This window comes from Chloroflexus sp., assembly GCF_034431535.1.
In the GTDB taxonomy this organism is placed as follows: domain Bacteria; phylum Chloroflexota; class Chloroflexia; order Chloroflexales; family Chloroflexaceae; genus Chloroflexus.
The window spans coordinates 1-57,671 of record NZ_DAOUDC010000070.1 but is presented as its reverse complement, the minus strand read 5'-3'; the positions used below and the strand labels follow the sequence as shown (position 1 = coordinate 57,671).

Annotated in this window: 52 protein-coding genes and 1 tRNA gene (1 of these 53 running past the window's edge); 31 read left to right on the top strand and 22 right to left on the bottom strand. The window is 59.2% G+C overall.

Going from position 1 to position 57,671, the window contains the following annotated elements; translation table 11 throughout:
• Positions 1–642, bottom strand: the 5' portion of a protein-coding gene (locus U9R61_RS17180; protein ID WP_322490039.1) for a hypothetical protein. 567 nt of this gene lie to the left of the window's left edge; the window shows 642 of its 1,209 coding nt (coding positions 1–642); the start codon lies at positions 640–642; its stop codon lies beyond the left edge, outside the window.
• Between the two features lie 192 nt (positions 643–834).
• Here U9R61_RS17180 and U9R61_RS17175 point away from each other — a divergent pair, with 192 nt between their 5' ends.
• Both U9R61_RS17175 and U9R61_RS17170 read left to right on the top strand, forming a co-directional pair.
• Entirely contained in the window at positions 835–1,776 is a 942-nt protein-coding gene (locus U9R61_RS17175) for a hypothetical protein (protein WP_322490038.1), read from the top strand.
• 322 nt (positions 1,777–2,098) lie between these two features.
• Positions 2,099–2,431 (top strand): hypothetical protein, encoded by a 333-nt coding sequence (locus U9R61_RS17170; protein ID WP_322490037.1) that lies wholly within the window; start codon positions 2,099–2,101, stop codon positions 2,429–2,431.
• Between the two features lie 71 nt (positions 2,432–2,502).
• On the opposite strand, the gene U9R61_RS17165 is transcribed toward U9R61_RS17170, so the two are convergent.
• Positions 2,503–3,570, bottom strand: coding sequence for a glucose-1-phosphate thymidylyltransferase (locus U9R61_RS17165; protein ID WP_322490036.1), 1,068 nt, complete (start codon positions 3,568–3,570; stop codon positions 2,503–2,505).
• Positions 3,571–3,855: 285 nt separating this feature from the next.
• Here U9R61_RS17165 and U9R61_RS17160 point away from each other — a divergent pair, with 285 nt between their 5' ends.
• Complete coding sequence (locus U9R61_RS17160; RefSeq protein WP_322490035.1) at positions 3,856–4,749, top strand: dihydrodipicolinate synthase family protein; 894 nt, start codon at positions 3,856–3,858, stop codon at positions 4,747–4,749.
• Positions 4,750–4,900: 151 nt separating this feature from the next.
• Positions 4,901–5,956 (top strand): 3-deoxy-7-phosphoheptulonate synthase, encoded by a 1,056-nt coding sequence (locus U9R61_RS17155; RefSeq protein ID WP_322490034.1) that lies wholly within the window; start codon positions 4,901–4,903, stop codon positions 5,954–5,956.
• Positions 5,957–6,015: 59 nt separating this feature from the next.
• On the opposite strand, the gene U9R61_RS17150 is transcribed toward U9R61_RS17155, so the two are convergent.
• Positions 6,016–7,485 (bottom strand): aspartate kinase, encoded by a 1,470-nt coding sequence (locus U9R61_RS17150; RefSeq protein ID WP_322490033.1) that lies wholly within the window; start codon positions 7,483–7,485, stop codon positions 6,016–6,018.
• A gap of 236 nt (positions 7,486–7,721) precedes the next feature.
• On the bottom strand, positions 7,722–8,690 hold the full coding sequence (locus U9R61_RS17145) for a quinone oxidoreductase family protein (RefSeq protein WP_416208867.1): 969 nt from the start codon (positions 8,688–8,690) through the stop codon (positions 7,722–7,724).
• Positions 8,691–9,066: 376 nt separating this feature from the next.
• Between U9R61_RS17145 and U9R61_RS17140 the strand changes: the two genes are divergently transcribed.
• From U9R61_RS17140 to U9R61_RS17125, 4 genes are all read left to right on the top strand, one after another.
• Positions 9,067–9,708, top strand: coding sequence for a class I SAM-dependent methyltransferase (locus tag U9R61_RS17140; protein WP_322490031.1), 642 nt, complete (start codon positions 9,067–9,069; stop codon positions 9,706–9,708).
• Between the two features lie 38 nt (positions 9,709–9,746).
• On the top strand, positions 9,747–11,054 hold the full coding sequence (locus U9R61_RS17135; protein WP_322490030.1) for a CpXC domain-containing protein: 1,308 nt from the start codon (positions 9,747–9,749) through the stop codon (positions 11,052–11,054).
• Positions 11,038–12,201: a glycosyltransferase family 9 protein gene (locus U9R61_RS17130; RefSeq protein WP_322490029.1), complete on the top strand. Its 1,164-nt coding sequence runs from the start codon at positions 11,038–11,040 to the stop codon at positions 12,199–12,201. Before U9R61_RS17135 ends, U9R61_RS17130 begins: the two co-directional genes overlap by 17 nt.
• A gap of 92 nt (positions 12,202–12,293) precedes the next feature.
• Positions 12,294–12,713 (top strand): LysM peptidoglycan-binding domain-containing protein, encoded by a 420-nt coding sequence (locus tag U9R61_RS17125; protein WP_322490028.1) that lies wholly within the window; start codon positions 12,294–12,296, stop codon positions 12,711–12,713.
• 605 nt (positions 12,714–13,318) lie between these two features.
• Here U9R61_RS17125 and U9R61_RS17120 read toward each other — a convergent pair.
• The 6 genes from U9R61_RS17120 to U9R61_RS17095 all read right to left on the bottom strand — a co-directional run bounded on the left by U9R61_RS17120 (position 13,319) and on the right by U9R61_RS17095 (position 22,085).
• Complete coding sequence (locus tag U9R61_RS17120; protein WP_322490027.1) at positions 13,319–13,732, bottom strand: ATP-binding protein; 414 nt, start codon at positions 13,730–13,732, stop codon at positions 13,319–13,321.
• Positions 13,733–13,746: 14 nt separating this feature from the next.
• Positions 13,747–14,115 carry an STAS domain-containing protein gene (locus tag U9R61_RS17115; protein WP_322490026.1) on the bottom strand — a complete coding sequence of 123 codons (369 nt, stop codon included), beginning with the start codon at positions 14,113–14,115 and terminating at the stop codon, positions 13,747–13,749.
• Between the two features lie 6 nt (positions 14,116–14,121).
• Positions 14,122–16,098, bottom strand: coding sequence for a glycosyltransferase (locus tag U9R61_RS17110; protein ID WP_322490025.1), 1,977 nt, complete (start codon positions 16,096–16,098; stop codon positions 14,122–14,124).
• A gap of 27 nt (positions 16,099–16,125) precedes the next feature.
• A complete protein-coding gene (locus tag U9R61_RS17105) occupies positions 16,126–18,180 on the bottom strand; it encodes a cellulose biosynthesis cyclic di-GMP-binding regulatory protein BcsB (RefSeq protein ID WP_322490024.1) in 2,055 nt (684 codons plus the stop codon).
• Positions 18,177–21,005, bottom strand: coding sequence for a response regulator (locus tag U9R61_RS17100; RefSeq protein ID WP_322490023.1), 2,829 nt, complete (start codon positions 21,003–21,005; stop codon positions 18,177–18,179). The genes U9R61_RS17105 and U9R61_RS17100 overlap by 4 nt, the downstream gene beginning before the upstream one ends.
• A 168-nt stretch (positions 21,006–21,173) precedes the next feature.
• Positions 21,174–22,085 (bottom strand): DMT family transporter, encoded by a 912-nt coding sequence (locus U9R61_RS17095; protein WP_322490022.1) that lies wholly within the window; start codon positions 22,083–22,085, stop codon positions 21,174–21,176.
• Between the two features lie 114 nt (positions 22,086–22,199).
• Here U9R61_RS17095 and U9R61_RS17090 point away from each other — a divergent pair, with 114 nt between their 5' ends.
• Positions 22,200–22,931 (top strand): plastocyanin/azurin family copper-binding protein, encoded by a 732-nt coding sequence (locus U9R61_RS17090; protein WP_322490021.1) that lies wholly within the window; start codon positions 22,200–22,202, stop codon positions 22,929–22,931.
• Between the two features lie 93 nt (positions 22,932–23,024).
• Here U9R61_RS17090 and rlmD read toward each other — a convergent pair whose 3' ends face one another.
• The 3 genes from rlmD to thrC all read right to left on the bottom strand — a co-directional run bounded on the left by rlmD (position 23,025) and on the right by thrC (position 26,644).
• Positions 23,025–24,215, bottom strand: a complete 1,191-nt coding sequence (gene rlmD / locus U9R61_RS17085; protein WP_322490020.1) for a 23S rRNA (uracil(1939)-C(5))-methyltransferase RlmD — start codon at positions 24,213–24,215, stop codon at positions 23,025–23,027.
• 84 nt (positions 24,216–24,299) lie between these two features.
• Positions 24,300–25,274: an STAS domain-containing protein gene (locus tag U9R61_RS17080; protein ID WP_322490019.1), complete on the bottom strand. Its 975-nt coding sequence runs from the start codon at positions 25,272–25,274 to the stop codon at positions 24,300–24,302.
• Positions 25,275–25,315: 41 nt separating this feature from the next.
• Positions 25,316–26,644, bottom strand: coding sequence for a threonine synthase (thrC, locus tag U9R61_RS17075; RefSeq protein ID WP_416208866.1), 1,329 nt, complete (start codon positions 26,642–26,644; stop codon positions 25,316–25,318).
• A 435-nt stretch (positions 26,645–27,079) separates the two neighbouring features.
• Here thrC and U9R61_RS17070 point away from each other — a divergent pair, with 435 nt between their 5' ends.
• The 7 genes from U9R61_RS17070 to U9R61_RS17040 all read left to right on the top strand — a co-directional run bounded on the left by U9R61_RS17070 (position 27,080) and on the right by U9R61_RS17040 (position 32,208).
• Positions 27,080–27,724, top strand: a complete 645-nt coding sequence (locus U9R61_RS17070) for an SAF domain-containing protein (RefSeq protein WP_322490017.1) — start codon at positions 27,080–27,082, stop codon at positions 27,722–27,724.
• Complete coding sequence (locus tag U9R61_RS17065) at positions 27,717–27,941, top strand: hypothetical protein (RefSeq protein ID WP_322490016.1); 225 nt, start codon at positions 27,717–27,719, stop codon at positions 27,939–27,941. The genes U9R61_RS17070 and U9R61_RS17065 overlap by 8 nt, the downstream gene beginning before the upstream one ends.
• A 79-nt stretch (positions 27,942–28,020) precedes the next feature.
• Entirely contained in the window at positions 28,021–28,557 is a 537-nt protein-coding gene (locus U9R61_RS17060; RefSeq protein ID WP_322490015.1) for a hypothetical protein, read from the top strand.
• Between the two features lie 153 nt (positions 28,558–28,710).
• On the top strand, positions 28,711–29,793 hold the full coding sequence (mltG, locus tag U9R61_RS17055; RefSeq protein WP_322490014.1) for an endolytic transglycosylase MltG: 1,083 nt from the start codon (positions 28,711–28,713) through the stop codon (positions 29,791–29,793).
• Positions 29,772–30,629, top strand: coding sequence for a shikimate dehydrogenase (gene aroE, locus U9R61_RS17050; RefSeq protein ID WP_322490013.1), 858 nt, complete (start codon positions 29,772–29,774; stop codon positions 30,627–30,629). The genes mltG and aroE overlap by 22 nt, the downstream gene beginning before the upstream one ends.
• Entirely contained in the window at positions 30,626–31,366 is a 741-nt protein-coding gene (locus tag U9R61_RS17045) for a prepilin peptidase (RefSeq protein ID WP_322490012.1), read from the top strand. Before aroE ends, U9R61_RS17045 begins: the two co-directional genes overlap by 4 nt.
• 56 nt (positions 31,367–31,422) lie before the next feature.
• Positions 31,423–32,208 (top strand): nucleotidyltransferase family protein, encoded by a 786-nt coding sequence (locus tag U9R61_RS17040; protein WP_322490011.1) that lies wholly within the window; start codon positions 31,423–31,425, stop codon positions 32,206–32,208.
• 41 nt (positions 32,209–32,249) lie between these two features.
• Here U9R61_RS17040 and U9R61_RS17035 read toward each other — a convergent pair whose 3' ends face one another.
• Both U9R61_RS17035 and U9R61_RS17030 read right to left on the bottom strand, forming a co-directional pair.
• Positions 32,250–33,542 carry an adenylosuccinate synthase gene (locus U9R61_RS17035; protein WP_322490010.1) on the bottom strand — a complete coding sequence of 431 codons (1,293 nt, stop codon included), beginning with the start codon at positions 33,540–33,542 and terminating at the stop codon, positions 32,250–32,252.
• Positions 33,543–33,638: 96 nt separating this feature from the next.
• Positions 33,639–34,841 carry an aspartate aminotransferase family protein gene (locus U9R61_RS17030; RefSeq protein ID WP_322490009.1) on the bottom strand — a complete coding sequence of 401 codons (1,203 nt, stop codon included), beginning with the start codon at positions 34,839–34,841 and terminating at the stop codon, positions 33,639–33,641.
• Positions 34,842–35,271: 430 nt separating this feature from the next.
• Between U9R61_RS17030 and U9R61_RS17025 the strand changes: the two genes are divergently transcribed.
• From U9R61_RS17025 to U9R61_RS17005, 5 genes are all read left to right on the top strand, one after another.
• The gene (locus U9R61_RS17025) at positions 35,272–35,892 is read left to right on the top strand and encodes a class I SAM-dependent methyltransferase (protein ID WP_322490008.1); all 621 of its coding nucleotides are present in this window, start codon (positions 35,272–35,274) and stop codon (positions 35,890–35,892) included.
• The gene (locus U9R61_RS17020) at positions 35,870–36,508 is read left to right on the top strand and encodes a ribonuclease HII (protein WP_322490007.1); all 639 of its coding nucleotides are present in this window, start codon (positions 35,870–35,872) and stop codon (positions 36,506–36,508) included. The genes U9R61_RS17025 and U9R61_RS17020 overlap by 23 nt, the downstream gene beginning before the upstream one ends.
• Positions 36,505–37,071 carry a hypothetical protein gene (locus tag U9R61_RS17015; RefSeq protein ID WP_322490006.1) on the top strand — a complete coding sequence of 189 codons (567 nt, stop codon included), beginning with the start codon at positions 36,505–36,507 and terminating at the stop codon, positions 37,069–37,071. Before U9R61_RS17020 ends, U9R61_RS17015 begins: the two co-directional genes overlap by 4 nt.
• 22 nt (positions 37,072–37,093) lie before the next feature.
• The gene (locus U9R61_RS17010; protein ID WP_322490005.1) at positions 37,094–37,582 is read left to right on the top strand and encodes a hypothetical protein; all 489 of its coding nucleotides are present in this window, start codon (positions 37,094–37,096) and stop codon (positions 37,580–37,582) included.
• A gap of 275 nt (positions 37,583–37,857) precedes the next feature.
• Positions 37,858–38,967, top strand: a complete 1,110-nt coding sequence (locus U9R61_RS17005) for a hypothetical protein (protein ID WP_322490004.1) — start codon at positions 37,858–37,860, stop codon at positions 38,965–38,967.
• A gap of 199 nt (positions 38,968–39,166) precedes the next feature.
• Here the strand turns inward: U9R61_RS17005 and U9R61_RS17000 are convergent, their stop codons facing one another.
• Both U9R61_RS17000 and U9R61_RS16995 read right to left on the bottom strand, forming a co-directional pair.
• Positions 39,167–40,246 carry a GAF domain-containing protein gene (locus tag U9R61_RS17000; protein ID WP_322490003.1) on the bottom strand — a complete coding sequence of 360 codons (1,080 nt, stop codon included), beginning with the start codon at positions 40,244–40,246 and terminating at the stop codon, positions 39,167–39,169.
• Between the two features lie 105 nt (positions 40,247–40,351).
• Positions 40,352–42,832, bottom strand: a complete 2,481-nt coding sequence (locus tag U9R61_RS16995; protein ID WP_322490002.1) for an ATP-dependent Clp protease ATP-binding subunit — start codon at positions 42,830–42,832, stop codon at positions 40,352–40,354.
• A gap of 135 nt (positions 42,833–42,967) precedes the next feature.
• Between U9R61_RS16995 and U9R61_RS16990 the strand changes: the two genes are divergently transcribed.
• From U9R61_RS16990 to U9R61_RS16945, 10 genes are all read left to right on the top strand, one after another.
• A complete protein-coding gene (locus U9R61_RS16990; protein WP_322490001.1) occupies positions 42,968–44,899 on the top strand; it encodes a hypothetical protein in 1,932 nt (643 codons plus the stop codon).
• 284 nt (positions 44,900–45,183) lie between these two features.
• The gene (locus U9R61_RS16985; protein ID WP_322490000.1) at positions 45,184–46,143 is read left to right on the top strand and encodes a cytochrome c biogenesis protein; all 960 of its coding nucleotides are present in this window, start codon (positions 45,184–45,186) and stop codon (positions 46,141–46,143) included.
• A 2-nt stretch (positions 46,144–46,145) separates the two neighbouring features.
• Positions 46,146–46,349 (top strand): CcmD family protein, encoded by a 204-nt coding sequence (locus U9R61_RS16980; protein ID WP_322489999.1) that lies wholly within the window; start codon positions 46,146–46,148, stop codon positions 46,347–46,349.
• Between the two features lie 63 nt (positions 46,350–46,412).
• On the top strand, positions 46,413–46,832 hold the full coding sequence (locus U9R61_RS16975; RefSeq protein ID WP_322489998.1) for a cytochrome c maturation protein CcmE: 420 nt from the start codon (positions 46,413–46,415) through the stop codon (positions 46,830–46,832).
• Between the two features lie 63 nt (positions 46,833–46,895).
• Entirely contained in the window at positions 46,896–49,289 is a 2,394-nt protein-coding gene (locus U9R61_RS16970; protein ID WP_322489997.1) for a heme lyase CcmF/NrfE family subunit, read from the top strand.
• A 148-nt stretch (positions 49,290–49,437) separates the two neighbouring features.
• A complete protein-coding gene (locus tag U9R61_RS16965) occupies positions 49,438–50,538 on the top strand; it encodes a J domain-containing protein (RefSeq protein WP_322489996.1) in 1,101 nt (366 codons plus the stop codon).
• Between the two features lie 32 nt (positions 50,539–50,570).
• Positions 50,571–51,410: a redoxin domain-containing protein gene (locus U9R61_RS16960; RefSeq protein ID WP_322489995.1), complete on the top strand. Its 840-nt coding sequence runs from the start codon at positions 50,571–50,573 to the stop codon at positions 51,408–51,410.
• Between the two features lie 32 nt (positions 51,411–51,442).
• Positions 51,443–52,126, top strand: a complete 684-nt coding sequence (locus tag U9R61_RS16955) for a response regulator transcription factor (RefSeq protein WP_322489994.1) — start codon at positions 51,443–51,445, stop codon at positions 52,124–52,126.
• A 44-nt stretch (positions 52,127–52,170) separates the two neighbouring features.
• A tRNA-Gly gene (locus tag U9R61_RS16950) sits at positions 52,171–52,246 on the top strand.
• A gap of 224 nt (positions 52,247–52,470) precedes the next feature.
• Entirely contained in the window at positions 52,471–52,899 is a 429-nt protein-coding gene (locus U9R61_RS16945; protein ID WP_322489993.1) for a GxxExxY protein, read from the top strand.
• Between the two features lie 103 nt (positions 52,900–53,002).
• Here the strand turns inward: U9R61_RS16945 and U9R61_RS16940 are convergent, their stop codons facing one another.
• From U9R61_RS16940 to U9R61_RS16920, 5 genes are all read right to left on the bottom strand, one after another.
• The gene (locus U9R61_RS16940; protein ID WP_416208865.1) at positions 53,003–53,719 is read right to left on the bottom strand and encodes an ABC transporter ATP-binding protein; all 717 of its coding nucleotides are present in this window, start codon (positions 53,717–53,719) and stop codon (positions 53,003–53,005) included.
• Between the two features lie 98 nt (positions 53,720–53,817).
• Positions 53,818–54,597 (bottom strand): ABC transporter ATP-binding protein, encoded by a 780-nt coding sequence (locus U9R61_RS16935; protein ID WP_322489992.1) that lies wholly within the window; start codon positions 54,595–54,597, stop codon positions 53,818–53,820.
• Between the two features lie 12 nt (positions 54,598–54,609).
• Positions 54,610–55,950, bottom strand: a complete 1,341-nt coding sequence (locus U9R61_RS16930) for a branched-chain amino acid ABC transporter permease (protein WP_322489991.1) — start codon at positions 55,948–55,950, stop codon at positions 54,610–54,612.
• A gap of 3 nt (positions 55,951–55,953) precedes the next feature.
• Positions 55,954–57,120, bottom strand: a complete 1,167-nt coding sequence (locus tag U9R61_RS16925; protein WP_322489990.1) for a branched-chain amino acid ABC transporter permease — start codon at positions 57,118–57,120, stop codon at positions 55,954–55,956.
• A 78-nt stretch (positions 57,121–57,198) separates the two neighbouring features.
• The coding region (locus tag U9R61_RS16920) for an ABC transporter substrate-binding protein (protein WP_322489989.1) at positions 57,199–57,671 on the bottom strand (473 nt) is incomplete at its 5' end.

Below are 57,671 nucleotides of genomic sequence, written 5' to 3'. Positions count from 1 at the left end.
CGACACCGCCCGCATATAGACCTCCAGCGCTATCATGCGCAGTTGCGCGTATTCCTTGCGCTCGCGCATAAACGTGATCAGCGTGTCAGGAGTATGTTGCCCGGCGCCATACCCCACTCGTGCAACGAGATCGGCAATCTGTTGCGTACTCAAATCGTCACGGAGCCGATCGATCTTTGATTGCGAATAAGGATAGATCTCGTAGCCGCGAATGAGTTCGATTTCTTGGTATTCAGCCGGGGTAAAATCCGCAACTCCCATCTCATCCAAGATGTGACGAGCAAGCATGCGACTATTTAAACATTCCCAGATCAACAGTTGGCGTACAATTCGCTTCACATCCGCCGGCAGCAGTGGCTCTTTGCCGTGGAGTTTGCGGCTGAGGGTCGCATTGGACAGACCTATCGCCTCGGCCAGTTCAGCGAGCGTGTGATAGCGACGGCCATGCTGACGCTCGTTCGAGAGCGTTGTTTTCAACTGCGTTTTCACCAACTCAGTAAACGCTGCCAGCCGATCGGCTGGCAACTGGCCCGGCTGTCGATCAGCACAACATTGCTCAAAGCAACGGCGCAACGCATTGACCTCGGCGCGCAATTGCTCGATCTCGCGGCGTAAGGCATGGAGTTCAGCGTCGAGATTCATGCAATGGGCAACAGAGCTGAAGACCGCAAAACACTCGCAAAAAAGATCAAAGATTTTGAGCATTCCATGTGCTATAGTATAGACATGAAGAATGAACCGAACAAGTTATCCGATTGAATGGCGCTTAGAGTGCTGTTTTGAGATGTTCTTTGCTCGTCGCAAGGAAACTGGTGATAGCCGTCTAGAGAAACTATGAACCGCCAACGCCGCCCTCACCCCGACTGCCAAGCGTTTGTCAAGACGGTCGAAGAATTACGCCAACGCCGGCGCGAAGAACTAACCCGCCATCAACGACCGCAGAGCGACTGGCGCTATGAACCCAAGACCTTCACCTACAGCCAGTTCCGCGAAGTCTATTCGTCGTTCCCAGCTCTCCGGTCGGGGAAATTAAAGAAACCGCCATCACGCGCTATTGTGATGGAGATTGCCGATTACTTAGAATGCGATCTCACTGAACGCAACCGGCTGCTGATCAGCGCCCATCATTACCCCATCCAACCATACCGGTCAGGCGAGACATTAGCAACCTTCGTGCGGTTGGCCCGCGAGATTATGCAGTTCGTTCCGCTGCCGGCCTACATTATCAACCGCGATTGGGATGTGCTCGATGTGAACGAGTATTTGCTCGCTGTAGTGAGTATCACACGTGGCGAGTATGAAGCGATCCCGGTTGAAATGCGCAACATAATTCAGATAATCTTCGATCCGCATTCACCAATCTATCACCTAATGCACTTTGATCATGAGCACTGGCGCCGTTTCGCCCAGCGAAATATTTACGGCTTTAAGGTGCAAAACGCCTATTGTGAACGCGAGCCATGGTATATCGAGCGCGTGACGCGCTGGTGCAAATTACCCCATTTCAGCGAGTTGTGGGAGAACACTCTGATCGATGCGGACACGTCCCCCACGAGCGACGCTGCACCGCCATTCTATCTCTCGACCATACGCACGGCAACCGGCCAGATCATCCACTTTCGCTCGTTGTTTATCACCCTCAGTGATGAGCCCTATCCGCAGGTCGTGGCGTGGATGCCGGTCGATCACGACAGCCACGCTGCGATGAACGACCTCGGCATCCCCATCCCGCCGGGATGGATGCTGGGAGGGAATGGAGCGGAAGCTAGCGGCTAGTCACCCTGCAATTCGATCCAAGGTAATCACATCCTGCGCTCACCAGCGATAGTCGCGCCGCATAGCGAGTGCGGTCGCTGCCTTACTGCGTCGCGAAATCCGCCCGCGTCTTAACTTTTATCAACGTTGCGAGGCAAGCCAACCGGCTACACTGCCCAAACCCCTCTTCCGGCTATACCGCTACCAAATTCGGCCATTGGTTGCATTTCATAGAGTGAGCTAACCAAAACCGGCCTCAGCGCTATGGTCCGGCTGTTCATCGAAAGAGCGAACGCCGGACAAGTGCGCAGACGACAACGGAGCATCGTCTAAGGAGACAAGAATGAATCGAGCCGACTACTTCCTTGCCTCGATTGGCGATCCGCACCTGCGTGCCACCGTGCAACGGATCGCATCTCGCTTCGACCGTCTATCGCGCCACTTGCGCGAAATAGCCATGCAGCTCCACTTCACGCCGAACCATCTTGCGCGCCACTGCTATCTGAGTGAGAGCACCATGCGCAAATATATCGATAATCTCTACAAGGCGCTCGATCTGCGCAACGACATCGACGCGAATGTGTTTGATCACACGACCGTCATCTGTTTCGCCGCCCAGTATTGGCGCATGCGATGCCAAGAAGAACAGCATAATGCGGATGCATCGTGCTGGTAGGGGCACCGCGTGTTGTGCCCCAAGGGGTACCGCGTGCTGTACCCCCGTAAGCAACACCGCACGCGGTGTTCCTACAACACTCCCACCGAACTATTATCGCCCAACATCAACCGGTACGCCTTGGGCCGCAGCGGGCTGCGTCCGATCTCCACATTCCGCCCGATCAGGCTATCTTCCAAGCGGTGGGGCAAACCGCGGATGGTGCAATATTCCAGCACTATGCTATGCTCGATCTCGCACTCTTCGATGTGGCAGTGATGGTAGATCGAGGTAAACGGCCCCACATACGCATTCACAATCCGCGTATGCTCGCCGATAATCGCCGGCCCACGAATCGTGCTGTTGATAATTTCGGCCCCCGGCTCGACAATCACTTTGCCGATCAACTGCGAATCGCGATCGACGTATCCCTGCACCGACGGCTCCATCTCTTCGAGCACCAGCCGGTTGGCTTCGAGCATATCGTCTTTCTTGCCGGTATCGATCCACCACCCTTCATGGACGTAGGGGTAGACATTGTAGCCATTGCTCACCAGCCACTGGATCGCATCGGTAATCTCCAGCTCGCCGCGCGCCGAGGGCCGGATCGCCTCGACCGCCTCGAAGACGTGGTGATCGAACATATAAATCCCGACCAGCGCCAGATCCGACTTCGGTTCGCGCGGTTTTTCAACCAGCCGGATCACCCGCCCATCGTCATCGAGTTCGGCGACGCCGAACGAACGCGGATCGGCCACTTTCTTCAAGACAATCTGGGCATTGTAGTTACTGCGACCAAATTGCTCGATCAGCGGGCTGATCCCGCCTTGAATGCAGTTATCGCCTAAAAACATCACAAACCGGTCATCACCGAGAAAATCGCGGCTAATCTTGACCGCATGCGCCAACCCCAGCGGCGCTTCTTGCGGGATATAGGTAATTTTCACTCCCCACCACCGGCCATTGCCGACCGCTGCTCGAATCTCGTCGCCGGTATCGCCGATCACAATGCCGATGTCGGTGATACCAGCATCGCGGATCGCCTCGATGACGCGGAAGAGAACCGGCTTATTCGCTACCGGTACCAGTTGCTTGGCGCTGGTATACGTAATCGGACGCAGCCGGGTTCCTTTGCCGCCGCTCAGCACAAGACCTTTCATAACCGCCTTCTTCACTGGTATAAGCTTGCTTGCCGCCGATTGATTCTACACCATGTGGCGCGTCGTAGGGATACAGCGCTGCATCCCTCCATCTCTCGCTCTGTGTCATTGCTTCGGGTCGGTCTAGACAATGCAAAGCATTGCCTAGACTGACCCGAAGCAATCTCCCACGAACACGGACGTCATCATCGTTTTGGGTGTCATCCCCAATTCATATCGTGTTTACGCAAAATGATATTAGTGGTAGATTCTACCAAATGCAATGATTACGGAGGAGGAACTGCTATGGCCGAGATTCGTGGCATTATTAGCGCGATGCTCACCCCCTTTACCAGCGATGTCGGCCCGGTCGATTATGAATGGCTGCCGGGATATTTGCAATTTCTGGCCGATGGCGGCCTGCACGGCGTGCTCGCGCTTGGCACCACCGGTGAGGGGCCTTCGATGAGCATCGCTGAACGCATCCGCACCTTGGAAATCATCCTCCGGCATCGCGGCGAGCTGAGTGTGATTGCCGGCACCGGCTGTGCGGCGCTTACCGATACGATTACGCTGAGCCGGGCAGCGATTGAGCTAGGAGTAGATGCTATTTTGGTCATGCCGCCGTTCTACATCAAACAACCGAGCGAGACCGGTATCTTGGCCTATTTTCGCGCCCTCTGTGACGCATTGCCGGCTGAGGCGAGGGTGATGCTCTACCACATCCCACAAGTGACCGGCGTGCCGATTACGACCACGATTATCGATGGCCTGCTCGATAGCCATCCCGGCCAGTTCTTCGGCCTCAAAGACAGCAGCGGCGATTGGGAGCATTCCAAGATGCTGATCGACCGTTACTCGCAATTGCGCATCTTTACCGGCAGCGACCGCCTCATCGCTCGCGCACTGGCCGGTGGCGCCGCTGGCGCAATTACCGCCCTTTCCAGCGCCTTCCCCCGCCTTGCCCGCGCCGTGTTCGACGCTCACCACAACGGCGGTGATGTCTCGGCGGCCCAAGCCCGCCTCAGCGCCGTGCGTGACTTGATCGACCCCATCAATACCCCGCCAGCCCTCAAATCCGCGCTGGCATGGACGAGCAATCTGCCTGAAACGGCCCTACGATTGCCACTTATGCCGCTCAGTGATGCGGAAGCGGCGGCGCTGCGCGCCGCTTACGAGCGCATTATGGCCGGAGCATAAATGACTATCGCAGAGATCGCAACGCCATCCTCCACCCTTCGCGCTCTCTGCGATTCACGGTATACTAGGAGCGGCAAGCTGAATACCGGACGCGAAGACGCAAAGGCACGTATCCATGTCTTTGCGTTTTTGTCTTACCACCATACGCCCTATGAACCAAACGCCGTTAGCCAACCTGCACGTCCGCGAATTGACGCCGTTGCAACCGCCGCGCGCGCTCAAGACCGAATTACCGATTACCCCTGCCGCAGCCCAGACCGTCGCCGAGGCCCGCGCCGCGATTCGCCGCATCCTGCGCGGTGTCGATCAGCGCCGGATTATGGTCGTCGGCCCATGCTCGATCCACGATCCCGAAGCCGCGCTCGACTACGCCCGCCGCTTGCACGCCCTGCAACAGCCGCTCGGCGATCAGTTGCTGATCGTGATGCGCACCTACCTCGAAAAACCGCGCACCACCGTCGGCTGGCGCGGACTGATCAACGACCCCCACCTCGACGGTTCGTTCGATATGGGAGCCGGCCTGCGCATCGCCCGCCAACTGTTGCTGGCGATTAATGAACTGGGGATGCCGGTCGCCACCGAGATGCTCGACCCAATTAGCCCGCAGTACCTCGACGATCAGATCAGCCTCGCCACTATCGGCGCCCGTACCAGCGAAGCCCAAACCCACCGCGCGCTCGCCAGCGGCGTCTCGATGCCGGTCGGCTTCAAGAACGGCACCGACGGCGGGATCCAAGTCGCTGTCAACGCCTGCGTTTCGGCAGCGGTGCCGCACAGCTTCCTCGGCATTGACGAAGACGGGCGCAGCAGCGTGGTACGCACCACCGGCAACCCCGACAGCTTCGTGATCTTGCGCGGTGGCCGCCACGGCCCCAACTACCACCTTGAATACATCGTGCAAGCCACCCGCCTGATGCGCGAGGCCGAACGGACCCCAGCCGTGATGATCGATTGCAGCCACGCCAACTCCGGCGGCGATTTCCGCCGCCAAGAAGCCGTCTGGCAGACTGTGCTCGGCTATATGGTCGAAGAGAACTTGCCGATCATCGGCATGATGCTTGAGAGCAATCTATTCGAGGGCAAGCAACCGCTCGTCGCCGACCGCAGCACCCTCAAATACGGCGTCTCGCTGACCGATGGCTGCGTCGGTTGGGACACCACCGAACGCCTGCTCCACGAAGCGCATCTGGCGTTGAGCAGGCGGTAATGCGGGACAGACATCAACAACCGAATGGGGCAACGATCCGTGCATGGCAGATGCTGCCTTCATCCGTTCCGGCCACATGGGGGAACCGCACAGCCGTGCAGCTCTACAAACCGATTCGTTCCCCCATTCGTTGTCACGAAAGCCCCATGCACCGCCCGCACCGCCTTATCGGCGTCTGCCTCTGAGACGACCAACGAGATATTATTCTCGGTGCTGCCCTGCGCAATTGCGATCACGTTGACCCCCGCCGCACCGAGCGCGCCAAACACCCGCCCGGCAATCCCCGGCGTACCTCGCATGCCCGACCCGACCACGGCCACGATCACGACCGGCGTAATTGTGCCGATATGCTCGACATCGTGGGCGGCAAATTCACGATCCAGCTCGCAGCGCAGCTCATTCACCACCTTCGCCGCTTCGTCACCCGGAACAGCAAAACAGACGCTCTGTTCGCTACTAGCCTGCGAGATCAGCAACACATTCGCCCCGACCCGCGCCACCGCACCAAAGATGCGCGCTGCCACGCCGGTCAAACCAAGCATGCCCGGCCCGCCAACGGTGATCAGACTCAACCCTTTGATTGCCGTAATCGCCCGCACGCTTTCGCCATCACCTTCGGCATCAATTAACGTCCCCGGATGGCTGGGGTTGAAGGTGTTGCGGATGCGGATCGGGATGCGACGATGCACCAGCGGCTGCACCGTCTTGGGATGCAGCACATTCGCCCCGTAGTAGGCCATCTCTCCCATCTCGGCATACGACAGCCGGGGCAGGGTACGCGCTTCCGGCACGACTTTCGGATTCGCCGACAACACCCCATCCACTTCCTTCCAGAACCACACCTCGTCGGCATCGAGATCGGCGCCGAGGATAGCGCAGGTGTAATCGGAACCACCCCGGCCCAGCGTTGTCGGCACCCCGGCCCGCGTCGCACCGATAAAGCCGGTCACCACCGGCACCCGCTTCGCTGCTAGCAATGGCAACAACCGCGCCCGGCTGCGCTCGCGCGTATCCGGCTCGATCGGCGAAGCATTGCCGTAGCGATCGTCGGTCACTATCAGCTCGGTAGCATCGATTGCTTCAGCGTCAATTCCGGCGCTGCGCAGCGCCGCCGCAATCAAGCGCGCATTGAGCCGCTCCCCCAACCCGCTGAACAGGTCGAGCGCCCGCGGCGTCAGTTCGCCAAGTACCGCAATGCTGCGCGACAGATCACTCATGTAGTCGAGCATAGCCCGAATTTCCGGTTCGAGCGCCGCGCGCTCTTCCGGCGTCACCAATTCATTCGCCACCCGCATGTGCAGATCGAGCAGGCGCGGCGCGACCTGCGCCGTGGCATTGCCATCACCTGACGCCGCCGCCTTCGCCGCTGCAATTAAGGTGTCGGTGGTGCGCAGATCAGGCGCGTTCATCGCCGATACCACCACCACCACCTCGTGATCGCGGGCATACGCGCCGACAATCTCTGTCACCTGCCGGATCGCATCGGCGCTGCCGACCGAGGTGCCGCCAAACTTCATTACTAGCCGCATAGATGTTATCTCCTTCTCGCGCTAACTAAAAAACGTCGCGGTGCGCAATTTGCGCTTCACCGCGACGTGAATACCGTTATGAATTCTAACGCAAAGACGCTAAGGTTTTTAACGCAAAGACACTAAGATACAACATGCAGAGATCAGCGCATATCCACATCAAACCCTCTGCGCCCTTCACGCCTTTGCGTTTAATACCCTTTGCCCCCCTTTGCCCCCTCTGCGCCCCGGCCTCGTCACGGGATGAGCAACAGCTTCCCGCTCGTCGCCCGGCTCGCCAAGGCGATCTGCGCCTCGGCTGCCTCGGCCAGCGGATAGCGCCGGTCGATCCGCACCTGCAATTCACCCGCGCCGATCCACGCAAACAGATCGCTGGCCCGCCAGCGCAATTCGTCGGGGGTCGCGATGTAGTGAAAGAGGGTAGGCCGGGTCATAAACAACGAACCCTTGCTGCTGAGGGTCAGCGGCGAAATCGGCGACACCGGCCCGCTGGCGTTGCCAAAAGTGACGAACATCCCGCGCGGGCGCAAGCTGTCGAAGCTGCCTTCCACTGTGCTCGCCCCCACCGAGTCGTATACCACATCAACCCCGCGCCCGCCGGTAAAAGCCCGCGCCCGCTCGACAAACGACTCGCGGGTGTAGATGACTACCTCGTCGGCGCCGGCAACGCGGGCCAGCGCCGCCTTTTCCTCGGTCGAGACAGTACCGATCACCCGCGCCCCCAGCCGTTTGGCGATCTGGATCAGCAACAACCCCACCCCGCCGGCAGCGGCATGCACCAGACACGTATCGCCCGCTTTCAAGGGGAAGGTGCTCAAGGTGAGATAGTGCGCCGTCATGCCCTGCAACAGCACCGCCGCTGCGGTTTCCAGATCGACAGCATCAGGCACCCGCACCAGCTTATCGGCTGGCGCCAGCGCATATTCGGCATAGCCACCAATGGCAGTCACGCAACCCACCCGGTCGCCAACCACCCACTCGCTCACCCCCTCACCGACCGCATCAACGGTGCCGGCCACCTCCAGACCCAGCGTGAACGGCAACGGCTGCGGGTAAAGACCACTCCGATGGTAGATGTCGATAAAATTCACCCCCGCCGCCACCACCTTCACCCGTACCTGCCCCGGCCCCGGCTCCGGCATCGGAATCTCGACCAGTTGCAACAGCTCTGGCCCACCGGTCTGATGGATCTGGATCGCCCGCATCATTGCACCTCGCTGAAAGCTCGCCCTTGCGCTTACATTAGAAACCGACCTATACTATAACATAGGGTTGCTGCTCCAGTGTTGGCGAGTGCAGATAGCGATGGATGGATTGCGACCGTGTACCTGCCGTGTCCATCTCTGTTGCCCAAGCCAGCAGACGTGCGCAACATTGTGCCGGTTTATCTAGAGAGGCTGTGGCAGTTAGGCTGCCGCACACCGCCAAGGTGCTAACTTGAGCAGCTAAGCTGCTGCATCCTTCAGCAATCATCATCGATCAATCCGTTCTGTTCACAGGCTGTAACCAGAGAGATGTTCGCAACCGCGGGTGATGAACAACAGCGCTGGATCACCCAATATTCTCGCAATGACTAACCAGATGGGGGCAATAGTGCGTCAAAGTGGTCTTCCACCTGAATATTTCGAGCGATACGATGAGAGCGATGATCGCCTCTTCTATCTCTACCCCCGTCTCACTGCCCATATCGATGAACTGGCTTGCTGCGCCGTGACCCAGTTGATCCGCGAGGAACTGCCCAACGGTAGCTGCCTGCTCGACTTGATGAGCAGTTATGTCAGCCATCTGCCAACTGATATTCCGCTGACCCGCGTGGTCGGGCTCGGTCTCAACGAAGAAGAGCTGCGGCTTAACCCGCAGCTCCACGAGTATGTCATCCACGACCTCAACGAAAACCCGCAGTTGCCCTTCGCCGACGCCACGTTCGACGGCGTTATCTGCACCGTCTCCGTCCAATATATGACTCGCCCGGTCGAGGTCTTCGCTGACGTGGCCCGTATCCTCAAGCCGGGAGGCCCCTTCATCGTCACCTTTTCCAACCGCTGCTTCCCCAGTAAAGCCGTGCGGGTCTGGTTAGCTACCAACGACCGCCAACACATGGAGTTGGTGCGTTACTACTTCGAGCTGGCCGGTGGCTTTGAACAGCTCCGGTGTCTTGACCGTTCGCCCCACCATTGGCTGAGCGATCCTCTCTACGCCGTTGTTGGGCGACGAGTGGTATAATCAGCGGCGAACGAAATGGTAGATACTGGAGAAGATCAATGCCTTCGGCCCCTCCTCAACCGGTTCAAATCACCTGCCCATCCTGCGGCACCCGCTTCCGCTCGCTGGTCTATACGATTGTTGATGGCGGCGAGCAGCCCGAACTCAAAGCGGCGCTGCTCACCGGCCAACTGAATGTCGCCGTCTGCCCCGGCTGCGGACTGGCTAGTATGCTCAGCGCGCCGTTAATCTATCACGATGCCAGCAAGCAGCTCTTTCTGGTGTATGTGCCGCAAGAGCTGAATAGCCAGCCCAAAGAGATTGAGCAATTCGTCGGCGATGCCTCGGCGTTTATGCTCCGCGCCTTGCCGGCCGACGCGCCCCGCGGCTATCTGCTGGCGCCCCGCCGCTTCCTGACCCTGCAATCGCTGATCGAATCCATTTACGAAGCTGATGGCGTCTCTGCCGAAGACTTGCGCCGCCAGAATCGCTATGTTGAGATTTTGACCGAGCTGGTCAATCTGGTTGAAGACGACGCCCAGTTTACTGAGGCGGCCCAACGCTACACCGCCGAGCTTACGCCAGAGTTTTTTGCCACCCTCGACGCATTTATCAACGCTACCAATGACGCGCAAGCCCACATGCGCACAATGCTGATCAAGGTGCGCGAGAAGTTGCAAGCCCATGTCGCTCGCGCCGCCGCCTTGGCCGCCGCCGAAGAGGTTAAGGCCGCCATCGAGCGCCTCCGCACTGCCAGTGACGACGAGCTGACTGCCGCTGTTCACGAATTGCGCCCGCTGATCGATTACGGCTTCTTTGAATTGTGGACTGAACAGATCGAGGCGGCTGAAGCCGCTGGCGACACTGCTACGGCCCAGATGCTCACCGCGCGGCGCGCGCGCATCCTTGAGCTGGTCGAAGAGATTGACCGCGCCGCGCAAGAGCTGTTCGAGCGCGGCAGCGCCTTGATCGACGCGGTGTTATCCACGCCAGATCCCGTAGCGGCGCTGCGCGAACGGGCCGCTGAAGTGGATGAAGGCTTGCTGACGGTCATTTCGGCCAGCATTGCGGCCGCTTATCACGCCGACAGTTTAGAATTGGTTGAGCAGCTTGAAAAGCTGGCGACCGCTGCCCAAGACATTATCGAGTCACGGCTCTCGCCCGAAGACCGTTTTATCAATGAGCTGCTCGCCCAAGAGACAACGGCTGAGGCCACACGCTTGTTGCGCAAAAACGTGACCAAGATCACGCCAGACTTGGCTCGCCGCCTCAACGAACGGGCTGCCGAGGAAGAGAAGCGCGCCAATCAAGCGGTTGCCGAACGATTGCGCCAATTGGCCCGTGAAGCAAGTGCGTTACTCTTCTAAACACCGTGCCGTTGTCGCCGTCATCGCCGCCGTCGCTCGCCCATTGGTACGCCACGCGCCGGCTGATCCGCCGCACCGGGTGCTGATCATCAAACCCGATCACCTCGGTGATCTGTTGCTGGCAACGCCGGCGCTGGCCGCGCTGCGGGAAGCGTTGCCCACAGCGCACCTCACGGCGCTGGTCGGGCCGTGGGCTGCCATGATATGGCAGCGCTTGCCTGACCTCGACGCGATCGAGACATTGCCCTTCCCTGCCTTCGACCGCGCCGCCGCCAAACCGATGCCGCTCGCGCCATATACCCTCTTGCTGCGCGCGGCATGGCGGCTGCGCCGGCAACGCTACGATGCTGCCCTCATCATGCGCGATGACCATTGGTGGGGCGCGGCCCTCGCCCTGCTGGCCGGTATTCCCCGCCGGATCGGCTTTGCTCACCCGCTTTGCCAACCGCTGCTCAGCGAGGCATTGCCCTACGATCCGCGCCAGCACGTAACCCAACAGGCGCTCGACCTAGTGGCAGCGCTCACCGGCGCCAAGCCCGCGCCGGGGCCGCTGCGCTTCCCGCCCACCCCCGCCGCGCAGGAATGGGCAGCGGCATGGCTCCACCACCATAGCGCGCCGGATGCGCAAGTCATTATCCTCCATCCCGGCACCGGCGGCCCCACCAAACACTGGCTGCGTGAGCACTGGATCACCCTGATCCAAGGGTTGCGCCAACCGGGCCGGCGGATTGTCCTCACCGGCAGTCCCGCCGAGGGCGCTGAGCTAGCTGCGATTGCCGCCTCCCAACCTGATGTGCTAGCGCTGAGCGCTGACCTCACTATCGACCGGCTCGCCGCGTTGCTCAGCCATGCCGCCTTGGTGATTGGCGTTGATAGCGGCCCACTCCATATCGCCGTCAGCCAAGGCGCGCCCACGATCCACCTCTTCGGGCCGAGCGATCCGCTCCGCTTCGGGCCGTGGGGTGATCCGGCCCGCCAGCGCGTGATCAGCGCCAACCTGCCTTGTAGCCCCTGCGGCGTCTTTGCTGCCTGCCCGCGCGCCACAAACCCACCCGAATGCATGGCGGCCATCCAACCGGCCCACGTGCTGGCCGTCGTGGAAACGATGGTGCAGCACCGGCGTCACCACACACCGCCCCCCCACTGAAACGGCGATGTCCCTGCCACCACCCCAATCGCGGTTTCGCCGTGACGAAACCGCATTGACGCTGATTCGACCGCCTGCTACAATGATCCGTTGTGACCGCAAAGGTGCCAATAAAGGGGGTGATTGTGGTGCGCCAACTGTGGGTTGGGATAATGGGGGCGCTCATATTGTGCGCTAGTATAGGATTGACTGCCTGCCTGCCCGATCCGCCGCCGCGCAATCTGCCCACCCTGCCAGCTATTCTCGACATTACGCCCGCGCCAACCCTCGATATTGACGCGACAGCGACGGCCTACGCCAGCGCCCCGCGCCCAACGCCGACGGTAGCGGCATTGTACATCGTGCAAACCGGCGATACCCTCAGCGCTATCGCCGAACGTTTCAGCGTCACCGTTGATGAGCTGGTCGCAGCCAACAACCTCACCGATCCCAACTTCATCCAACCCGGCCAAACCTTGCTCATCCCGTCGCGGATCGACACCCCACGCCCAGCCCTGACCCCAACGCCATAAGCAGCTCTTATTATGGAGTGCGGCAGTCCCACTGCCGCATAGCTGCCCCTCTCTACTATGGAGTCCGGCTGTCAAACTGCCGCTTATGGCTTTGGGATGATGTCGTTTGACCCTCACCCCCTATCCTCGAGGGACAGACCGAACTTTTGATCGAGTACAACGGTTGATCGCTGTGCAATGCCTCAACGCGTAGCTCTACGCTCCCCTCTCCCGCGCCAGTAGGAGAGGGGCTAGGGGTGAGGGCGAACCAACGCATCGCGCAAAGCCATCAACCGCATCTACCCTCATACGTTCTGTCCGCCCTTGAACGAGCGTGGCAGGGAGCCAGTCAGGCATATCATCTGCTGAAGGAGGAGATGGCTTCGGGCACTGCGCGCCCGCACAATGACAGCATGCCTCCTCCACTCCATCCTCCGCACCAGCTGCGGTAACAATGATATGCCCCACTCCCACTGGCTCGAGAGCGGGGCGCTGCTGCCTTCCATTCCCGCGATGCCGTGCCCGCTCTCCAGCGGCTCCCCCTCTTCCGCCTAACGGCGGGAGAGGGGGCCGGGGGGGGGGTGAGGGCGGCTGGCGTCCGGCAGTCCCACTGCCGCATCTTTCTATCACCCATGCCGCACTACCAACACCAGCCGCCAACAATTGAGGTTACGGAACCGGCGGTACTGCAACGTATCAAGAATCGCGCCGGCAATCGCCAACCCACGCCCACTCTCGTGCCAATCCTCTGGAAGCGAGGTTGCTATTGCCGGCCTCTCCCACGCGCGCCCTCGATCAACCAACCGGGCCTCAATGCGCGCCGGGGTAGAACGTAACCGCAACTGAATTGACCCATCGCCCGGCCCCACTGCATACTGCAAGATATTCGCCACCACCTCGGCGATCGCTGTGTTAAACCGTATCTGCGCCTCAGGCGCCACCCCGGCTTCATCCCAAAATGAAGCCAGTGCGGTATGCAACTGCTCAATCCCTTCCGATGGCACGACGCTGAGTTCATACTGGCGCTCGATACGGTTCATAGCGCATCTCAGAACTATAAGTTCGCCTGCAAAGCCGCGGCCACATTCGGGTAGAGACGTAAGACTCGGTTGAGTGTGGTCAATTCCAAAATCGCCTGCGCTTGCGCACCCACACTGGCCAGCCGCAGATCACCGCCGGCCAACCGGGTCGCCTTCAACCCGCCAATGAGCGCGCCCAGCCCTGAACTATCAACAAAACTGACTTCGCTCATATCAACCACCAACAACCGAAACCCTTCATTGACGGCCTGCACCAGCCGTTGCTTCACCTCTGCGGCGACTAACAGATCGAGCCGGCCCCGCAACTGAACCACTGCCGTGCGTTCGTCCACTGGGTTGACCGTGATCTCCATCAACGCCCCCTTCACAAACTCTGGCGCCATACCCTGCTACTGCTCCTCGGTAGGTTGGTACATTGCTGCATCGATGACTACACTGAGCATAACCAGATCATACACGGCCCAAAAGACATTGACCACCACTGGCAGACCATCGCTCCGCCAGCCCAACGCTAATTGCCCTAGCCCCACCACAATCGCTATCGCGAGTAAGGCCATCATCACGAGCTGCCAGCGCACCAGTCCAAAATAACGCCCCGCTTGCCGGGTCTTCGGGGTCACGATAAAACCAAGTTTCTTACCAAACCACACATTGGCCGCCGCGGTCGTCACCGCCTTGATCCAGAGCGGAAAGAGCGCCAGACTGTATTGCTGCCCGCGCCACGTTGGCCTCCCCCAGCTAATCACGGCAAAAAGCAATTGGTTGATGACCAGATACGGCACTAACCGCCAGAAGAATTCATCGGATAACGCATTGACCGGCAACAAGCCAAAGACGAGGTACAGCACCGGTGAGATCAAATAAATAATCGTCGGCACCCCCGACAGATAGCTCCACATCGTATCAAAATAGGCGAGGCGCTGGCCCAAACTCAACCCCGGCAAGGTCAGTGGGTTTTCACGCAGCATGACTTGAATCGTACCTTGCGCCCACCGTAATCGCTGTTGCAGCGCGCTGCGCAGATCTTCCGGCGCCAACCCATGGGCCAATATTTCATCGTGATAGACCGAGCGCCAACCGGTCGCATGCATACGCATCGCCGTGGACATATCTTCGGTGACCGAGATCGTTGAGATCGGCAGATAATCCATCGCTTCATTAACGAGCAGCGGGATCAATTGCCGCACCGTCTCGATCGCCGCCAACGGCGAACGATCGCGCGCCGCTAGTTCCGCCAAGAGCGCTTCGTCATTCAGCGCACGCATAATCTCGGCAGCTTCGACCGCTTGAATCTCGGCCAGATCAGCCATGATCTGCTGCAAATCAGCCGCCACTACCATCCGCGCCGCTTCCTCGGCCTGCCGCTGAAACCGCTCGGTCACTTCCTGAAAGGTATCGCCACGATCCAACTCTCGCCGCACTTGCGCCACCGCCCTGCGCAGCTCGTGCAGCGCCGGCGCTACCCGCTGCCAATCTGCTTTGGTCAAGCGCCGTTCCGCTTGCCGGATCACCGCATCCGCCTCGCGCAACGCTCGCCGGATCCGCCGCTCGACATCGCGTACAAAGAAGCGCAAGCCGGTACGGGACAGCGCCTCACGGCGCAAAACAGCATTAGAACCGCAAAAAAACGCTGCGTTCCTGCCATCTTTGCCCTGCATGATCGGGCCGTAGAAGAGCGGCGCTTGGTTGCCGAACGGATCGCCCGGCGGTACATTGATAAAGTACTGTGGCGTCTGCACAAACGCAACCAGTGGATCGGCAAAATAACCGAGGGTGCGATCAAGGATCTGCGGCAACGGCACCTGATCGGCATCAAGGATAAGCACAAAATCGCCGGTTGTTTGCTCAAGCGCATTGATCAAATTGCCGGCTTTGGCGTGACGATCAAATCCCTTCCATGCCGCCGAACGGGTGATATAGCCACATCTCTCTTCCGCCGCCATTGCCCGCATCGCTGGACTATTGCCATCATCGAGCAGATAGGTCTGGTGCGGATAGCGAATCGCTATCGCCGCCCGCACCGTCTTGCGCACGAGTTCCACCGGTTCGTTATAGCAGGTGATAAATACATCAACCCGCAAACCGGGTGGTGCTGGCGGCGGTTCACCCCGCTCGCGGAGCCGGAACACGGTGAGGCCAAAGAGAAAACTGCCAATATAGCTGTACAGCTCAGCGCCAAACAAGGCTAACGCAAACAGCCACGCATTCCAGTTGAGCGAAACGGTTCCCCGCCAGAGCAGGTAGTACGCGCCGAGTGTCAGGTTGGTTATCACCAGAATCTTGATCAGGCCACGCCGGAACGCCGCCCATTCCGCAGGCCCCCAACCGGCACGCAGAAAAGTTATGTCGAGATGCGAAGACTGCATAGGCGTAGCCGGAAGCAAAACGCTTTACTATTTGCGCAGCCAACGAATCCGAACAACCAACACTGCCGTTGCCAGTAAAGCAATCAGCAGGATCCCGCCGACAAATTGCCACACCGGAATGCGTTCAAGCAACGCGACTTCAATTTGCGGCGTCAAGGTTTGCGGCGGCGCGGCCAGCGGCGGCGTCAATGGCACGACAGTAGTATTTAGATCACTTGTAATCTGGGCCTGCACACCACGGAGCACGCTTAGTAATACTCGTTCGCGCAGCGCCTGTACTCCTAGCCTCATTCCGGCGCCATCAGCCGCCTCGATCAGGAGTAGCCGCGCGCCGCTTTGCCACGGCGACGGCACGATGTGCAACATTGCTTGAGCGCTGCGACCGGGTTGGTAGACGAACGGTGCGTTCGCGGTAACATTCAGTGCATTCGCCAACAGATTACGATTGTGATCGCCTAAAATTGCTAATGGCCCGCTTCGTTCATCACCCACTGCATCAGCAGTTACGAGACGTGGCGGCAGCACATCAGGCGTCGCGCTCCAGCGCCCGATCGCTGCTGCCAACTCCAAACCAGCTTGGATCTCGATGTCCGTTGGTTGCGCTGGCAACACCAACCGCGCGCTTGTGTCTCCAATGAGCGCTGCTGGGAACCGGCCAAGATCGTTCGCTGCTGCCGGATCATAGGGTAAACGCCACACCGAAGTTGGCTCAATAACTGCCCACGCCGCCGATGTGTCAACCTCTTCACAGCCAATATTCGGCAGATCGAGATAGAGCCGCACTTGGAGATCGATCCGGCGCAATGGTGTACCAGCAAGATCGCTGTTCAGCAGATCGGCGGGCAAATCAAACCGATACCGCTCGACGGCATTCGTTTCCACTCGCAGGCGCTGCGAGCCAAGGGTGATACCGTTCACTGCGACCGCTAGCCACGAGGTGGCCGGCGTCAAACCAGCCGCTGTGACCACGTGCAACTCCAACGTTGCCCCCACCCGCAAATCCCATCCCGGCGGACGCTCGAAGGCATAGTCGATCTGGTGTTCGCCCGCGCCACTTACCCGGCGCTGCGTGATGCCCAACTGGGCAAAACTGGCTGCCCCTTCCCGCCACGCTGCGGTCACTGGCGCCGGCGGCGCTGCCGGCGCCGCCAAGACCGGTGCCGCCGGCAACGCAGTTGTCAACGCCTGCGCGGCATACGTTAATGCGGTTGGGGTTGCCCCTGCCACCAGCAGTTGCGGCGGCGCAGTAGGCGCCAAGACCAAAATGCCGTGATCGACTGGAATAGCCTGCCCATCCACTTCATAGGCAGTGCCATTCCAACGCACCGACCCCCAATCTCCCGCCGGTAACGGCCCTAGGGCGACCACAATCGCAGGAGCTTGGCCAGGAAGCACGTCTGCCACCGTTAAGACCGGATCTTGCCCGGCTAGCGCTGCCCACTGACCAACAGCAAAGGCCGCAATGCCGCCTGCCTGTAAGGTTGCCGGATCGGTGGCCGGCGATAAAACCAGCGCCAGCGGCACACGGGTAGTAGGCGCGCTGAGGGGCAACGGCCCAAACAATGCCGCTAGATCGGCCAAGGTTCCTTCCATCACCGGTTGCAAATCAAGCCGGAGGGTTGAATCGCCGCTTACGACCGTCCATAACGCCGGATTCTGCACCTCTTCGCAGGCGTCATCGGTCAAGCGCATGTGAACCTGCACCTGCACAAACAACCCCGGCCCGGTAAAACCGGCCACCGGCAATGGCACCGCCAACACGCCATCGGTGGCATTTTCCGCCGTCAGCCGGCTGCTCGCCAGCGCCTGTCCGTTCAACGCAACCGTTATTGTCGATCGATCAGGCCGTAACAATGGCGAGTGGCTAAACCGTAACGTTAACAAGCCATCATTCGCCGGACGCAACCCCATCGGAATCGGAAAGTAATAATCGAGCACCGCATCGATCCCGCGCGCTGTGCGGTCGCCGTAGCCAAGGTCGGCAAAGCGTTTGGCCGCGCTTTGGCCTTGGACTGGCGCCGGAGCGATGACCGTGAGCAAGCTCAAGAGCAAGACTAGCCACCATCGCATCCACAGGCTCATGCTGCATCCTCTGACAATCCATCACGCGCGAGCACCACCACGGTCAAGTCATCGGTCAATGGGCCAATCAAAGCCGGCAGTGCCAACAACCGGTCAACGATTGCTGTCGCCGACATGCCATCGGCGAGCAGGTCATTAATCTGGAGCGGGTTACGCGCTAACGCCGGCCATGGATCAAGCAACCCATCGCTAAACAAGATCAAAGCATCACCGGGGTTCAATACCGTTTCACCCTGCCGGTACGGCTCGTGCGAGAAAATGCCCAGTGGCGCGCCCCGCGGTTCGAGCCGATCACATTGCCCGCCATGGCGACGGATAAATCCTAACCCATGGCCGGCATCGACAAAGGCTAGGGTATGGGCAGTTAAGTTTAACTGCAAATGGCACAACGTCACAAAGCTGTTCGTGCGATCAAGATCGGCGTGCAAGGCATTTATCGCATACCGCATATTCACTTCTGGCGATGTATCACGTGCTACCGAACGAATCACCGCGCGCGTGGTCGTCATCAACAACGCCGCTGACATCCCTTTGCCCATCACGTCGCCAAACGTTAGATTTAACAAATGCGGCGCCGGGAAGTGCCAATCGTAGAAGTCACCGCCAACCTCGCGCGCTGGGATGCAGTGGGCAGCAATCGTGTACCCCGGCAGACGCGGCATCTGCTGCGGCAGCATTTCCGATTGAATCTGCGCGGCATGTTTAATTTCAGCTTCCAATTCACGCCGCTTCTCGTCGAGCCGTCGTTGTAACGCGGCATTCTCGCGCCGTAATCGGAGATTCGCCAGCGTGCGCTCGATGACCACCAACAACTCTTGCCGATCAATCGGTTTGCGTAAATAGTCGTCGGCGCCGTGGCGAATCGCATTAACTGCAATCTGCTCTGAACCAAACGCGGTCGTCATAATCACCGCCGGCTCCGGCCCCATCTGGCGCACGTGATCCAACACGTCAATTCCACTGATTTCTGGCATCAGAATGTCAATTAACGCAATGTCAATCCCACCTTGGGCAATTCGCTGCAATGCCTCAAAACCGTTGTGCGTCAATTCGACCCGATAGCCGGCATCAGCAAGCCAGAGTTGCAACAACCGGCCTACATCCGGGTCATCATCAACCACTAGTATCACCGGCGCATTGTGGAACCGAGTGGTGGTTAACGGCAAGGCACGGCGCTGCAGCGGCTGCCCAATCTGTGCGTCGGCGATCAAGACTTGATTACGGCCATGCCGCTTGGCCTGATACAACGCGGCATCGGCCTTTTCAATCAACCCGCTAGCATCAATCCCCTGCGCCCATTCAGCAATGCCGGCTGAAAACGTCACCCGCAACGGCGCTCCTTCGCGCTGATGTTCGATATTGGCAAACCGCTCGCGCAAGCTGTCAATAACCATTGCCGCACTTGCTGCGCGTGTTTCCGGCATCACGATCAGAAACTCTTCCCCGCCATAACGACCGATCAGGTCAGTCGCACGCAACCGCTGCCGCAACAACCGGGCCAAGCTCTTCAAAACCCGATCGCCCGATTGATGGCCGTACCGATCATTGACTTGCTTGAAATGGTCAATATCGATTAACACCACCGACAGCGGCTGGTTGCTCCGCCGCGCGCGCGCCACCTCGCGGATCAGTAAGTCTTGGGTGACGCTGTGATTGAACAAGCCGGTGAGGCTATCGCGTACCATTAGGCTGCGCATCGCCCGCGCTCGCTGAATGCGAGAACTGATTGCAGCAACCAGATGCTCTAAATTGATAGGTTTCGTCAGGAAATCGTCGCCACCCTGCGCTAGCGCCGCCAACTGCGCCGAGCGATCCGTTTCCCCCGATAAGAACACAATGGGTATACTGTGATATTCCGGCTGCTGGCGAATGACCGCTGCTAATTCCTGCCCGTTACAGCCGGGCATATAGACATCGAGCAAGATGAGATCTGGCGGCTGTTCGGCCAATAACATTGGCGCTTCCAGCGGATCAGTCGTAGTCACCACACGCATCCCAGCCGCCCGCAACGCCAACGCATACACCTCTGCCATTAACGGCGAATCGTCCACGATCAGCACCGTATACGGCTCTGCAATCACCCGCTGCGTCATTTGATCAATCTGATCGATCAGCAAGCCAACATCGATTGGGCGCGTAAAATAGCCGCGACCGCCGGCGCGCACCGCAGCGAGGCGCAAGGTGAAATCCGATGAACTGGCGGTAAAGAAAATCGGCAGCACTTGACCGTATCGCTCATGCAAGAAGGCAGCCGCAGCAATACCGCTCTGTTCCCCTTCTTGTAGATCAAGATCGAGAAAGAGCACGTTCGGCATCTGGCGCTCGACTGCCGCTAACAGTTCGGCGCTACTCAGAAACTGAGCCGTGGTATAACCAAAATAGGCGATTTGGCGCGCTAATTCTTCCGTCTCGTCTTGATTGCGCCCGGCCAGATAAATCAGGGTCGCGGCTGCCGCCGGCAGCCCACGGCTGAGCGGTTGCAGCGCTGGTGCATTACGGTTGCGCATCACATCAAGCAGTCTTTCCACCAGTGAAGCCAGACTCGCCGCTGCTTCATCTGCATCAGCCCGATGGATCACCGGCTGAAGGGCAACGTCAAGCGCGCGTGCAGCCTCACTGACCGCCGCAAGACCGAATGTCGCCCCTGAACCGGCTAAATTATGCGCAATCCGTTGCAGCTCGTACAGATCATCTGGTTGCAATGCACTGTCTTGCCACCGCGCCCAAATGGCTTCGATCTGCCTGATCTTTGCCTCGATCTGGGCAAGATACTGGTGTTGGAGATCTGTAAAGAGGGAGTGCGCCTCGTTAGGATTTGCCTTCATACCATCTCACGCTCCCTCAGCCGTCTGTTCCGGCGCATCATGCACCCTCAGACGATCCATCGGTTAAGTATTATCATACTCGATTGAACGTTTTCCTATGAACCGTGGTGCATCGAATCGGGCAATTCTGATTAAAAAATCCTGACAACATTGGTTACTGCCTTTTCTCTACCGGCGGCTAGGCTCCGGCGGCGCTATCACCACTAACGCTACCCCAACCGAAGCGATGACCAACCCGCCAACCGCCAGCCAACCCAGCTGCTCGCCAAACAAGAACCATGCTTCGACTGCGGTTGCCGGCGGCACCAGATAAAACAGACTAGATACCCGCGCCGCTGAACGCGCCCGGATCAAGAGCATCAAGAGTAAAATCGCGCCGATTGATAAGACGAGCGTCAACCATAGCAACGCTCCAATCAGGGCCGGCTGCCAATCAATCGTATGACTCTCAAACAGCAACGCCAACGGCGCCGTCACCGTCAGCGCTCCCAAATATTGGGTCCACGTGCTGCTTAGCAACGGCAATCCGGTCCCAAACCGTTTTTGGTACAGGGTGCCGGCAGTGGTTGCCAGCAGGGCAATGATCGCCGCTGTCAACGTTACCGGTGTAACTAGTGGCGGCCCGGCTACCATCAGTTTATCACTTACGACCGCCGCTACGCCAATCAAACCCAGCGCTAACCCTAACCATTGCCGCCATGCGATCTGCTCGCCGAGCGTCCATTGGCTGATCAGCGCAGTCAAGATCGGCTGCAAACTGACGATCAGCGCCGCGAGGCCGGCTGGCATACCGCCATCAATCGCAAAAAAGACCCCGCCCAAATAGCCGCTGTGGAGCAGCACCCCAACAATTGCGCTGTGCCCGTAGGCACGAGGTTGCGAGAGCCATGGCTGCTGAAAGATCAATATCAAGCCGCCCAGAATGAGTAACACGAGGACAAAGCGGATGCTGAGGAAGGTGAATGGTTCGATGTGCGGCAACCCAAAACGCGCCCCTATAAATCCGGTACTCCAGAGCAGCACAAACAGGAACGGAGCAATGGTTGCGAGACGGGAAGAAACGGTGATGTGGCTGTTCATGCAGAGTCGTTTTCTTTCAGTATAAAACCCACGTTTATCAAGCTCTCATTTTATGCTAAACTATGGTCTGTGCCGAATATCACGATATCAGGCCAAACGACAAGGAGGTTCCAGATGAGCTGGCGAGGTTCCGGACAGAGTAGTTTTCGTTCGCGCAGCAGTGGTAGTAGTAGCCGCAGCAGCGGCAATGGCGGCTCAAGCTTCTCAGGCGGCAGCGCCGGTGGGCCGCCCCTGAGCGTGATGATCGGGTTGGCGTTTGGCCTTGGGTTCATCGCACTGATCATCATGATCGCCTTCAACGCCAATCAGGGTGGCTTTGTCGCCGCTGGGCCGCGCCCCACCGCTACCCCCCGCCCCACCGCCACCCCCCGCCCCACTGCGGCGCCGGTCGCGACCCAACCAACCCAACCCCCAGCCGCTCAAGGCACCAACGCCGCTGGCGGTGCCAATGTGGTGAACGAAACCCCGGCCCAAACTATCGAGATTCAACCCGATCCGAATGCTTTGGCATTCGCCCAGACTGCACTGAGCGCACCCGCTAATACGGTGGTCAAGCTCGATTTCGTTAATCAAAATAATCTCGGCGTCCAGCATAACTGGGTGCTGGTCAATGGCGGTGATGATGTGGCCGCCGCCGTGAACAACGCTGCGCAGGCAAACGCTGATGCCCTCTTCGTGCCGCCGCCCGGTACGCCCGGCGCTTTGGCGTGGACGGCGATGCTCAATACTGGCCAAACCGGCAGCGTTACCTTCCGAACGCCGTCCCCCGGCACCTATCTCTATATCTGCACCTTCCCCGGTCACTATCTGGCGGGCATGAAGGGCACGCTGACGGTGACGCAGTAAACGTCAGGTTGAGGCTGGCAAGCTTGCCATAGCCTCCCTCGGGCAGAACGCAGGCGCGGGTGCTGGGTACGCCAGCATCCCGCTGCGCTTAGTTTATGCTGCCCGCTCTAATACCGCAATCGCCTCGACATGCGGCGTGTGCGGGAACATGTCGTATCCGCGCAGGCTGATCACGCGGTACGCCGTCGTTAATATCTGGAGATCGGCGACTTGGGTGAGCGGATTGCACGAGACGTAAACCATCCGCTGCGACCCAATTCTGAGGAGTTCTTGGCACACCTGCGGCCCTAAGCCGGTGCGCGGCGGGTCGGCCACGATCACCGGCAAGCTGCCTGCCGGCTGCGAGCGCAAGTACTCCAGCGTATCGGCGCAGATCGGGTGCAAGTTGGCAACACCATTGGCAATCGCATTGCGCTGCGCCAACGCGACGCTGTCCGCCACTGCTTCAACGCAATCGACGCTGGCGGCCCGCCGGGCCAGATGCAACCCAATCGCGCCGACGCCGCCGTAGAGATCGGCGGCTCGCATGGTTGGCTCAACCGCCGCGGCCGCAACCGCATCGCCAATCAACCGCTCCGCGAGATAGACATTGTTTTGAAAGAAGGTATTGGGGCCAACGAAACAGACCATCTCGCCAATGCGCATCGCCAGCTCGGCAACGCCCCAATGCCGGCGTGGCTCGCCAAACGACAGATCGGTGAGCGTGTCGTTGACCAACCAGTGAAAGCCTACCACCCCCGGCTGGGCCAGCGCTGTCTCCGCCAGCGCAGCCATCGTTGCTTCATCACCGCCGGCAGCCGTCACCGCCGCGATCAGCAATTCGTCGTTTGGGTTGCGCCGCACCACCACATAGCGCAAAAAACCGCTATGAGTCCGAATATCGTAATCGGGCAAACCTAACTTGCCAGCGCGCCGCCACACCGCTTGCGCCGCGGTAAACGCTTCCGGTGGGATCAAATGGCACGTCGTAAGTTCGATAATATAGTTGAACTTGCCGCGCGCTCGCAAGCCAAAGCGCCCCTTCGTGGCGACGTAATCCATCCGGGTGCGATAGGTAAATGGGTTCGGCGAGGGCACCACCTCAAACTCATCAACCCTGATCCCGCCGCTCGCGTACAGTTCGCGTGAGACGGCAGCTTTTGCCGCCACTTGATCGGCATACGCTCGATCCTGAAATGCGCACCCGCCGCATTCCCGCGCATGCGGGCACAATGGCGACGTAGGTTGACCAGCCAATGCCCGGTCAACAATCGCCTTGCGCAGCGTCTTACTGGTCAATGTCATAACAGATGCTCACATCCAGCCGCGCTGCTGACACTTTTCTCACCACAGCCAACCGTCTTAGCCGCATCAATTCAACCCATGACGCTAATTGCGCGCCAATGTATCCTGCTCACTGAGCCAACGCTGCAACGCCTCTTGCGGCGATGCCGCCACTTCCAGCTCATGCAACTCAATCCCAATGTGCGTCAAGGTCAACGCCACCTGCGACGAAATGCCGGTCAACGTCACCCGGCAACCCAGCAAACGCAACGCCCGCACCGTCTGAGTCAGCGCATTAGCGACCGCGGTATCGATCACCGGCACGCCGGCCACATCGAGAATCACCAGATTCACCCGCCGTTCATAGACCAGTTCGAGTAACCGGCTAGTGATCTTGCTCGCCCGCCGGCTATCGATCCCGCCTACCAGCGGCGCTAGCAACACCCCCTCGGCAATTCGCACCGCTGGCGTCTCAAGCTGGCTGACCAGCTCGAGTAACTCTTGCTGGCGCTGGTTTTGCTCGGTCAGCTCACGCCGTTGTTGCTCGATCGCCGCTGCCCGCTCCTCGATCTCCGCCTTAGTGGCTTCGGCTTGCGCGGCGTTGCGCTCGGCTTCAATCCGGGCCGTATCAAGCGCAAAGCGCGCCGCAGCAAAGACAGTCACTTGGACGAGGTAGCTGGCCCCGACGGCAAGACTGGCGTAGACGCTATCGAACGCGCCCTCAGCAATATCGCGACCAAGCAAAATGACCAGCATCGCCAACCCAACCCCGACCACCCATTGCGTATTAGTGATTGCCACCGCAAACGCCAGCGGCGTAAAGAGCACCAGCGTTTCTTGCCTGAGCGGCAAGCCAAACGCTACGACGAGCGTAACGCCAGCCGTGGCCAAAAAGCGTGCCCCTTCCCAACCCCGCCAGTAGAGCCACGTCGCCACGCCGAAGATCGCCGAGACGATGAACGTTAAGACGATCATTTGCAGCGGATCGCCGAAGATAATGTTCAGCAACCCGCGCACCAATGTGTAGCCGGCCATGCCGCCAAGAAGGGCGAAAGCTAGTTGGCGTTGATCGATTCTCACATAACCTCCTTCGCTGATAGGCGAGTAACGCCTCCTTGGCGTCATTCCCCAAACCGCTGCCCAATCGCGCGGCGCACGGCATCAATGTCGGGCGGCAATTCGATCGGCGGGTTGGCATAGTGACCAACCACATCGCGCAATGTGCCCTCATGATACTCGACTTTAAAGCGGCTAAACTTGAGGCCATGCGCTGTCGAGATCACCACGACGCGATCACTGCGCCTGATCTCGCCGCGTTGCACCAATTTCATCAACGCGGCTAGCGCCACACCGGTGTGCGGGCAGGTATACGCACCGGTGCGATCGGCGCGGGCCGCAGCATCGGCCAGCTCTTGCTCGGTCGCCTGTTCCACAATGCCATTAAACCGGCGCAATGTGCTGATCGCGCGATTAATACTCACCGGATCGCCGATCTGGATGGCGCTCGCCGCGGTCGGCTGCGCCTTGATCGGCTCATACTCGCGAAACCCGGTGAGATATGACCGGTACAGCGGATTGGCATTCGCCGCTTGCGCGGTCACAATGCGCGGCAACCGGTTGATGAGACCGAGTTCATACATCATTAACAGACCTTTGCCGAGCGCAAAGGTGTTGCCGAGATTGCCGCCGGGAATGATGATCCAATCTGGAACTTCCCAATCAAACTGCTGCACAATCTCGATCCCAACCGTCTTCTGGCCCTCGACCCGCAGCGAGTTGAGCGAATTGGCGAGGTAGATGCCGTTGTCAGGGTTGGCCGTAATCTCGCGCACGATCCGCATACAACCATCGAAATCGGTATCGAGCGCCAGCACCAGCGCGCCATGCGCGACCGGTTGCACCAACTGGGCAATGCTCACCTTGCCTTTCGGCAAGAACACGATCGTCGGAATGCCAGCCGCCGCGCCATACGCCGCCAGCGCCGCCGATGTGTCCCCCGTCGAAGCGCAGGCAATCGCCCGGATCGGTTTGCCCTCGCTGATCATCTGCTTGACCACGCTGACCAGCACGGTCATACCGAGATCTTTGAACGAGCCGGTGTGTGAATTGCCGCACATCTTGATCCAAAGGTCATCCAGCCCAATCTCACGCCCAAAGCGCTCGGCCCAGAAGAGATTGGTGCCGCCTTCAAACATACTGACCACGTTGTCGTCAGAAACAATCGGGCAGACCCACTCCTTCTTCCCCCACACGCCACTGCCGTATGGCCACGCGGTTCGCATCCAACGCTCATCAAACAGCCGCTTCCACTCTTCCGGGCTGCGTTGGGCCAGCGCAGCCATATCGTGCTGCACCTCGAGCAACCCGCCTGACCGGCTGTAATACACCACTTCTGTCAACGGGTACCGCTCGTTGGGATCGTCTTGAGCGGCAAACCATGCGTGATACATTGTCATGCGCTCCTCATATTCCTCATATAGTGCTTGCGATTGGTGGCTGAGATTGTGAACGACGCTAACAAGTTATCAGTCCTCTCATCAAAGAAGCATCCCATCTGCGACGTATTACACCTACGTTTAATCCTCGTAGACAAGTCGTCATGACAAGTTTCCTTGTCTCTCCATACGTTATCAATGATTAAGACACGATTTTCTGCTTTCTAGTATCCTAAGATCGCTGTCATGATTTTGCAATTTTCTCGTATTAACAAGTTCAATCAACAAATAATCCTATTGTTATACTAAAATATTTATTTTTCAGGTTATAATGCAAATTGATTAAAGGATTTGTTATTCACAAATGCGCCTTCACTCGCTATGATACGGTTGCCAACATAACAGGCATTTCTCATTATCGGTAATCAGTCTTGGTCAATGAGAACAGCGGTGAATCGGCGATACGGTTGGCTCTTCATCGGTCTTGGCGCAATCCTCGCCATGAGCACAGGACTGCTCGTATTTTACCTCATCCGGCAACAAGAGCTGCGCGCCATCGAGCAGGCCCGCCAAAAGGTGCAGCTTGCTGCGCAACGGTCAGCAGCCACTATCCCGATCCCAGTCGCGGCGCGCTCGCTGGAAATGGAAGCATTGATCAGCAGCGCTGATCTGGTCTTAAAAGAGTTTCCAGTCGATTTAGTGCCGCCCACGGCGATTCCTTCACCGCAAGAACTCGAGCACCAGATCACGATCGCGCCGATTGGCGCGGGTGAATTCTTTACTGCGCACAGCCTCGCCAGCGCCACCGATGCGCTGATCAGCAGCCAAATCCCCTCTGGCAAAGCGTTGTTCGTCTTCCTCGTGCTTGATCTGCTGGCTGAACTCACATTATTCGCCCCGGCGACCATGAGTGTGCCGATTGAAGTTGATCCAAAGCGTGATCCGATTATCGCCACCGGTGTGACCCTGCAAAATATCGAGGTGTTTCGCGTGATCCATCCCACCGTTACCAATGGCAGCGAAACGGCGCCGGTCTTGTTGCTGTTGCTGGTTGATCCGACTGAGGCGATTTTGATCAAGCAGGTGCGTGAATGAGCGTTCGATGCGGATTGTGGTCTTCACCGGCGTCGATCAACTGGATGCCGATTGGATCCGGCGACTGGCTGCCGAACCCGATACCAACCGGCTCGAACGGGTAGGCATCGCCGCCAGCGGGTTGGAATTGGTGTGGCAAACGCGGCCCGACATGGTGATTGTCGATCGACCGGTGGCGCAGACCGAACAACTGATCAGCCAAATCTACGCCAGCTAGCCTTCGGTCGTGTGCATTGCGCTCGTCGAGCAGCAGGATATGGCGAGCCTCCGCCGGTTGATGCTGGCCGGCGCCCGCGATGTGTTGGTCAAACCGGTACGCTACAGCGAGCTGGTGGCGAGTGTGCGGCAGCCGAGTGGCCTTGGCCGATTTGGCCTTGCAGTTTGGTCACGTCGGCACCCATCTGAATCTGTGGTCGCGCCATACGCTGGCCGATCTAGTACTGCGCAGCGACGAGATCGATGATGAACTGATAGGCGCAGTGATGCAAAGACACTCCGCTGGGGTTGATGTGCTGCTCGCCCCCACCACGCCGGAGCTCACCGGTGAAGTGACCGGCGCCCAGATCGAGCGCGTGCTCGCTGCGCTGCTCGAACTTACGGTCGCAATCGTCCACACGATTGCAGCGACATCGAAATGGTTGCCGCCCCCGAACCGCTCGCTCCGGCGGCACTGCAAGCGAAGGTGGCTGCGATCACGCCGACGCCGTGGGAGCGAACGCCGCTTGCCGCCAGTCTCGCCGAAACATTGGTTGCAACCGCCGCTTGCCGCCAGTCTCGCCGAAACATTGGTTGCAACCGCCGCTCACCGATGCGATGATTACCATCGCGCGTAGCCAGTGCAACACCAATACGCCGGTCGTTATTGCACGACAATCATCGCGCAGCGTTGCCCATGTCAGTGTACAATGGCAACTGATGGGCAGCATCCGCCCGTACCGCACCATTGCATACGCTGCGCCGACCGCGGCGCAAGGGAGGTTAGCGCAATGCGGCATGTCCGCGCACTGTTACTCGGCCTTTCGCTGCTGGCGTTGGTAGTTTCCTGCGCCGGCTATATCTTCCTCAGCGAATTGCGCGCAACGCCGGCCACATCCGGCACTCCGGTTGAGTTTGTCGTCGCCCCCGGCGAAACGGCCAACGACATCGCTACCCGGCTCGGCGAGGCCGGTCTGATCCGCCAGCCGGCCCTCTTTCGGGCGCTGGTGCGTTGGCGCGGTCTTGATCAACAGATACAGGCCGGGCGCTATGTGCTGAGCCCCGCTATGACGATGAGCGAGATTCTGATCGTTTTGCAGAGCGGGCGCGTCGTCAACGACGTTCAGATTACGATCCCCGAAGGGCTGCGCCTTGAAGAGATTGCCAGCATCATCGCCGCCGCCGGTCTGGTCAGCGAGAGCGAATTTTTGGCTGTGGTGCGCGATGGCGACCGCTTCCGCGCCGATTATTTCTTGCTCAATAGCTTGCCAGCGGGCGCGACGCTCGAAGGCTATCTCTTCCCCGATACCTATCGCTTCGCTCCCTCGGCTGACGCCGAGACAATCGTGCGCAAGCTGCTTGATCGCTTTGTTCAACAGTACAGCACCATCGAGCGATCGGTGCGCGTACCGGGGGTGACGGTGCATCAGATTGTGACCATGGCTTCGATTATTCAACGCGAAGCGGCCTTGCTCAGCGAGATGCCTCAGATCAGCGCCGTCTTCTGGAACCGGCTCAAGCCCCAGTATGCCCCGACGTTCGGCGGCGGCTTGCTCGGTGCTGACGCCACCGTCCAGTATGCCATCGGCTACGACGCCACTGGAGGTACGTGGTGGAAGCGTAACTTAACCGTGACCGATTTAGCGATCCAAAGCCCGTATAATACGCGCATTACGCCGGGCTTGCCGCCGGGGCCCATCGCCGCCCCCGGCCTTGCCGCCCTCACTGCGGCGGCCCAACCGGACGAGTCATCGCCGTATCTATTCTTTGTCGCGAGTTGCGAACTCGACGGTTCGCATAAGTTCGCGACAACGATCGAAGAGTTTCGCGCTTATGAAGCGGAGTGGTTGGCGTGTCAACAGAATCGACCCTAACGGCTGAAATTATGTTGATCGGCGATCCGGTGGCCCATTCCCGTTCGCCGGCGCTGCACAACGCGGCGCTGGCGGTGCTTGGCATTGCTGCCCGCTACCGCGCCGTGCAGACGACTGCCGCTGACTTGCCGGCCCGCATCGCCGAGCTGCGCCAACCGCAGTTCCTTGGCGCAAATGTCACCTTGCCGCACAAACAGGCGGTGATGCCGCTGCTCGATGAGCTTGACCCGCTGGCGTCCCGCATCGGCGCGGTCAATACCATCGTGCGCCAACCTGATGGCCGGCTGTTGGGAACCAACACCGATGCGCCGGGATTGTTGGTCGATCTAGCCGCCGCCGAATGGTCACCCGCCGGGCAAGAGGTGGTGATTCTCGGCGCGTCAGGGGCGGCGCGCGCCGCCGCTTTCGCACTGGCCGATGCCGGCGTCGCCGGTCTCACCATCATCAACCGCAGCTTGATGCGCGCGGTTGATCTCGCCGCCGCTGCCGCCGCGAACCAACCGGCGCTGCGCGCGCGCGCGTTGGCCCTGGCCGATCCAGCCGTCGCCGAGGCTGTTGCCGCCTGTACCCTACTGATCAACGCCACCGCCTTGGGTTGGCGCGACGACGAAACCCCGCTGCCTGATCCGCCGGTCGGCCCACAGTGTCTGGTTTACGATATGGTCTACCGCGAGACAGCCCTCTTGCGCGCTGCCGCCGCTCGCGGCGCGCGGGTGCGTGATGGCCGCGGGATGTTGGTTGAACAGGGAGCCCTCGCCTTTGAACGCTGGACGGGTCGCCCAGCGCCGCGGGCAATCATGTGGCAAGCCGCGTTTGGGGTGGAGCACGGTCCATGATCGATCTGCTCGTCGTTGTTGTTGGTCTAGTGCTGGGAAGTTTGCTCAATGTGCTGATTATCCGCCTGCCCCGCGAGGAACGCTTGCTCGGCTGGCCGCGCTGCATTCGCACCGGCCAACCGCTGCAATGGTGGCAGTTGCTGCCAGTGCTGGGGTGGGTCTTGCAACGCGGCAAGGCTGCCGATAGCCGCCCGCTGCCGATCATCTACCCGCTGGTCGAAATCGGCAGCGCTATCTGGTTGTGGCGGTTGTACGACCTCTACGGATTTGGCCCGCTCTTCCCGTATCTGGCCTTTGTCGGCGCGGTCTTGATTGTCACCGGCGTGGTTGATTGGCTCTACCGCTGGATCTACACCGTTGTCATTCTGGGAGGGGCGCTGATCGCCTTTATCTGGGGGTCGTTCGCCGGTGCAGGATGGCGCGAATTGCTCTTAGGCGGGTTGATCGGCGGGGTGGGGTTCCTGTTTCTCTACTTGCTGGCGCTGGTGCTGTTTCCCAGCAAATCGGCCCCGTTTGGGTTGGGTGATGTCTACCTTGCCATCTTTATCGGCGCGGCGCTCGGTTTGCGCCACCTCGGCCCGGCCCTCATCTACGGCATCTTTATGGCCGGCTTGGTCGCCGCCGGTATCTTGATTGCCCGCCGGCTTGGCCGTGCGACGCCGGAATATCTGCCCTACGGCGCGTACCTCTGTCTCGGCGTGTTGATCTACGTTGCGCTTGGCTATTACCAATGGTAAGATTCGGCATTGCTTGATATGAGGCGCGTTTGCACCAGTAATTGCAAGGCATCGCTATGATCGGTCTCATTCCGGCAGGTGGGATGGCAACGCGACTTGGCCCCTTACCGTGCAGCAAAGAGCTTTTGCCGGTTGGCGCGTTCGTTACTCCCGATGGTATGCGCCCGCGTCCGGTTATTACCTATCTGCTCGCTCAATGGCAACGCGCCAGTATCGAACGCGCTTTGATTGTGGTGCGCCCGGGCAAATGGGATATTCCCGCTTACTTAGGCGATGGGCGCGCTTTCGGGCCGAATCTGGCTTATGTAACGGTGCATGAACCGCACGGCGCCGCTTATACCCTTGCGGCGGCGCTGCCTTTTCTTGCCGGCGAGACGGTTGCCCTCGGCTTGCCTGATGTCATTCTTGCGCCTGATGATGTCTACGCGACCTTAGTTGCCCATCACACGGCGCACCAACCCGATCTGACCCTTGGTCTTTTTCCTTGCGATCACCCCCAAACTGCCGACATGGTGGCGCTCGATGGCGACACCCGCCGAGTAACGGCAGTCGAGATTAAACCTGCTCAGACGAGCCTGCGATGGACTTGGATGGCCGCGATCTGGTCGCCAAAGGTAACCGGCGTGCTTGCCGAGGTCGTGGCAGCCGACCGGCTAGCCCGGCAGCAGGAACCTCACCGCGTCGAGTTGCATATCGGCGTTGTGTTTCAAGCAGCGATCGCATGCGGATTGCGCGTTGACGGGGTGACATTTCCGCAGGGCAGCGCGCTCGATATCGGCACGCCAGCCGGATGGGCCGCTGTGACGGCATCTAACGGCGCGCCACCCTGCCTCACCCCATGAGCTGAGGGTACATTTATCCAACTACCGCAAACCCAACCCGATCAAAACACATCCGCGACCATGATCGTCTGATCACGTCCGGGGCCGACCGACACAATCCCCAGCCGTGCGCCAACCAACTGGCAGATGCGGGCCACATAGGTCTGCGCCGCATCGGGCAAATCGGCAAACCGGCGCACGTTGCGCGTTGATTCCGTCCAACCCGGCAGCTCTTCATACACCGGCTCGACCTGCGCCAAAATGGCGGTTGTGGTCGGCGGATACTCCAGTACCGCGTCATTAAGTTTATAGCCAGTACAAATTTTCAGCGTCTCGATCCCATCCAGCACATCGAGTTTCGTAATCGCCAAGGTATCGATCCCGTTCACTTGCGCCGCATAACGAGCCATGACCGCGTCAAACCAACCCACCCGGCGCAGCCGGCCAGTGGTCGTGCCAACTTCGGCCCACGGCGTGCCAATCTGACGCAACGCATCGGCCACCGGCCCATCAACTTCGGTCGGGAACGGCCCTTCGCCGACGCGGGTGGTGTAGGCCTTCACCACCCCGATCACCGAATTGATCCGGGTGGGGCCAATCCCGCTGCCTTGGCATGCGCCGGCAGCGCCGGGAGGCGATGAGGTCACGAAGGGGTAGGTGCCGTGATCAATATCGAGTAACGCGCCCTGCGCCCCTTCCAGCAGCACTGGCAAATCTTTGTCGAGCGCCCGGTGAATGATGGGATGCACATCAGTAATGTGATTCGCCAACCGCCGGCCATATTCGAGATAGGTCAAATAGGTATCGTGCAGCGAGAGCGGGCGGGCATTGTAGAGCTTGGTTAAGATCCGGTTCTTCTCTTCGAGCACGGTGCGCAACCGGTTGAGCAACGTCTCTTCGTGCAGCAAATCGCCCATCCGAATGCCGGAACGGCTCATCTTATCGGCATACGCCGGCCCAATCCCGCGCCCGGTGGTGCCGATGCGGCCCTCGCCGCGCGCCTCTTCCTGCAACTGATCGAGCTGAATGTGATAGGGCATAATTACGTGGGCGCGATCGCTGACGAACAACTTGGCGGTCGAAACACCCCGCGCCTCGAGGTCTTCAATCTCTTTGATCAGCACTTCAGGATTAATCACGACGCCGGGGCCAATCACATTCACAATCCCCGGATCGAAGATGCCGGAGGGAACCAGATGCAATTTAAACGTGCCTAGATGGTTGACCACGGTATGGCCGGCGTTATTGCCGCCGCCATAGCGAATCACCAAACGAGCGCGAGCGGCCAACAAATCAACCAGATGGCCTTTGCCCTCATCACCCCACTGAGCGCCGATCAAGGCAAGCACAGGCATTGTTCTTCTCCCTGTTGGATTGCACACATCACGCCGGTCAATTCCCGCTGCATCAATGCAACCGGCTTCTTATCCCCCGATCCTTCCGCCGCGCACTCAGTCCCGCAACGCTGCGCGCAGGCCGGCGACTGCTTCGTCAACATGGTGCGGTTCGATGATCAACGGCGGCAAGAGCCGGATCACGTCTTCCCCTGCTGTTGCCACCAACAACCCATGGCGATGGGCCGCTTCGCGCACCGCACCCGCCGAGCCGGCAATCCGCACGCCGCGCATCAACCCCCGCCCGCGCAATTCAAGCACCACATCGGGCTGCTCGGCGGCTAGATCCTGCAACGCTTCATCGAGATAATTGCTGACCTGCTGCACGTGGGCCAAAAAGGTCGGATCGCTAATCTTGCGGAAGACCGTCGCGCCTACCGCAGTCGCCAACGGATTGCCGCCGAAGGTTGTGCCATGGTCGCCAGGCTGGATCGCGTCAGCCACGTGTTGGCCCATCAGGATCGAGCCGATCGGTAAACCACCGGCCAGTGGCTTGGCTACTGTCATCATATCCGGTTGCACACCAAACTGTTCATGAGCCCAAATCGTGCCGGTGCGGCCCATCCCGCACTGAATCTCATCAAAGATGAGCAAGGCGCCATACTGCCGGCACAACTCGCGCGCGCCGCGCACAAACTCAGCCTCGGCGGCGCGCAAACCTCCTTCGCCCTGCACCGGCTCCAGCACGACCGCGCAGACATCGTGCCCGATCGTCGAAGCCAACGACGCTAAATCGTTATAGCGGGCGAAACGCACTCCCGGCATCACCGGCATGAATGGCTCGCGATACTTCTCGCGGGCCGTAATTGCCACCGCCCCCATCGTGCGCCCGTGGAAGCTGCCGTCAAACGCGACAATCGTCGTTTTGCCTTCACCGAAATGGGCCCGCGCATAGCGGCGAGCAAACTTAATCGCCCCCTCAATCGCCTCGGCTCCGCTGTTGCAGAAGAACGCCTTGTTAAACGCCGGGCTGCTCTTTACCAGCAACGCGGCCAACTCGACCGCCGGACGGGTGTGGTAGAGGTTAGACACGTGGATCAGGCGCGCCGCCTGCTCGTTGATCGCGTTGAGCACATCGCGATCACCGTACCCCAGCGCATTGACGGCAATACCGGCCACAAAGTCGAGATAACGCCGGCCCTCGCTGTCGTAGAGATAAACACCCTCGCCGCGTTCGATAACGAAGTCGGCGCGTACATAACTCTGCAACAGATAGTCGTGATCGGCCTGAATCAGATCTGCGGCGCTCTCGCCGGTCATAGCTCGTCCTTTCCAACGCGATGTGCGAACCCTCTCACGCGCAATTATACCACCGGCAGGCGGTTCAAGGGCGGACAGAACATGTGGTCAATGACAACCGTTGATCGCTGTGCGATGCCTTACAGCCCGGCAGTACGCTCCCCGCTCCAGCGCCAGCGGAAGAAGGGCTAGGGGTAAGGGCCAGCAGCCCACACAGCGAGTTTCGTAACTCTAGCCCAGCCCTTTAGTGCCGGGTTCCGGATCAGATGTTCTATCCGTCCTTAAACGGCGGGCGGAAGGGGCGGCATGGCGTCCCCGTGCCGCCGTAAAGTTTCGAGATTATGGTATAACGATAGCAACAGCCATCTCGCATGACCGGCAGCAGGGTATAGGGAGCGCGGCAGTTTCACTGCCGCAGGCTTGAACCTTGCAACGCCAGAGTACGCATCCTATGATCTCACGCTACCGGTGCCTCATCCGCTGGCTCTTCCAGCGCCTCTACCACGAACTCGCGTGGAACTACGATCTAATCGCGTGGCTCGTATCGGGCGGCTACTGGCAACGCTGGGTGCTGGCCGCCCTGCCCGCACTGCGCGGGCGCGTGCTGGAACTCGGCTGCGGACCCGGCTATCTCCAGCAGGCCTTGGCGGCCCGGCCCGGCGTTGCCGGTCTCGACGCCTCGCCCGCGATGCTGCGCCGCGCCGCGCGTTTCACCAACCGGCTTGTGCGCGCCGATGCCCGCTGCCTGCCGTTTGCCAATGCCAGTTTCGATACCGTGTGCGCCACCTTCCCCGCCGAATACATGCTTGATCCGGCGACCCACGCCGAAATCCAGCGGGTGCTGGCGCCGGACGGCCAATTGGTCATTGTTGATGGCGGGCGGCTGGAAGGAGGTTATGGGCGATTGATTGATGCAATCTATCGCCTGATCTGGCTGGGGCGCAACCCGCGCGATCTGCCAGAGAGCATCTCATTTGGAAATTTTCGCCTGCGCGTGCAGCGCGTGACCATTGGTCACAGCAGTGTCCTTGTAATGACTGGGAGGCCGCATGAGTCCGGATCTGAGCGTTGAACAGACCCTGCGTGCGCGCGGCTATCTGGCGCTAGCCGGGATTGACGAGGCCGGACGCGGCTGTTGGGCGGGGCCGGTAGTGGCCGCCGCGGTAGTGTTAGCGCCAATCGTCTACGAGCAGCTACACCTCTTGGCCGCAGTCAACGACTCGAAGCAGTTGAGCATCGTGGCCCGCGAACGCGCGTTTGCTACAGTGCAAACCTACGCCCAAAGCATTGGGGTCGGCATCGTACCGGCCTTCCTCATCGACGCCTACGGCATTCTGCCCGCGACCCGCCTTGCGATGACGCAAGCGTTGCTCGCTTTGACCTGCCCGGTTGATGCCCTGTTAATCGACGCCGAACATCTCCCCGGCATTTGCCTGCCCCAAGAATCGTTGGTGCGCGGCGATGCCCGTTCGCTCTCGATTGCCGCCGCTTCGATCATTGCCAAAGTCACCCGCGACCGGCTGATGCACACCGCTGATCGCTGTTACCCGGCTTATGGCTTTGCCGTGCATAAAGGGTACGGCACTGCCGCGCATCGCCGCGCCTTGGCGCACTATGGCCCATCACCCATCCATCGCTATACCTTCCAGCCGGTGATCGAGGCGCTTGAGCACTTGGAACCTGCATGAATCTTCGTGAACATCTCTTGTACTCGAGCATGCTGGCCGCCAGCTTGTACCCGCGCCAACCGGTCGCCGCCGCGCTCTTGATTGCCGGTGGTGTGCTAATCGATATCGATCACCTTGCGCTGTATATCTGCCGCACCGGTGATTGGAGCATCAGCGGCGCATTGGTGTACAACCGCTATCGCAACCGGTGGCCTCGTTACGGCGACAACCGGCCTCGCTATGGCTCGCTCCGCTCGTGGTTGCACCGGCCCTTCCTCGTTTTGCCCCCGCTTTGGATGCTGGCGCAGCGTTACCCATGGCTCCGCCCGTTCACGCTTGGCGTCGCCTTTCATCTCTTGCTTGATCACCTCCCCCTGCCCTTGATCTGGGCCGCATACCTGCGCTCCGGCGGGCATTGCGCGCACTGCGGCAGCCGGCAACCGCTGGAGGTCTACCGCCGGCCACGCCTCCCCGATCACCGCATGCACTGGATCGCGCTCTGCCGGCGATGCGCAACCAAGAGAATGTGGTACACTGATCATAACACGCATGCCACTGCCACTTCCGCGCTGCCCAACGATTGAATAAACCGGAAGGAGTGCATAGATGGATCCGGATGACGAGCTAACCCCGGAAGATCCGCTGACCGAACTGAGCCGGCTGGCGAGTGAAGCTATCGACGGCCAATCGAAGGGTGCCACCTCAGCCGAACGTCGCCGGCGTTGCGATCGCGTGCTTGAGCTTGAAGCGCAAGGGTTTATCACCGATGATCGCGCCTGCTTCCTCGCCGGTTTAGTGATGATCTGCGGCGAATCGGTGGCCGATTTTCACCACTCCCACCGGTTTGCCCGCCGCGCCACCGAATTGGGTGATGAGCGCGCATGGACATTGCGCGCGATGGCGTGGGATCGGTTGTTGATCGAATTGGGCCGGCCACAACACTTCGGCACCCAGATCATCCGTATAGGTGGGCGCTGGTCGCTGGGTGAAGTCAACCCGCGTGTGACCGACTGGGAACGGGCGTTGTTCGGCGTGCCGCCGCTATATGTGCAATTGCAGCGGGTCGAAGAATTACAACGCTCTGAACAAGGGTGAATGCAGTGATAGCGGCGGGGTGATGGCTTCCATCGCCCCGCCGGTTTACGATCGCTAGCCTTTGCTAATATCTCTAAACCCACCATCGTTTTTCTAGTTGCTTTTCCCGCAATCCGCCCGCATTCCTCGCCTGCATTGGGCAAGCTCTTTCTAAGGATACATCCTCTGTAACTATCGCGTAATCTATGCAGATTGTTCGTTGGACGTAATCCGGCGTATAGTTTCATTCTCCTATCAGGTGTATCTCAGGTTCAAAACAAGACAGGGGGGACACGATGAGACGCCTTTCGTTGCGTTCACTGTTCGCTGTCGGTTTCGGCACGGCCCTCGCCCTTTTGCTAGCCTTTTTCACCTACGACGCTGCTGCGTCACGCGCCACCGTCGAGATCTTTACACCGCAAGGGCAAGCCCAATGCGCAGCCACCGGCGCACCGGCACCGGCTATCTTCCAAACCCAAACCTTGCTCGCTCGTTTCGACTACTACCGCGTGCTCGAACCGCCATTTGGGCCGGAACCCATTGAGGTTGACATCACCTTCCCTGACGGGCGCATTTTTACGTTCAGCGCCGCCCAATTCCTCGATGGTGTGATCGATCTGCCCACGAACGTGCAATTTGCCCGCTTTACCAACAACGCCGGCCAGCTCTCGCTCAACATTACCATTCCGGGCACGTGGCCCTACGGTTGTTATCGCCTCACCAGGCGCGGGCTAGGTGTTGGAGGCGCGCACACGGCCTCGGCCTTCTTCGTTGTCATTCCCGGCGGGCGACCCGGCCCGACCGGCAACGCCACGCTGCGGACAACCTTGAACGGGCAAGAGACGAATGTCCTTCAGCAAGGGCAGATTCTCGAGGTAGACGGGCGCAACTTCTTGGGTGGCGAGTTGGTCTCGTTCTGGCTGACCGCACCCGACGGCACGGTGATTAACTTCCCGCCCGGACAGCAGGTCGTGCAAGCAACGCCAAGCGGAGCGGTGTCCACGTCGTTCCAGTTTGAGGGGAAGAATCCGGTTGGGCGCTACACAGTGACGGCGCTCGGCAACACCAGCGGCTTTCGCGTCTTTGCCCACTTCGAGCTTAAGTCGCGGCCTGTCACCCAACGCGTTCCGGCCCGGCTTTCGGTCGTGGTGCCATTTGGTGCCGAAGCGCCGCAACGTTCGATCTTCTACGCCAACGGTGATCTCTTCTTCCCCGGCGAGCGGGTTGATCTATGGCTGACAATGCCCGATGGCTCGGTGCGCGGTTTTCCCTCAACCTTTGCCGATCCGGTAGCCGGCCAGTTTTTGGTTGAGCTCTTCCTCGATGAGCGGCTGCCGGTCGGATTCTACCAGTTGACGGCGCAGGGAGCGATCAGCCAACAATTGGTCATTCCACGTTTACCCTAACTCAAACCACCGATACGATTGCCGATCCGCAACCGGTACCACAAATCGGCCTCAATAACAACCCCGTGACGCCGCCCAATCTCAGCTTCATCGATCCCGACCCGGCGGAGATCAACGAGTACGGTAATCCTGACGAATAACCGTTAGCGAGCGTAGGGACATAGCGTTGCTATGACCTTACGCCCGCGGTGCGATGGCGTTACGATTCCGGCGGTATCGCCATATTGAGGGAAAGGAGCTGTTGCACATCCCGCAAGCGAGCGAGTTGTATTTCGAGCTGGTCAAACGCCTGCGCATCACCAGCGCGGGCTGCGACCAACGCAGTCCTCATTCGCGCTTCGATTTCGTTGAGGAGTTTGGCGCTCTGATTGCGGCGCGTCTCGAGATCAGCCGCATAAATTGCCAGTGAGATATGGCAAGCCACCAATTCTAACAAGTTAAGATGAGAACTATCGAACCGGCGACTCTGGGTCGTGGTCACCGTTAATGCACCGAGCAAGCGCGACCCCCAGCGCAACGGCGCTGCCATTGCGCACCGCGTCGGTGCCTCATACTCGCGCATCCGCAACGAGAGCCAACGTTGGTCGGCATCGGTTTCATCAATAATCAAAGGCTGCCCTTCGCACAGCACAAAACCGGCAAAGCCATGCTCACGCACCTCACGCGCGCGCTCTGGCGTAGCCACATGGCCATTGCTCAACAACAACATCGGCGCGGCGTTGTTATCGAGCGGAAGCAAGAGTAACGATGCCCGTTCGCCACCCACCATCGCCGGCACCTGTGTCGCCAATTGCAAACCCAAATGGAGCGGTTCGGTCGTGGCGCTGGTCACCATGCGGCCAAACTGTAACAACTGATCGAGCGTGTCGGCATGGGCACGGGCTTGATTAAGGTATTGATCGAGCTGACCTTGCAACGACGATTGCTCAAGCACAATGCCGACAATCTGGCCCAACGCCGTCAACAATTCACGATCATCGCTATCAAACGGCGGTGTCGCACGAGTGACTTCAATCCGCCCCACCATCCGCCGGCCAATCATAATCGGCCCAACCAACATGGTCGGCGAGTGTGCTTGCAAACTGCCAGTGCCGGCAGGAACAATAATTTCAACTTTATCGGCCAGCAACCACTCACCACACAGATCGCGCAACATCGGCAACGGGTCAGATTGGCGCGCAGCAGCGAAAAAAGCGCCCACCGTCATTAAGGCATTGCGCAAACGGGCAGCCCGGCGCTGGGCGGCAATCAACTGAGTAGCAATATCGGATGCGGTCACAACCACTCCTGATCAGCGATACGAGACGCCTATCACTCTTGAGTCTTGATCATACCACGATGCCGGGCTGGGCAAGATGACAAACCCGGCATCGTAGATTACAGTTCAGGCATCAAGCGGTTCGGCGGGGCGGCGCTCTGTCATGGTCAGAATGCTGCCGCGGTGAAAGACGAGCAGGCCATGCTCAACATCCACCTCGATCTGATCACCAGCGGCAAACGTTCCGCGTAGCAGCTCGCGCGAAATCGGCGTCTCGAGCAGACGCTGAATGGTGCGGCGCAACGGGCGCGCACCAAAGACCGGGTTGTAGCCTTCGTTGACGAGATACTCCTTAGCCGCTTGCGTTAACGTCAAGCCGATATTTTGCTCGCGCAGCCGGTTGACCAATTCGCCAATTTGCAATTCGACGATCTTGGTCAAATCTTCCATCGAGAGCGGATGGAAGAGAATTATCTCGTCGATCCGGTTGAGAAATTCGGGCCGGAAGGTCTGCTTGAGCGCCTCATCAACCTTCTTGCGCGCCTCGCGCAGATCGAACGCTTTTTGCGCCTTGCCACCCACGTTAAAGCCGATCCCGCCGCCTTGCAGATGCTCGGTGCCGGCATTGCTGGTCATGATAATGATCGTATTGCGGAAATCGACCGTGCGGCCTTGGCCATCGGTCAGCCGGCCATCGTCAAGCACTTGCAGCAAGGCGTTGAAGACATCGCGGTGCGCCTTCTCGATTTCGTCGAAGAGCACGACCTGATACGGACGGCGGCGAATGCTCTCGGTCAACTGGCCGCCTTCATCATAGCCAACATAGCCGGGTGGCGCGCCGATCAAGCGACTGACGGTGTGCTTCTCTTGATACTCGCTCATATCAACCCGTGTCATCGCCTCTTCGCTGTCGAACATAAACTCGGCGAGCGCGCGGGCTAGCTCAGTTTTGCCCACACCGGTCGGGCCGACGAAGAGGAACGAGCCGATCGGGCGGCGCGGATCGCGCAGGCCGGAACGCGCGCGGCGAATAGCGTCGCTCAAGGCGACAATCGCTTCGTGCTGGCCAATCACCCGCTCGTGCAGTCGTTCTTCCATATGGATCAGCTTCTCGCGCTCGGTTTCGAGCATACGGCTGACCGGCACCCCCGTCCAACTGGCAACGATCTGCGCGACATCTTCATCATCCACCACTTCATCGAGATTGTTGCGCGCCAGCCACTCGCTGCGCTCGGCCTCAAATTCCGCTTGTAGGGCCAAATAGCACGCACGCAGCATCGCCGCCCGCTCGTAATCGCGGCGGGCCCCGGCTTCTTCCTCTTCGGCTTGCAGCCGCTTCAGCTCCTCTTCCTTCGCTTTCAGCTCAGGCGGCATCGAGAAGATGTCAATCCGCAGCTTGGCGCTGGCTTCGTCAATCAGGTCAATCGCCTTGTCAGGCAAAAACCGGTCGTTGATATAGCGGCTCGACAGTTGCACTGCCGCCCGCAGCGCCTCATCGCTGATCGTCAGTCGATGGTGCTCTTCGTAACGCTTGCGCAAGCCACGCAGCATCTCAACCGTCGTCTCAGGATCAGGCTCTTCGACAAATACCGGCGAGAAGCGCCGTTCGAGCGCCGCGTCCTTCTCGATATGCTTGCGATATTCGTCAATAGTGGTGGCCCCAATCACCTGAATCTCGCCCCGCGAGAGAGCGGGTTTGAGCATATTCGAGGCGTCAATGCTACCGGTCGCGGCGCCGGCGCCAACAACAGTATGCAGCTCATCAATGAAGAGGATGATGCGGCCCTTCGCGTTGCGCACCTCATCCATCACTGCTTTCAGCCGCTCTTCAAACTCGCCGCGGAACTTCGAGCCGGCCACCATCCCGGCCAGATCGAGCGCCAGCAGTTTGCGTTCCATCAACGTCGGCGGCACGTCGCCACGGGCAATGCGCTGAGCCAGCCCCTCGACAATCGCCGTCTTACCGACGCCGGTTTCGCCGACCAAAACCGGATTATTCTTGGTGCGGCGCGAAAGAATGCGAATGACGCGGGTAATCTCGGCCTCGCGACCAATCACCGGATCGAGCTTGTCGTCGCGGGCCAGCTCAGTCAGATCGGTGCTATACTTGGTCAGAATTTCATAGCGGCTCTCAGCCGATGGATCATCGCTGCGCTGGCTGCCGCGAATCTCCATCAACACTTGATAGATCCGCTCCTGATCGATATGATAGCTCTGCAAAATCCGCGCTGAAGGACCATCGCGCTCGCTCGCCAAGCCGATGAGCAAGTGATCAAGGCCAACGTACTGATCGCCTAGCCGGTTGGCTTCTTCCTCAGCGCGCTTGACCAATCGCTGCGTGCGCGGCGTAATGAAGACTTGACCACCGATGCCATGCGAATTCAACATCTTAGGGAGCTTTTCCAGCTCACGCTCGATGCGGCGTTCCACCTCTTGCGGATCAACGTTCAAGCGCGACAGCGCCCGCGTTGCCAGACCATCGCGCTGGCGGAGCATCGCCAAAAAGAGATGCTCGACATCGAGCTGCGAATGCTGGTGATCCTGCATAATCTCTTGGGCAATATGGAAGGCGCTCTGCGCCTTTTCAGTAAATCGCTCCAGTCTCATTGCTATCCCTCGTGTGTGTCCGCCGCAAGGCAGATGGGCAGATCACAAGATTGACCTGCTTTGGTAGTATAGCACAGCACGCCATTGAAAACAGGCTGAGTCTATTGGATTTATGGTATCGTGCAGGGAGTATGTATGGGGAACCAACCGGTCAAACTGCGGCCTGATCTGTTCGTCGCGCTCGGCCTCGCCATAGTAGGCATCGTCTGCGCTGGTCTCGCCGGCTGGATTCCGCCGGCGGGGCGACTCGATATTGGCACGACCTACGCCCAACCCTATATCACCGGCTTTCACGCTTTAGAACGTAACCGGCAATTCTCTTATTCTTTCACCAAAGCCGAAGCAAGCGTCTCATTTCCCGGCATCGGCTCAAGCTGGACGACCGTCGTCTTTCGGGTCAACGGCTACCGGCCCGAAGGCGCGCCACCGGCTGAAATGACCATCACTATTGATAAGCTAGCGCCAGTACGGATCGCGTTACGGAGTGATACGGCGCGCTATTACCTGCTCGTGCCGCCGGGTAATGATGATCTTACGCTGCACTTGACCAGCTCAACCTTCTCGACCACCGCCGACCCGCGCCAACTAGGAGTAGTTATCGACTGGATTGAAGCGTGTCAAGTAGAGTATGGCTGGCCTTTCTGGCAAGCGATTCATTTCGCCCTCATTGGTGCATTAGGCTATTGGCTAGCGCGCCGGGTGGCGGTTCAACCGCTGCCGGCAGCCGTCCTCGTCACCACGGCACTAGTCGCATTAGGTGGTTTGTTGGCAGTCCACCGGATCTGGTGGGCCATTTTTACGCCGATGCTCTGGGGGGTGCTCGCGGGATTGCACCTCGCGCTAGGGCCGCTGCGCGCCTTTACCTGCTTCGCCTTTGCTCGCGGCGGCGAAACCTTGCCGCAACCCTATGAAACGTGGCTCTGGCGGATCGTGCTACTGGCGGCGTTGATCAAGATCGGCGGCGTGATCTACCCGCAAACTATTGTCTACGACGAACGCTGGCACGTGCCGCGCACTCAGATGGTGCTCGATGGCCGGTTTATTGAATTGGTCGTGCCGAGCCGGGTTACACTACTCGGCGATACGGTCGGCTTCGAGGGCGGGCATTTTCCCTATTCGCCATTGTGGTACCTCATCACGGCCCCCTTTGGTCTGGTGGGGATTGATCTCGGATTGGCCTCGAATGTGCTGAACACGGCGCTCGATGTATCGCGTAGCCTGCTCATCGCCTATATCGCCCTCCGCCTGTTTGGCAGGCCGGAAATCGCCGTATCCGCGGCGGGTTGCTACCATCTGCTCTTGATGCCCTACTTCTTGATCTCGTGGGGCAATTGGCCAACCCAACTGGGCTTATGGGGCGCACTAGTCCTGATTGCGGTGGTGCTGGCCTCCTACGAACACCCCACCGATCGGCGCGCGCTCTGGGGGGTGGCGGCAGCGGCGACGCTCGCGATGCTCACCTACACCGTCGTTGGCATTATGGCGTTTACTATGATGGGCATCTATGCCCTCATTGAGCTGATCCGGCGCGAAAGCCACACAACCCAGCGCGGTAGGCTAGCCCTGATCGGACTGGTCATAGCCGAAGCAGCGGCGTTCCTTATCTACCATATCTGGTATGTGCCAGTCGTCGTAGCCGAGACAGTGCCGGTCATCGTATCAGCCTTGGCGCGGCGGGCTAGCCGAGCTGAGGCGCTGCCATTGCCGACCCCCGCGATTGATGGCGCATTTATGCTTAACCACCTTACCTGGGTGGGCATCGCGCTGATCGCGGGTGGTACCGTGCTGGCATGGTTGGCGGCGCGGCGGGGGCATAGCTTGTTAATCGGCTGGTGGGCGATCTTGATCCTTTACTCGCTGTTCAACTGGACAATCGCCGACACGATTCTCAAGCATATCTTCTTTATGCTGCCGCTCGCCGCGATCTGCATGGCGCTGGCGCTGGATTGGCTGTGGCAACGGGGGATCATTGGCCGCACGGTCGCCGGCTTGTCATTCCTTTACTTGGCGATGAGCGTAGCGGCGCGCTGGTACCATTTCATCATGGAGAAGCGACATGTTGTGTAATCAGCCGTCGTACCCAACCGGTATGATCAGCATAGCATTGCGATCTTGTCGCGTTCGGATCAGGCGCCGTCATGACAAGCGCCAATCATGATACAATGGTTAAGACTTACTATATGGCGATCTCTATGGTGATCTCTTGCGGCTTAGTCAAGCGACGCATCAGCGGCTGCCGGCGCACCGGCAAACAATTTGTTGCGAACATTCCTTGCTTTTAAAGCAATAACGTTGTATGATGCGTCAAAGATGTATTGTTTGCAACCCTATGGGCTAGAAGGCAGGTTGCCATGATGCAACGGCTCGCGCAAGCGGCAAAGATCGGCATAGGCGTATGGATGGCCGGCGTGATCATTGCTACCTTTCTCATTGTGCCGCAGTATGAAGGGCTGGGCGAAGCCGGGCGAATTGTGATTGTGCATGTGCCAACCGCATGGGTCAGTGTCGTTGCCTTTACGATCTCGGCGATCTTTAGCGGATTGTACCTCTGGCGGCGACGAGAGCGAGACGATCATATCGCGGTGGCAGCGGCTGAAGCCGGGCTGCTCTTCACCATTCTCGCCACCGTCACCGGTATGATCTTCTCGCAGGTGGCGTGGGGCATCTTTTGGAATTGGGATCCGCGCCAGACCTCGATCTTCGTGCTCTTGTTGATCTACGCTGCCCTGTTTGCGCTGCGCGCCGCAATCGATGATGTTGACCGGCGGCGGCAACTGAGCGCCGTTTACTCGCTCTTCGCCTTCGTCACCATGCCGTTCCTCTTCTTCGTCGCGCCGCGCATCGCCGATAGCACGCTGCACCCTAACTGCGCCTTCATCCAAGGCAGCAACTGCGATGGCGTGGTGCTTGAGGTGGGCAAAGTCGGGCTGATCGGCGATCAAAAAGTGCAATTGCTCGGCCTCGAACGGCAGGGTAATCTAATTGTCGCCGAAGTGAAGGTGAGCACGCCGGGCTTGCAGCAAGAGGCCATCCTGTATCCGAGCCTCGACCTCGTCGATGGAGGGATGGCGGTACGGCCTGAGTTCCCCGGTTCGCGGTTCCAACTGGGCCTTGAGGAATACGATGAGGCAACTAGTGCGGTGCGGCTCAATATGGAAGCGCCGGGCACCCAACTCCTCGAAAACCGGCGGACGCTGTACACCTTCCTTGCCGCCAACCTTAGCTTTACCGCACTCTTCTTCTGGATGTTGCAAGTGCGTTCACTGGTGTTGAATGTGCAGTGGGCAGTAGCGCAACGCGGGAGGGCATAACTATGGATAATGCAGCTATTTTGGTGGCAACCGCCGCCGTGTTGTCCGTCTGGATTGCAATCTTTATTTACTTGTGGCGGATCGACGCCGCTGCGCGCGCGTTGCGCCGTGAATTGGAGCGTGAGCGCGAACACAACGAAGCATCCGCCCCTTCCGCAACCGTCAACCGGGTGCGCGAGGCCGGCGAGCCGGTTGAGCGTCGGTAACCTGTAGGGTCAGCGTGCCGCACCGTCCCAGACCTAGGATGTACATGTAGTAAAGGTGATCGTATGGCAGTCGCAGCTACTCCAGTTCGCCGCGGTTTGACCATCAAGCCGCTGCACATTGTCGGGCTCGGCATCATCATGTTGGCCGTTGTCTACGGCTTTTTCGGCTTCCAAGACGGCTTCCGCGCCTATACCACCAGCGTCGATGAGGCGATGCACAGCACGCGCAGCGTGCAACTAGCCGGCTTCCTCGGTAGCACCGGCGAGATGGATGCCCAAGGCCGGTTTACTTTTATGCTGCAAGATGAAAACGGCAAGCTGATTAAGGTCATCTCTGATGATCCGCGCCCAGCTAATTTCGAGCAGGCGATCAGCATCGTGGCAATTGGGCGCTACGATCCAGCCGAGCAGGCATTTATGGCCGATGACCTGCTCGTCAAGTGCCCGTCGAAATATCAAGAGATGAATCAAGCGAAACCATAAGCGCCGGCTGGCCAGCGCCACTGGATACCCGGTCGGAGACAACGACCGCTGGAAAGAGTTGCTATGTATCTCTTCGGTACGTTTTTGCTCATGGCCAGCCTTGGCATGACCGTGCTGGCTGTGATTTGCTATGGCCTCGTGCTGCGCGGGCAGCGATCTGCGCTCAGTTATGCCCGGTTTGGCGTATATGCCGCACTGGCCGGCGTCCTAATGTCGTGGACGCTGCTGATTACGGTGTTTATCGCTCGCCGCTTCGATCTCGATTACGTGTACAACTATAGTTCACATGATCTTGAGTTCTTCTTCACTATTGCCGCCAGTTGGGCCGGGCAGCCGGGCAGCTTTATGATCTGGCTGCTTTGGGGGACGATTGCGAGCGTGTTGCTGGTGCGCCGCACCAAACACTTTGAGCCGTATGTGCTGATGGTTGTGATGGCTATTCAAGCGGCGCTGATCGGGTTCGTGCTGGTGCTCAACCCGTTCCAACCCCTCGTCGACCCCTCAACCGGTGTAGCACTCACCCCCAGCGATGGGCGCGGCCTCAACCCGCTGCTGCACAATTTCTGGATGATTATCCATCCGCCGATCCTGTTTGTCGGCTATGCGCTGGCCATGATCCCCTTCGCCTTTGCGCTGGCGGCTCTGTGGCGGCGCGATTACGATACGTGGGTGAAGCGCGCCTTACCGTGGACGCTTTCGGCATGGGCGTTTTTGGGCTTGGCCCTGCTGCTCGGTGGCTATTGGGCCTACGAGACGCTCGGTTGGGGCGGCTATTGGGGCTGGGATCCGGTCGAAAACTCGTCGCTAGTGCCGTGGCTGATTCTGACGGCTCTGATCCACGGGATGCTGGTGCAACGCACCCACGGTGGCTTGCGCAAGACCAATCTGATCTTGGGTATCGCTACCTATATCACCGTCTTCTACGCCACCTTCATGACCCGCAGCGGCGTGTACGCCAACTTCTCGGTGCATTCGTTTGTCGCTGAGGGGATTTTTGAAGGGCTGGTCGGCTTTCAGATCGCCTTGCTCGCAGTTGCAGTCATCTCGCTCATTATGCGCTGGAACGATATTCCCGCCCGTCCGCTGAGCGAGAAGTTCTTCTCACGCGATAGCTTCTTCGTGCTGGCGATCATCACGATTGTGATGACAGCGCTGGTGGTGGGGATCGGCACTTCGATGCCGGTCATCTCGGCCATTCCCGGCGTCGGCCACACCTTGCAAGAGTGGATGGGGCGCTACTTCGAGCTCGATAACGGCACCCTCATGAACCCGCAAGCTCAGCCGTTTGAAGATGGCCGCTTCTCGCTGGCTCCGAGCTTCTACCAGCGCACCGTGCCACCGCTCGGGGTGGTGGCGATCGTGCTCTTGATCATTGGCCCCTTGCTGGGCTGGCGTGACGCGAACCTGAGCCATCTGCTGCGCGCCTTGCGCTGGCCGGCGGCCTTGGCCGTGATTGCTGCTATTGTCGCAATTATTATTGACGTGCGCGACGTGCTGTCGCTGGCCTACGTCGCTGGCGGCGCGTTCGCCTTCGGCACCAATTTGCTGATGTTTGTGCGCACACTTCGCGGCGGCTGGCTGCGCATTGGCGGCTACCTTGCTCACCTTGGCTTTACCGTGATGGCGATCGGCATGGTCGCTTCCTCGGCCTACGCCACCCCCGATACCCGCCTGACACTTGCCCCCGGCGAGTCGGCCCGCTTGTTCGGCTATGAGTTTATCTTCAACGGCTACCAACTCGACGACCAGCAGCGCGGCGTGCTCGATCTGACTGTCAGCGATGGCTCGCGCACCTTCTCGGCCCAGCCTTACCTCTATTACAATCAGCGGATGGGCGCTACCATGCAGACGCCATCGATCCATAGCTATCTCTGGCACGATCTCTATATCTCGCCGGCCGGCTACGATCCTGAGCGCGACCCGGCTCGCCCGGTACTTGGCGTCGATCAGAGCGTGCAGATGGGGCCCTATACGCTGATCTTCCGCGGCTTTAATATCGACCGCGATGCGATGATGAGTGGCGAAGCCAAGGTGGGCGCAAAAGTAGAGGTGCTCTACGAGGGGCAAACGATCGAGGTTGAGCCACGGATCGAGGTGGTTGTCAACCCCGCCACCAACGAGAGCGAGCTGCAATTTATCCCGGCGACGCTCCCCGGCGGCCACACCCTCCAGCTCCGCAAACTTGACCCCACCAACCGGATGGTGTTGCTGGAAGGCAGTGGCCCCGGTCTCGATAACTTGCCGGTCGTGCCGGCCAAGGCGGTGGTTGCTGTGAGTGTGAAACCACTCGTGGTCTTGGTCTGGCTAGGCATCATTCTGATGGTCATCGGCGGCGCCATCGCGCTGGTGCGGCGCTACCTTGAGGGCAGTCTAGCCTTGGCGGGGGTGCGCGTGCGCCTGCCCAAAGCGTTGCCCGAATTGGCGACGCAATTGGGCTGGCGCGGGATTGGACGTTGACCAAGTGCCATCGGGATACGGATGATGATAGCCGGCCTTACGGTCATGACGCTCTTCTGGACAGTCAATAGCGAGAGATGATTATGGGACGGTCGCGGTTGGTGGTCAGCCTGATTGGCTGCCGATCGCGGCCGTTGTTGTGAGAGCGATGGCTGATTACTACGAGCTTTTGCAAGTTCACCCCAACGCTGATGCTGAAGCGATTCGGGCGGCATACGAGCGCTTACGCGAACGTTACGTGCCCGAACGGCTCGAAGGCGCGGCTGATGAGTTAGTGGAACTCGCGCGGCAACGGCGCGACGAGATCGAACGCGCCTATAGCGTCTTGAGCAATCCGCAGCGCCGGGCCGAGTATGACCGGCAGTTGAACGAAACGCTCCGGCCGGCGCCGCCAGCAGCGAGCTCCAAAGCTGCAACGCCACCGCCACCAGTCGATGATGACGAGCTGATCGATTTTCGCCCGCTGCCGCCAGCGCGCCGGCAAGAGCGCCCGCCGGATTTTAATCCGCAACCATACCTAAGCGCGCAGTCGCGGCGAGACACGCCACGCCGCGGGCGCACAGCGACGAAAGCCCAACCGGTCTGGCTCCTGCCATCGTTGATCGTGGCCGCTGCGACCTTTAGCATTGTGCTTGGCACGCTGATCAGTACGATGGTGGTAGCGCCGGTCGCTACCGCACCCAACACGCCCACCGCCACGATCGTGTCGCCCACTCCGACCTTGCGCGAAGTCTTGACCCAGTTCGATGGTCAGGTGATTGCAGCGCAACAGGTGGCAGTACAAGTGCCTGATAATCCCAATGCGTGGATCAACCTTGGCAATGCGCTGTTTGACAGCGTCGTCTACGTGCGTGAGCAACTCGCGACTGGCGATGCTGAAACGCAGCGCATCTATCAAGAGCGCCTGCCGCGCTGGCTTGAGGCGGTAGATGCCTACCGCAAGGCGCTGGAATTGCAACCGGGCAATGATGTCGTGCGCGCCGATATTGCCGCCAGTCTGTGCTATTACGGCCTCGATACCGGCAACCCGCAGCGCGCCCAAGAGGGGTTGGACGAGGCCGAACAAGCATTGCACGCTGCACCGCAAGATGCGCGGGTCTTGCTCTCGCACGGCATCTGCTTGATCGCCGTTGACCCGCCCCAAACCGAACGCGCCCTACAACAATGGCGGCTAGTATTGTCGATTCCGGGGGTCAATCCAGGTTTACAATTGCAAGCGCAGATATTAATCAACGAACACAGTCAATAAGACAATAAAACTCACGCTAAGGATATGTTACAATGGCAGAGATGAACGGGCTCCATTATTATCGTCTGCTGGGGATCAACCCAGACGCCGATCAAGCAGCGATTGCGGCTGCTTACGAACAGCAACGGCAGCGGTACACGCCCGATCACCTCGCCGAGCTTGACGATGAATTGCAAGCGGTTGCACGCAACCGGTTGGCTGAACTCGAACGCGCCTATCAGGTCCTGAGCGACCCAGAACGCCGGCGACAGTACGATATGAGCCAAGGGTTGATCAGGCCGGCGAAACCGCCGGTGCGGCGTAGCCTCAGCCGGCGTGAAGCTATCAATGCCTTCGTCTTTGCCTTTCTGGCGGTTGGTCTGGTAGCTGCTGTCTGGATGTTCACTAATCGCGACACGATCAGCGGTCAGGCAATGGGTGAGGTCAACCGCTCGGCGCCCAACTTTACGGCGCCGGAATTGCGCGGCGGTACGATCGAACTGGCCCAGTATCGCGGCAAGGTGGTCTTAGTCAATTTCTGGGGCACATGGTGCGAACCATGTAAACGCGAACTGCCCGCTTTGCAACAGGCCTACGAGCAGTTTGCCGAACAAGGGTTGATGGTCATCGGCGTGAATCTGACCGATGATGAGCGCGTGCAAGGCCAAACCGTCGAAGGAGTAGCTGCCTTTTTAGCCCAATACGGTGTAACCTATCCGATCGCACTTGATGTTGATGGCAAAATCACCGAAGCCTATCGGGTGTTTCCATTGCCGACCAGCTTCTTCATCACGGCTGATGGCCAGATCCGCTACATACATATCGGTGAACTCACCTTTACCGATATTGCCGCTCGCTTTGGTGAACTCCGGCCAGCCGGCGGCGGGCAATAACAATGGGTATCACTGACATCGGGGTAATCGCTATGGAGCAGCAGCAAACGATTTTGGTTGTCGATGATGACAATGGTCTGCAAGAATTAGTGCGCGTCCGGCTCGAACAAGAAGGCTACCGGGTTCTGCAAACGATCAGCGGTCTCGAAGCGATCACGATGGTGCGCCAACAACGGCCCGACCTCGTGATCCTTGATATTATGCTGCCCGATCTTGATGGCTTGACCGTCTGCCAGCGGGTGCGTGAGTTTGCTACTACACCGATCCTGATGCTGACCGCCAAGACGATGCCCCAAGACATCATTACCGGCCTTGATCAAGGAGCCGATGATTATCTGACCAAGCCTTTCAACTACGATGAATTGCTGGCCCGGATACGAGCGCTGCTCCGGCGCGTGCCGCCGGTCAATCGCCTGCTCACCGCCGGCAACGGCGTGCTGAGCATTGATCAGCGCAAGCGCGAGGTGCGGGTGCGCGGCGAATTGATCGATCTGACCCCGACCGAGTATCAGTTGTTACAAGCGCTCGCCGAACAAGTAGGCGCCGTCGTGACGCACGAGCAGCTTTTACGCGCTGTGTGGAGCAACGAACAGGCACGCGACAACGATTATCTCAAAGTCTATATTTGGCATTTGCGGCGTAAAATCGAGCTTGATCCGCGCCAGCCGCAACTCTTGTTGACCGAATGGGGTGTGGGGTATCGCCTCGTTCCCTGATTGACAGCTAGCGGCGAGCGTGCTATAATATCTCTCGCTAACAAGCGGGAGTAACTCAGTTGGTAGAGTGTGTGCTTCCCAAGCACAATGTCGCGGGTTCGAGTCCCGTCTCCCGCTCCAATTCAATCCCCTGACCAATTGGTCAGGGGATGCTATTTTGATCACTCCGCACCATTCCATCATCTGCTAACTCAGCGGCTCGCTCACCTCATGAAAACTGCCCACAACTTCCGCGTTACTATCGCCCTTTTCGCGCAGTATCTATAGTAGAGACGACTCAATAGATACCAGCGCAACGGCAGCCATCAACCAAACGAAGCACAGCGGCAGAGGAGCACAACGGTATGTCACCATGCATCGACGATCAACTTGGCGGTTTAACCTACGCTATTATCGGCCTAGCAATGGCAGTGCATAACGAGCTTGGCCCCGGCCACCGTGAAGCCGTTTACCATCGGGCTATGCACCAACAATTGCGCACGCGCGGGGTCGCATCTGAGTACGAACTCCGCCTACCAGTCATGGATCAGCACGGGAACCTTGTCACCGTTTACCGGCCCGATCACCGCGTTGAACACGTGTTACTCGTGGAATACAAAGCGCACTTCTACCCCTTGACCAATGATGAGATCGCGCAATGTCTGAAATACTTTGCCGCCTCAGACTGTAACGTGTGTCTCCTGTTTAACTTTGGCCGGCACAGACTCGAATGGAAACGCCTGTTTCCTCCACAAAAGATATTGCAACACCGTCATCGCCGGTCAAGATCATAATCTTTTTGCCGCTCATCTCCTCACAGCAAAAGATGACCATGCACAGCTAACCGTGCATGGTCATCCGCTCGTTTATTCGTTTATTCGTTCCCCATTCGTTGTCCTATTCCAACCCTAAATACGCTTTCTGCACCATTTCGTTATCGCGCAGACTAGCTGCAGTATCTTCAAGCACAATCTCGCCACTCTGTAGCACATACCCGCGATGAGCGATCGAGAGCGCCTGCAACGCATTCTGCTCCACCAACAGCACGGTAGTGCCCTGCTGATTAATCGTCTGGATAATCTCGAAAATCTGCTCAACCAGCACCGGCGCCAACCCCATTGACGGTTCGTCAAGCAGCAACACTTGCGGACGGGTCATCAAGGCGCGACCAATGGCCAGCATTTGCTGTTCACCACCTGACAACGTACCACCTTTTTGGCTAACCCGTTCGCGCAAGCGGGGAAACAGCGTCAGCACCCGGTCAAGATCAGCCTGATACTCTGGACTGCGCGTATTGTAGAGAAATGCCCCCATCTCAAGATTTTCCAGCACCGTTAGGCGGGGGAAAATCCGGCGCCCTTCCGGCGACTGGGCAATCCCCAATTTCACAATTTCGTGGGGAGGCAAGGTATCAATACGCTTCCCATTAAACAACACCTGCCCTTGGCGCGGTTTGAGCAAGCCGGAAATCGTGCGCAAGGTCGTGCTCTTGCCGGCGCCGTTCGAGCCGATCAGGGTGACGATCTCGCCTTTTTCGACCATCATCGAGATACCCTTGAGGGCATGGATCTTTCCGTAATAGGTATGAACGTTCTGCAATTCAAGCAGGGCCATGCATATCCTCAATCTTCCGTCGCAGCCATGCTACCGGATGGCTGCGGCATGACAACCGACATGATATACCGATCCAGATCAATTGCTGACCCGCATCCTTATGCCGCGTGGCCGGCAGCACCCTTGCCAAGGTACGCTTCGATCACGCGCGGATTCATGCGGATCGCCTGCACATCGCCTTCAGCGATCTTGCTACCGTAATCGAGCACCGAAATCCGCTCGGAAATCGACATGACCAGCCGCATATCGTGCTCGATCAAGATGACCGTAATCCCGCGCTCATCACGCAAGCGCCGGATCAAATGCGTCGCTTCGACAGTTTCGTGCGGATTCATGCCAGCGGTCGGCTCATCAAGCAAGATAATCTTCGGATCGCCGGCCATTGCGCGGGCAATCTCCAGCCGGCGCTGGTCGCCGTAAGGCAGATTCTTGGCTAATTCATCGCGCTTATCGGCAATGCCAACAAAGCTGAGCAATTCGAGCGCCTTGTTACGCGCCTTCGCCTCTTCGCGCAACATCGTACGGCCACGGAAGATAACGCTCCAGATCGATGCACGCAAATGGACATGCATCCCGATCAACACATTTTCCAGCACCGTCATATTGCCAAAGAGGCGAATATTCTGGAAGGTGCGCCGCATGCCGAGGGCAGCGATCTGATCCGACCGCCAACCGGTAATATCCTGCCCGGCCAAGACCACCCGACCTTTGTCGGGCTTATAAATACCAGTCAATACGTTAAAGAAGGTCGTCTTACCGGCGCCATTGGGGCCAATCACGCTCACAATACTGCCCGGTTCGACCGTAAACGTCACATCATTCACGGCCACAAGGCCGCCGAAAATCTTGGTGATATTCGTAGCTTCGAGAAGCGCCATGCGTCATCTCCCTCAATCGGCACCGGTTGATTTGGCGGCCTTATCCGCTTCCAGCTCTTCATCGGCGATCTCAACCTCGTGCTGTTCTTCGCGCCGGCGCTCATCAGGCCACAACCCTTCCGGACGGAAGATCATCATGACCACCAGCAGCAAACCGAACAGCAGGCGCTGATACTGGGTCGGATCAAACTGGCGCGGAATCGGCGCGCCGGCAGCTTGCGCTTCACGCAACACTGCAGCAATGCGCGGCAAGATTTGCAAATCGAGCATGGTCACAATAATCGCGCCCAACATCGCGCCGGGGATCGACCCCATCCCGCCAAGGATCACCATAGCCAGAATATTGATCGAGCGCAACAAATCGAAGGTAGGCGGGTTGATAAAGAGCTGCTTAGCGGCAAACACCACTCCCATCACCCCCGCAAACGACGCGCCGATGGCAAAGGCCAGCAACTTCATACGCACCCGCGGAATACCCTGCGCCACCGCCGCTACTTCATCTTCGCGGATCGCCTCCCATGCGCGGCCAATCCGAGAATGCTTGAGCCGGGCCACGACGATCACCGTCAGCAGCACAATAATCAGCACCAAATAGTAGAAGAAGAGCTGGTACAACCGGTTATCATCGGCCACAATCCCCAGATTACGAATTTGATCAACAATGATCAGCGGCGGGCGCTCGATCGCGCGAATGCCCTGCGAGCCATTTGTGATGTTGATCGGGCGGTCGAGGTTATTCGCCACCACCCGGATCACCTCACCGAAACCGAGCGTCACGATCGCCAGATAGTCGCCACGCAAGCGCAACACCGGCAACCCAAGCAACACGCCGGTAATCAGACCCAGAATGAGACCGATGATGAGGAAGGGGTAGAACATCACCGGATCAACCGGACTCCACGCTGGATTGATCTCAGAGATCTGGGGGGTGCTAAAGATACCCCATATATAAGCGCCGACCGCGAAGAAGGCCACATAGCCAAGGTCGAGCAGGCCGGCAAAACCCACCACCACATTCAACCCCAAAGCCAACGAGGTAAAGATGCCCGCCTGCGTCGCCACATCGATGTAGAACGGGTTCAGGGTACCAAAGTAGGGCAATACAACACCGAGCGCAACCACCCCCAAAACCACCTTGAACCAAGCCGCCACCCGCGAGCGGTACGCAACCAACATCGACAGCATAAAGAGCACAAAGACGATGTCAGTGCTCAACTCGGTGCGCGGATTGGTCAAGAGCAGAACCGAACAGGCCAGCACATAGAGGGTCAAAACCCCATACGCCGCCGGCCCGCTGCTCAGAGGCGCAGTCACTCGTTGCCAGAGGCTTTGCGACGAAGTGCTCGTAGTCATAAGCTACACCTTCTGCGTGGTCGCCTCACCGAGCAGACCGGAAGGCCGGAAGATCAACAACAAGATCAGAATGCTAAACGCGGCCACATCGGCATAGGCTGCGCCAGAGAAGTTACCGGCGGTGAAAATCGACAGATAGGCCGCCACAAACGCCTCAAGGAAGCCAAGCACCACCCCACCGACCATTGCGCCGGTGATGTTGCCGATCCCGCCCAACACAGCGGCAGTAAACGCCTTGAGACCGGGGATCAAACCCATATACGGATTCACCGTCCCGATGCGCAAGCCGAACAGCGCGCCAGCCGCGCCGCCCAAGGCGCCGCCGATCAAGAAGGTCAGCGCAATAATCCGGTTAACGTCAATCCCCATGAGGCTCGCCGTCGGCATATCTTGCGCCGTGGCCCGGATCGCCTTGCCCAGCTTAGTGGCATTAACGACATAATTCAACACGACCAGCATAATGGTCGCGGCCACAATAAAGATCAAGTCGCGCGGGCTCAGAATCACCGGCACGCTGCGCTCACCGACTTCCATCGTAAACAGTTGAATTGGCTGACCAAAATTCGGGGTCTGGTAGCGGGCATTAAACCCCAGCGGCGTGCTGGTCATCACCAAGCGGGCAAGGTCTTGCAAAATCAGCGACATCCCGATCGCCGAAATCAGCGGCACCAAACGCGGCGCACCACGCAACGGGCGATAGGCAACCCGTTCCACCGTCACCGCCAGCATGCCGCAAAACGCCATTGCCACCAACACCACCAGCAAAATAAAGGCCAGCGGCGGAATACTTTCCAGCGCACCGGCGCTCACGAGCAAAAAGCTCACGGTTGCGCCAACCACGCCGCCGATCATAAAGATTTCACCGTGGGCGAAATTGATAAACTCAAGCACGCCGTAGACCATCGTATAGCCAAGCGCGATGGTAGCGAAGAGGAAGCCGCGCACCAACCCGTCAATAATGACCTGCGGCAGGATGATAACCACCCGCTGCATAATATCGGGCTGAGCGGGAGCGAGGATCAGGGCGAGCACAACGACGATCAGCGAGAGACTGGCGGCGCTTCCGACAATGAATGCCAGCAACTGACCAACCGGGCCAAACACAACCCCAAGCACTTCACCGAGCGAGCGGCGAGCAGTCGTGGGGGCAACCGTTGCATCGACAGCCATGCATGCTCCGAACGAAGTAGTGGGCACATACGCGAGAGGTCATCTCTCGCGTATGTGCGATACGGACAACCGAACGCCTTATTGCGGCGGTGCAATCTCCAGCCGGCTGATCAAATCGTTCTTGTTCCAATCAGCCGCGTTGACACGTAACACAAAGTAGGTCGCGGAAGTCGGGTCACCCTTGGCGTTGAACTTGAACGTGCCGGTAATACCGGGGAAGGGCGGCAGGTTGCGGATCGCCTCGAGCACCTGCGCGCGGGTCGGCTTGCCGCCGGCGGTAATGGCCGCCGACAGAATGCCAGCCGCGCAGATATTCGCGGCATCGAAGGCCTGCGCCGAGAAGGGCGGTGCGCCTTCGCCATACGCGGCCTGATAGTCAGTCGCATACTTGGCCGCCTTGGGGAACTGGCTCACCGGCGCAGCCACCGAGGTGTAGAACATCTTATCTACCGCGTTGCCGGCCAGCTTCACCAGCTCGTCCGAGTCAAGACCGTCGGGGCCCATGAACTGGGCGGTGATGCCGCGATCGCGGGCCTGCCGGAAGAGCGGGC

Coding starts and splice junctions, on each gene's coding strand:
- U9R61_RS17175 (WP_322490038.1), top strand. CDS start 835: ATGAACCGCCAACGCCGCCCTCACCCCGACTGCCAAGCGTTTGTCAAG.
- U9R61_RS17170 (WP_322490037.1), top strand. CDS start 2,099: ATGAATCGAGCCGACTACTTCCTTGCCTCGATTGGCGATCCGCACCTG.
- U9R61_RS17165 (WP_322490036.1), bottom strand. CDS start 3,570: ATGAAAGGTCTTGTGCTGAGCGGCGGCAAAGGAACCCGGCTGCGTCCG.
- U9R61_RS17160 (WP_322490035.1), top strand. CDS start 3,856: ATGGCCGAGATTCGTGGCATTATTAGCGCGATGCTCACCCCCTTTACC.
- U9R61_RS17155 (WP_322490034.1), top strand. CDS start 4,901: ATGAACCAAACGCCGTTAGCCAACCTGCACGTCCGCGAATTGACGCCG.
- U9R61_RS17150 (WP_322490033.1), bottom strand. CDS start 7,485: ATGCGGCTAGTAATGAAGTTTGGCGGCACCTCGGTCGGCAGCGCCGAT.
- U9R61_RS17145 (WP_416208867.1), bottom strand. CDS start 8,690: ATGCGGGCGATCCAGATCCATCAGACCGGTGGGCCAGAGCTGTTGCAA.
- U9R61_RS17140 (WP_322490031.1), top strand. CDS start 9,067: ATGGGGGCAATAGTGCGTCAAAGTGGTCTTCCACCTGAATATTTCGAG.
- U9R61_RS17135 (WP_322490030.1), top strand. CDS start 9,747: ATGCCTTCGGCCCCTCCTCAACCGGTTCAAATCACCTGCCCATCCTGC.
- U9R61_RS17120 (WP_322490027.1), bottom strand. CDS start 13,732: ATGAACCGTATCGAGCGCCAGTATGAACTCAGCGTCGTGCCATCGGAA.
- U9R61_RS17115 (WP_322490026.1), bottom strand. CDS start 14,115: ATGGCGCCAGAGTTTGTGAAGGGGGCGTTGATGGAGATCACGGTCAAC.
- U9R61_RS17110 (WP_322490025.1), bottom strand. CDS start 16,098: ATGCAGTCTTCGCATCTCGACATAACTTTTCTGCGTGCCGGTTGGGGG.
- U9R61_RS17105 (WP_322490024.1), bottom strand. CDS start 18,180: ATGAGCCTGTGGATGCGATGGTGGCTAGTCTTGCTCTTGAGCTTGCTC.
- U9R61_RS17100 (WP_322490023.1), bottom strand. CDS start 21,005: ATGAAGGCAAATCCTAACGAGGCGCACTCCCTCTTTACAGATCTCCAA.
- U9R61_RS17095 (WP_322490022.1), bottom strand. CDS start 22,085: ATGAACAGCCACATCACCGTTTCTTCCCGTCTCGCAACCATTGCTCCG.
- U9R61_RS17090 (WP_322490021.1), top strand. CDS start 22,200: ATGAGCTGGCGAGGTTCCGGACAGAGTAGTTTTCGTTCGCGCAGCAGT.
- rlmD (WP_322490020.1), bottom strand. CDS start 24,215: ATGACATTGACCAGTAAGACGCTGCGCAAGGCGATTGTTGACCGGGCA.
- thrC (WP_416208866.1), bottom strand. CDS start 26,644: ATGTATCACGCATGGTTTGCCGCTCAAGACGATCCCAACGAGCGGTAC.
- U9R61_RS17060 (WP_322490015.1), top strand. CDS start 28,021: ATGTGTTGGTCAAACCGGTACGCTACAGCGAGCTGGTGGCGAGTGTGC.
- mltG (WP_322490014.1), top strand. CDS start 28,711: ATGCGGCATGTCCGCGCACTGTTACTCGGCCTTTCGCTGCTGGCGTTG.
- U9R61_RS17045 (WP_322490012.1), top strand. CDS start 30,626: ATGATCGATCTGCTCGTCGTTGTTGTTGGTCTAGTGCTGGGAAGTTTG.
- U9R61_RS17040 (WP_322490011.1), top strand. CDS start 31,423: ATGATCGGTCTCATTCCGGCAGGTGGGATGGCAACGCGACTTGGCCCC.
- U9R61_RS17035 (WP_322490010.1), bottom strand. CDS start 33,542: ATGCCTGTGCTTGCCTTGATCGGCGCTCAGTGGGGTGATGAGGGCAAA.
- U9R61_RS17030 (WP_322490009.1), bottom strand. CDS start 34,841: ATGACCGGCGAGAGCGCCGCAGATCTGATTCAGGCCGATCACGACTAT.
- U9R61_RS17025 (WP_322490008.1), top strand. CDS start 35,272: ATGATCTCACGCTACCGGTGCCTCATCCGCTGGCTCTTCCAGCGCCTC.
- U9R61_RS17020 (WP_322490007.1), top strand. CDS start 35,870: ATGAGTCCGGATCTGAGCGTTGAACAGACCCTGCGTGCGCGCGGCTAT.
- U9R61_RS17015 (WP_322490006.1), top strand. CDS start 36,505: ATGAATCTTCGTGAACATCTCTTGTACTCGAGCATGCTGGCCGCCAGC.
- U9R61_RS17010 (WP_322490005.1), top strand. CDS start 37,094: ATGGATCCGGATGACGAGCTAACCCCGGAAGATCCGCTGACCGAACTG.
- U9R61_RS17005 (WP_322490004.1), top strand. CDS start 37,858: ATGAGACGCCTTTCGTTGCGTTCACTGTTCGCTGTCGGTTTCGGCACG.
- U9R61_RS16995 (WP_322490002.1), bottom strand. CDS start 42,832: ATGAGACTGGAGCGATTTACTGAAAAGGCGCAGAGCGCCTTCCATATT.
- U9R61_RS16990 (WP_322490001.1), top strand. CDS start 42,968: ATGGGGAACCAACCGGTCAAACTGCGGCCTGATCTGTTCGTCGCGCTC.
- U9R61_RS16985 (WP_322490000.1), top strand. CDS start 45,184: ATGATGCAACGGCTCGCGCAAGCGGCAAAGATCGGCATAGGCGTATGG.
- U9R61_RS16980 (WP_322489999.1), top strand. CDS start 46,146: ATGGATAATGCAGCTATTTTGGTGGCAACCGCCGCCGTGTTGTCCGTC.
- U9R61_RS16975 (WP_322489998.1), top strand. CDS start 46,413: ATGGCAGTCGCAGCTACTCCAGTTCGCCGCGGTTTGACCATCAAGCCG.
- U9R61_RS16970 (WP_322489997.1), top strand. CDS start 46,896: ATGTATCTCTTCGGTACGTTTTTGCTCATGGCCAGCCTTGGCATGACC.
- U9R61_RS16965 (WP_322489996.1), top strand. CDS start 49,438: ATGGCTGATTACTACGAGCTTTTGCAAGTTCACCCCAACGCTGATGCT.
- U9R61_RS16960 (WP_322489995.1), top strand. CDS start 50,571: ATGGCAGAGATGAACGGGCTCCATTATTATCGTCTGCTGGGGATCAAC.
- U9R61_RS16955 (WP_322489994.1), top strand. CDS start 51,443: ATGGAGCAGCAGCAAACGATTTTGGTTGTCGATGATGACAATGGTCTG.
- U9R61_RS16945 (WP_322489993.1), top strand. CDS start 52,471: ATGTCACCATGCATCGACGATCAACTTGGCGGTTTAACCTACGCTATT.
- U9R61_RS16940 (WP_416208865.1), bottom strand. CDS start 53,719: ATGGCCCTGCTTGAATTGCAGAACGTTCATACCTATTACGGAAAGATC.
- U9R61_RS16935 (WP_322489992.1), bottom strand. CDS start 54,597: ATGGCGCTTCTCGAAGCTACGAATATCACCAAGATTTTCGGCGGCCTT.
- U9R61_RS16930 (WP_322489991.1), bottom strand. CDS start 55,950: ATGACTACGAGCACTTCGTCGCAAAGCCTCTGGCAACGAGTGACTGCG.
- U9R61_RS16925 (WP_322489990.1), bottom strand. CDS start 57,120: ATGGCTGTCGATGCAACGGTTGCCCCCACGACTGCTCGCCGCTCGCTC.